The sequence below is a fragment of the Streptomyces sp. NPDC002076 genome, assembly GCF_053593835.1.
On record NZ_JBSFDI010000016.1, the window covers coordinates 57,672 to 113,962 of the forward strand.

Sequence of the window (56,291 nt, forward strand, 5' to 3'; positions counted from 1 at the left end):
CGAGGAGGCCCGCGCCGTCGAGCGGGCCGGGGCGGACGCGGTGATCGCGCAGGGCGTGGAGGCGGGCGGCCACCAGGGCACCCACCGGGACCTCCCCGAGAACGACGGCGCCGGGATCGGGCTGCTGTCGCTGGTCGCGCAGATCCGCGAGGCCGTGAGCATCCCGGTCGTCGCCGCCGGCGGCATCATGCGCGGCAGCCAGATTGCCGCCGTCCTCGCGGCCGGCGCGAGCGCGGCCCAGCTGGGCACCGCCTTCCTCGCCACCCCCGAGTCCGGCGCCCAGGCCGTACACAAGCAGGCGCTGACCAACCCCCTTTTCGCGCGCACCGAGTTGACCCGGGCCTTCTCCGGCCGCCCGGCGCGCGCACTGGTCAACCGCTTCCTGCGCGAGCACGGCCCGTACGCTCCCGCCGCCTACCCGGAGATCCACCACCTCACCTCGCCGCTGCGCAAGGCCGCCGCCAAGGCCGGGGACGCGCAGGGCATGGCGCTGTGGGCGGGGCAGGGACACCGGCTGGCCCGCGAGCTGCCCGCCGGGGAGCTGGTGGAGGTGCTGGCCGCCGAACTCGACGCGGCCCGGACAGCGTTGTCGGGCAAGGGGGGACTGCGATGACCGCGCCGGTGTTCGTCGTGGACTCGCTGGAGGGCGTGGGCCCCGGTTCGGTCGTCGACGTCGACGGCCCCGAGGGGCGGCACGCGGTCTCGGTACGGCGGCTGCAGCCCGGTGAGAACGTGGTGCTGACGGACGGCAAGGGGCGGGGCGCGGCCGGGGTCGTCGTCAGCGTGTCGGGCAAGGACCACATGGTGGTCGAGCCCTTCGAGTTCCCGGTGGAGCCGGAGCCCAGCCCCCGGATCACCGTGGTCCAGGCCCTCCCGAAGGGCGACCGGGGCGAACTCGCCGTGGAGACGATGACGGAGACCGGGGTCGACGCGATCGTGCCCTGGCAGGCCGCGCGGTGCATCACCCAGTGGAAGGGCGACCGGGGTCAGAAGGCGCTGGCCAAGTGGCGGGCCACCGCGCGCGAGGCAGGCAAGCAGTCCCGTCGGCTGCGCTTCCCGGAGGTCGCGGACGCGGCAACCACCAAGCAGGTTGCCGCACTTCTCGCCAAGGCCGACTTCGCCGCCGTGCTCCACTCCGACTTCGAGCACGCGAGTGAGCGGCTGGCGACCGCCGAACTGCCCACCGAGGGCGAGATCGTGCTGGTCGTCGGCCCCGAAGGGGGCGTCGCACGCGACGAGTTGGCGCTCTTCCAGGAGGCGGGTGCGAAGGCGTACGTCCTCGGTCCTACCGTGTTGCGTACATCAACCGCCGGCACCGCCGCCGTGGCCCTGCTGCTGGGCCGCACCGGCCGCTGGTCCTGACACCTGGGGGACAACCGTGGAACTCGCCCAAGTCCGGCTCCTGGTCACCGACTTCGCCGCCTGCTACCGCTTCTACGCCGACGTTCTCGGCCTGAAGCCGCAGTCCGGCGCGACCGAGGGGCCGTACGAGAAGTTCAGCCCGCACGCCGGCTCTGCCGGGATCGCGTTGCAGGACCGGGCGATGATGGCCGAGGTGCTGGCGGAACTTGGGGACACGGCCACCGGTCACCGCTCCCTGGTCGTCCTGCGCGTGGACGACCTGGACGCCTACTGCGCCGAGATCACCTCCCGCGGCGCCACCCTCCTCCACGGCCCGGCCCCCATGACCGACCGCATGCGAGTCGCCCATCTCAAGGACCCGGAGGGCAACCTGGTCGAACTCCAGGAGTGGCTGCTGCTGCGCGGCTAGGCGCTCCGCTGGTTTGACCGCGTGCAGTGCCGGGATGTCCTGTCGGACGACTGCGGCGCCGTGGGGGCTGATCGCGCAGTTCCCCGCGCCCCTTCAGGGCGCGCCGGCCCGGACCCCGAACGGGTGAGTGGCCGTATGTGGCCTTCCGTGCCGTTCGTGCCGGTGGCACTCTGCCCTGCATGCGGGCATTGAGGCGGATTCGGTACGGGAGATGCGGGACGCGGGCGGTGGCCGTGGCCGGGCTCGTCGTGGTGGCCGGCGCGGCCATGGTGGCGTGTCAGCCGGACGACCTCAGTGTCGCGTCCGTCGCCTACACCACGGACACCACCGCGACGGCCAGGCTCAAGCAGCAGCACATCGACGTCAGTTGGCTCACCTGCACCGGCGACTACGGCAACGGCGGCAAGACGGCGCACGGGGCGACGCCCTCACCGTCCGCGACCACCGTCGTCTCCGTCGACTGCCAGGGGGAGACCAAGGACGGGCGGAAGATCAGGGTCACCGGGAAGGTGACCAAGGCCGTCGACGGCGCCTGTGTGCGGGGGGATCTGACCGCCGAGGTCGGGGGCAGACAGGTGTTCCACGTCAGCGGGCTCGGCGACTGTGCCGCCACGCCCGGACCGACGTACCGGCCGCCCACCTACCGGCCGGGCGGCGGGAAGCCGACCGTGACCGTCACTGTCACTGTCACCCGCACCATCTGGTGCAAGGGTGACCCCACCTGCTGGCCCGTCGAGGGGAAGTGATCGGAATACCCGGCGAGGCACAGCCGTCGCTGCGTACAGTGACGGGGTGACTCAGGGTGCCGCCTATCTCCGATTCCCTCATGTACACGGCGACTTGGTGACCTTCGTCGCCGAGGACGACGTATGGCTCGCGCCCCTGGACGGCGGCAGGGCCTGGCGGGTCAGCGCCGACAACATGCCGGTGACCAAGCCCCGGATATCACCCGACGGGCGTTTCCTCGCCTGGAGCTCCACCCGGGACGGCGCGCCCGAGGTGCATGTCGCCCCCGTCGACGGCGGCCCCGCCGACCGGCTGACCCACTGGGGCAACCGCCGTACCGAGGTGCTCGGCTGGACCGCCGACGGGCGGGTGCTCGCGCTCGGCGCGCACGGCCGGCACAGCTTCCGGCACAGCTGGGCGCATGCCGTCCCGCTGGACGGCGGACCGGCCGAGACCCTGCCGTACGGCCCGGTCGGCGATGTGGCCCTCGGCCCGGCCACCGTGCTGCTGTCCGCGCCGATGGGCCGCGAGGCCGCCCACTGGAAGCGCTACCGGGGCGGTACGGCGGGCAAGCTGTGGATCGACGGCGCGGGGGACGGGGAGTTCGTCCGGCTGCACGAGGATGTCGACGGGAACATCGAGTGCCCGGTGTGGGTGGGGGAGAGGATCGCCTTCCTGTCCGACCACGAGGGCACCGGCGCGCTCTACTCCTCCCTCGCCGACGGCTCCGACCTGCGCCGCCACACCCCTCTCGACGGCTTCTACGCCCGGCACGCCTCCGGCGACGGCACCCGGGTCGTCTACAGCAGCGCCGGTGAACTGTGGCTGCTGGACGACCTGGAGAGCGCCGAGCCGCGCCGGCTGGACGTGCGCCTCGGCGGGCCCCGGATCGATCTGCGCCCCCGCCCGGTGAACGCCGCCCGCTGGTTCGGCGAGGCGGCCCCGGACCACACCGCGCGGGGCAGCGCCGTGTGCGTGCGCGGCGGGATCCACTGGGTCACCCACCGCTCCGGGCCCGCCCGCGCCCTCGCCGCCACCTCCGGGGTCCGCGCCCGGATGCCGCGCGCCTTCCGCGCCGAGGGCGAGGAGTGGGTGGTGTGGGTGACGGACGCGGAGGGCGACGACGCCCTGGAGTTCGCCCCCGCGACCGGGACCGTGCCCGGCGCGCCCCCGCGCCGGCTGGCCGCCGGACAGCTCGGCCGGGTCCTGGAACTGGCCATGGCCCCCGACGGCAGCCGGGCCGCCGTGGCCGCGCACGACGGCCGGCTGCTGCTCGTCGAGCGCGAGACCGGCGAGGTCCGCGAGGTCGACAGCAGCGACGACGGCGAGGTCTCCGGCCTCGCCTTCTCCCCCGACTCCGCCTGGCTCGCCTGGGCCCACCCCGGCCCCCGCCCGCTCTCCCAGCTGCGCATCGCCCACACCACCGACCTCTCGGTCACCGAGGCGACCCCGCTCCGCTTCCAGGACTACGCCCCCGCCTTCACCCTCGACGGCAAACACCTCGCCTTCCTCTCCAACCGCGCCTTCGACCCCGTCTACGACGAGCACGTCTTCGACCTCGCCTTCGTGGTCGGCGCCCGCCCGCACCTGATCACCCTCGCCGCCACCACCCCCTCGCCCTTCGGCCCGCAGCGGCACGGCCGCCCGTTCGAGACCCCGGACAAGGACGAGACCCCCGACAGCGAGGGCACCCCCGCCACCCGCATCGACCTCGAAGGCCTCGCCGACCGGATCGTCCCCTTCCCGGTCGAGGCCGGCCGCTACTCCACCCTGCGCGCCGCCAAGGACGGCGTGCTCTGGCTGCGCCACCCCGTGCAGGGCGTCCTCGGCACCGCCCGCGCCCACCCCGAGGACCCCGACCCGCACACCGAGCTGCAGCGCTACGACCTCGCCCAGCGGCGCCTGGAGCACCTGGCCTCCGACGCCGACCACTTCGAGGTCAGCGGCGACGGCAAACGTGTGCTGCTGTGGACCGACGACCGGCTCCGGGTGGTCCCCAGCGACCGCCGTACCGGCACCGACGACGACGGCGACACCAGCGTCACCGTCGACCTGGCCCGCGTCCGGCAGACCCTCGACCCGGCCGCCGAGTGGCGGCAGATGTACGACGAGACCGGCCGGCTGATGCGCGACCACTTCTGGCGGGCCGACCTCGGTGGCGTCGACTGGACCGGCGTCCTCGCCCGCTACCGCCCCCTGCTGGCCCGCCTCGCCACCCACAGCGATCTGGTCGACCTGTTGTGGGAGCTGCACGGCGAACTCGGCACCTCGCACGCCTACGTCATCCCCTCCGGCGGCCGGGGCGGCGGCCCCCGGCACGGACTGCTCGGCGCCGACATCTCCCGCCACCCGGACGGCAGTTGGCGCATCGACCGCATCCTCCCCTCGGAGACCTCCGACCCGGACGCCCGCTCCCCGCTCGCCGCACCCGGCGTCGCCGTCCGCCCCGGAGACGCGATCATCGCGGTCGCCGGCCACTCGGTCGACCCGGTGACGGGCCCCGGCCCGCTCCTCGTCGGCACGGCGGGCCACCCGGTGGAGCTGACCGTCTCCCCGGCGGGCGGCGGCGAACCCCGGCACACCGTCGTCATCCCGATCGCCGACGAGGAACCCCTGCGCTACCACGCCTGGGTCGCCGACCGCCGCGCCCACGTGCACGCCGCCTCCGACGGCCGCCTCGGCTACCTCCACGTCCCCGACATGCAGGCCCCCGGCTGGGCGCAGATCCACCGGGACCTGCGCGTGGAGGTGGCCCGCGAAGGGCTCGTGGTCGACGTCCGCGAGAACCGCGGCGGCCACACCTCCCAGCTGGTCGTGGAGAAACTGGCCCGCCGCATCATCGGCTGGGACCTCCCGCGCGGCATGCGCCCCACCAGCTATCCCCTCGACGCCCCGCGCGGCCCGGTCGTCGCCGTCGCCAACGAGTTCTCCGGCTCCGACGGCGACATCGTCAACGCGGCGATCAAGGCCCTCGGCATCGGCCCGGTCGTCGGCACCCGCACCTGGGGCGGCGTCATCGGCATCGACAGCCGCTACCACCTGGTCGACGGCACCCTGATCACCCAGCCGAAGTACGCGATGTGGCTGGAGGGGGTGGGGTGGGACGTGGAGAACCATGGCGTGGACCCGGATGTGGAGGTCGTACAGCGGCCGCAGGACTGGGCGGAGGGCCGTGACACCCAACTCGACGAGGCGATCCGGCTCGCGCTGGCGGCGCTGGAGGAACGGCCCGCGAAAACTCCTCCGGGAATGCCGACCTGATACGACTACGATGCACCGGTATTGATCACCAGCGTGAGGAGGCACACGCATGGCCGGAGCACCGCAGGACGACTGCCTGTTCTGCAAGATCGTCGCGGGCACCATCCCGGCGACGATCGTCCGCGAGACAGACACCACCGTCGCCTTCCGGGACATAAACCCCCAGGCCCCCACCCACATCCTGGTGATCCCCAAGGCCCACTACAAGAACGCCGCCGTCCTCGGCACCGAGGCACCGCAACTCGCCGCCGACGTCCTCGCCGAGACCCAGGCCGTGGCCGACGAGGAGAAGCTCGACAGCTACCGCATCGTCTTCAACACCGGCTCCGGCGCCGGCCAGACCGTCTGGCACGCCCACGCGCACGTCCTCGGCGGCCGTGGACTGCAGTGGCCGCCCGGGTAACCAGCCGTGTCCGTACGTGAATTGGTGATCCTCGGCACGGCCAGCCAGGTCCCCACCCGGCACCGCAACCACAACGGCTATCTGCTGCGGTGGGACGGCGAGGGCATCCTGTTCGACCCCGGCGAGGGCACGCAGCGCCAGATGGTGCGCGCCGGGGTCGCCGCCCATGACCTGAACCGGATCTGCGTCACCCACTTCCACGGCGACCATTCCCTCGGCCTCGCCGGTGTCATCCAGCGGATCAACCTCGACCAGGTGCCGCACGAGGTCACCGCGCACTATCCGCGCTCCGGGCAGCGCTTCTTCGACCGCCTGCGGTACGCCACGGCCTACCGGGAGACGGTCGGCATCGCCGAGGCGCCGGTCGCCGCCGACGGCATCCTCGCGGTGACCCCGGCGTACACCCTGGAGGCCCGCAGGCTCTCGCACCCGGTCGAGTCCTACGGCTACCGGCTGATCGAGCCCGACGGCCGCCGTATGCTGCCCGACCGGCTCGCCGCGCACGGGATCAAGGGCCCGGACGTCGGCCGGCTGCAGCGCGAGGGCCGGCTGGGGGAGGTCACGCTGGAGGACGTCAGCGAGGTGCGGCGCGGGCAGCGGTTCGCGTTCGTCATGGACACCCGGCTGTGCGACGGCGTGCACGCGCTCGCGGAGGGCTGCGACCTGCTCGTCATCGAGTCGACCTTCCTGGACGAGGACATCGAACTGGCCGTGGAGCACGGTCACCTGACCGCCGGGCAGGCCGCCGCCATCGCCCGGCAGGCGGGGGTACGGCACCTCGTCCTCACCCACTTCAGCCAGCGCTACACCGAACCGGAGGAGTTCGAGCGGCAGGCGCGGGCGGCGGGCTTCGAGGGCGAGCTGAGCGTGGCGCACGATCTGCTGCGGGTGCCGGTTCCGAAACGGCGGTAGAAGATCCGTACGATGCTTTGATGCCCCTCCCGAAAGCAGAACTGCACCTCCACATCGAAGGCACTCTGGAGCCCGAGCTGGCGTTCGAGCTGGCCGCCCGCAACGGCGTGACCCTGCCGTACGCGGACACGGACGAGCTTCGCAAGGCCTACCAGTTCGAGGACCTCCAGTCCTTCCTGAACCTGTACTACGAGCTGATGGCCGTCCTGCGCACCGAGCAGGACTTCGCCGACCTGGCGAACGCCTATCTGGCCCGTGCCGCCGCGCAGGGCGTGCGGCACGCGGAGATCTTCTTCGACCCGCAGGCCCACCTCGCGCGGGGCGTTCCCATGGGCACGGTCGTGGAGGGGCTGTGGCGGGCGCTGGCCGGCAGCGAGCGCAACCATGGCGTCTCCACCAGGCTGATCCTCTGCTTCCTGCGGGACGAATCCGCGGAGTCGGCCCGGGAGACCCTGGAGGCCGCCAGGCCGTACCTGGACCGGATCACCGGTGTCGGCCTGGACTCCGCCGAGGTCGGGCATCCGCCGGTGAAGTTCCGGGAGGTGTACGAGGCCGCCGCCGCGCTCGGGCTGCGCCGGGTCGCGCACGCCGGTGAGGAGGGGCCGCCGGAGTACATCACCGAGGCCCTGGACGTGCTCGGTGTCGAGCGCGTCGACCACGGGCTGCGCTGCATGGAGGACCCGGCGCTGGTCCAGCGGCTGGTGCGGGAGCGGATTCCGCTCACCCTGTGCCCGCTGTCCAACGTCCGCCTGCGCACGGTCGACACGCTGGCCGACCACCCGCTGCCGGCCATGCTCGACGCCGGCCTGCTGTGCACGGTCAACTCCGACGACCCGGCGTACTTCGGCGGATACGCCGGCGACAACTTCGCGGCCGTACACCAGACCCTGGGCCTGACCGAGGACCGGCTGCGCGAGCTGGCCCGCAACTCCTTCCTCGCCTCCTTCCTGGAGGACGACGAGGAGCGGCGGGCCCGCTACATCGCCGAGGTCGACGCGTACGAGTTCGGCGACGCCGTGTCGTAGGCGCTCCGGGCGGGCACGGCGGGCGACTCCACCGGCACTTCCACCACCGGCAGGGGCCGCCTGCCCGCCCGAAGCGCCACCGCCGTCATCGGTACGGCGATCAGCAGCAGCCCGGCGCCGAGCACCTTGCCCATCACCGGGAAGCCCGCTCCTGCCGCCAGCACACTTCCCGCCAGCGGTCCCGCCGCCGTCCCCAGTGACGCCGCCGAGCCGACCAGGACCGCCCAGCGGCCGCGCGGGTCGAGGGAGGCGGCGAGGCCGATGACGTACGACAGGACGACCGGGTAGACCAGGTTCCAGGAGATCTCGCCCGCCGCGAAGGCCGTGAGGTCGGTCGCGGACGCGCTGAGCGCGATGCAGCCCGCGATCAGTGCCGTACCGGCGCCGATGGGCACGGCCTGGCCCAGCCGGGGGCCGAGCGCGCCCGCGCCGAGGACCCCGAGGAGTCCGGCGCCGAGCGCGATCGCGAACACCGCGCCGACGGTGACCTCGCTGAGGTGGGCCTGGTCGAGCCCGATCCGGCCGCTGACGCCCCAGAGGGAGTTCTGGGCGAGGGACCAGCAGGGCATGGCGGCGGCCAGCAGCAGCCCGGCGCGGGGGCGGGGGAGCCGGCCGTGCGCAACACTCGTCCGGGCCGGTGCGGTACGACCGGGCAGGCGGCCGGTGAGCGGGAGGACCGCGAGCGCGGTGAGCGCGATGGCCGCGAGGGGCAGGCCGTGGCCGGGGCCGAGGTGGGGGATCGTCAGATACAGGGCGCCGGCGAGGGCGGAGACGCCGAGCAGGCCGAGCGTGGTGACCCGGTGCGGATCGCTCCCCCACGCTCGAACATCCTCGCGCGGGGGGACCCCCATCGCGGCGATGCCGCTCGCCGCGACCGCCGTGACCGTGCCGGAGCCGAAGCCGCCGACGACCGCGCCCGCGACCACGGCCGGAACGAAGGCGGTGAGGGCGGCTCCGCCGTAGCCGAGGACGGCGAGCGCGAGGCCGAGCCGGGCGAGCGTGCGGGGGCCGATCCGGTCGACCCGGGAGGCCAGCAGGAAGCCCGCCGCCGCCGAACTCAGCAGCAGCGCACTGCCGATCGCCCCGGCCTGGGTGGGGTTGAGCGGAAGCGCGGAATCGAGCCGGCCGACGGTGGTCGGCAGCAGATAGGGCGCGAGATACCCGGCCGTGAAAAGGGCGACGAGGGGCCAGGGCATGGAGCGGGGGGCGGACACGGGCGTTCCAGGGCAGGCGAAAGGAGGGGCGTGCGGGGGGAGGAGGGCGACGCCTGTCGACGGACAGGAACATCCGAGGAAGTTGTACCAAGCACGCGGTTTCCGGAAGAAGGGCCGAGAGTGCGATCTGCGTCACTTTTCGGTTTGTGCGGTAGGGGTCCGGGTAGAAGCAACTAAGCTGCGTTCGCATATATAGACGTCATTCATAAGGGGAGATGATCAGGGTGGGTGGCGATCCGAGTCCCGAGGGTGTGGCGCGGCGGCTGCGGGAGGGGATGGCGCGCGGGGTGCTGTCCTTCCCGCTCACCGCGTTCCACGACGACGGCTCCCTCGATCCCGGCGGCTTCCGCGCCCATGTCGCCGACCGGCTCGCCGCCGGGCCCGGCGCCGTCTTCCCGGCCTGCGGCACCGGGGAGTTCTTCTCGCTGGACGAGGAGGAGTACCGGACCGTCGTCACCACCGCCGTCGAGGAGGCGGCAGGAAGGGTTCCGGTCGTGGCCGGGACCGGGTACGGCTGGGCGCAGGCCGCCCGGTTCGCACGGATCGCCGAGGAGGCTGGCGCCGACGCCCTGCTCGTGCTGCCGCACTACCTGGTCGACGCCCCGCAGCACGGCCTCGCCGCCCAGCTGGAGCGGCTCGCCGAACGCACCCGGCTGCCGCTGATCGCCTACCAGCGCGGCCAAGTCGCCTACACGGCCGACTCCTTGCGGCGCATCGCGCGCATCCCGAACGTCATCGGCCTCAAGGACGGTCACAGCGACCTCGACCGGCTCCAGCGCCTCACCCTCGCCGCCCCCGACGGCTTCCTCTTCTTCAACGGCGCCGCCACCGCCGAGATCCAGGCCCGCGCCTACGCCACCGTCGGCGTCCCCGCCTACTCCTCCGCCGTGCACGCCTTCGCCCCGGAGATCGCCGGCGCCTTCTTCGCCGCCCTGCGGGACGCCGACCACGGGATGGCCGACAAGCTGCTGCGGGACTTCTACGTGCCGTTCGTCGAACTCCGCGACCGAACCCCCGGATACGCCGTGTCCCTGGTGAAGGCGGCGGCCCGGCTGCGCGGACAGCGCGTCGGACCCGTGCGCGCCCCGCTCACCGACCCCGCACCCGCCGACCTCGCCGACCTCAAGGCCCTGCTCACCGCCGGACTCGACCTCGTAGGAGCCTCCCTGTGACCCGTGACCTGACCGTCGCCGAGGTGCGGCTGACGCCGATCCTGGTCGCCGACCCGCCGCTGCTCAACACCCAGGGCGTGCACCAGCCGTACACCCCCCGGCTGATCGTGGAGATCGTCACCGCCGACGGGATCACCGGGCTCGGCGAGACCTACGGCGACACCAAGTACCTGGAACTGGCCCGCCCGCTGGCCGAACGGCTCACCGGCCGCTCGGTCATGGATGTGAACGGACTGTTCGAGATCGACCTCGGCGTGGACGAGTCCCGGGTCGAGGGACAGGCCGACGCCGGCGGGCTGCGCGGGGTGCAGAGCGCCGACAAGCTCCGGCTGTCGGTGCTGTCCGCCTTCGAGGTCGCCTGCCTGGACGCCCAGGGCAAGGCGCTCGGGCTGCCCGTGCACGCCCTGCTCGGCGGCAAGGTGCGGGACGCCGTCGAGTACAGCGCCTACCTGTTCTACAAGTGGGCCGGCCATCCGGAGGGCGTGGCCTGCGAGCAGGACGACTGGGGGGCCGCTCTCGACCCGGCCGGAGTCGTGGCACAGGCGCGGCTGTTCAAGGAGCGGCACGGCTTCACGTCGTTCAAGCTCAAGGGCGGCGTCTTCCCGCCCGACGAGGAGATCGCCGCCGTACGGGCCCTGGCCGAGGCCTTCCCCGGCCATCCGCTGCGCCTCGACCCCAACGGCGCCTGGTCGGTCGAGACCTCGCTGAAGGTGGCGAAGGAACTCGGGGACGTCCTGGAGTACCTGGAGGACCCGACGCTGGGCACGCCGGCAATGGCCGAGGTGTCGGCGGGAACCGACGTCCCGCTCGCCACCAACATGTGCGTGACCACCTTCGGCGAGATCAAGGAGGCGTTCACGCGCGACGCCGTGCAGGTCGTGCTCTCCGACCACCACTACTGGGGCGGGCTGCGCAACACCCAGCGGCTCGCCGCGATCTGCGCCGCCTTCGGGGTCGGGGTGTCGATGCACTCCAACACCCATCTCGGCATCAGCCTCGCGGCGATGACCCAGGTCGCGGCCACGGTCCCCGGCCTTCACCACGCGTGCGACTCCCACTATCCCTGGCAGTCCGAGGACGTCCTCACCGAGCGTCCGGCGTTCCGGGCCGGGAAGGCCGAGGTCTCCGACGCCCCCGGCCTCGGGGTCGAGCTCGACCGGGACGAGCTGGCCCGGCTGCACCGGCGCTGGGCCGAGGACGACGGCTCGCTGCGCGACCGCGACGACGCGGCCGCGATGCGGGTGGCCGAACCCGGCTGGCGGCAACCGGTGATGCCCCGCTGGTAACCCCCTGCGCGGCGGGGTGATTGGTGCACACTGGCCAGATCCGCACCACGCCAGGGAGCGCACCGTGACCCCGTCGCACACGATCACCGGAGAGGAACCGGAACACCTCACCCAGGCCGCGCGCTGTCAGGCCCAGGTCGACCCGCTCGCCGCGCTGCGCCGGCCCGGCGATCCGCCCTGGGACGTCTATCTGACGGGCACGGTCTTCCTCGACATCATCTTCACCGGTCTGGACTCGGCACCCGTGCGCGGCACCGAGTCCTGGGCCCGGGGCATGGGCTCCAGCCCCGGCGGGGTCGCCAACATGGCCACGGCCCTGGCCCGGCTCGGTCTGAAGACCTCCCTGGCGGCGGCCTTCGGGGACGACCACTACGGCGAGTACTGCTGGGACGCGCTCGCACAGGGCGAGGGCATCGATCTGTCGGCGTCACGGACCGTGCCCGGCTGGCACTCGCCGGTGACGGTGTCCATGGCGTACGAGGGCGAGCGGACCATGGTGTCCCACGGGCACCAGCCGCCCCCGGAGGCCGTGCTCCTCCAGGAGCGGGCCGCGGACTGCCCGCCCCGCGCGCGTGCCGCCGTCGCCTCACTGACGCCCGGTGCGCGCGCGCCGTGGATCGCCGAGGCCGCGCGGAAGGGGACCCGGATCTTCGCCGACGTCGGCTGGGACGACACCGGGGCGTGGGATCTCGCCGGGCTCGCCGATCTGGCGCACTGCGAGGCGTTCCTGCCGAACGCGGAGGAGGCGAAGCGGTACACCGGCTCCGACTGTCCGCGGGACGCGGCGCACGCCCTGACCGAGTATGTGCCGGTGGCCGTGGTGACGCTGGGGTCGGAGGGGGCCTATGCCGTGGACCGGCGGACGGGGGAGGCGGCGGAGGTGCCGGCGATCGCCGTGGAGGCGCTGGATCCGACGGGGGCGGGAGACGTCTTCGTCGCCGGCTTCGTGACGGGGTCGCTGGCGGGGTGGCCGCTGGCGGACCGGCTGGCCTTCGCCGGACTGACGGCGGCCCTGTCGGTGCAGGAGTTCGGTGGGTCCCTGTCGGCGCCGGGGTGGTCGGAGGTCGGGGCGTGGTGGCGGCGGGTCCAGTCGGTGCCGGGGCAGGATCCCGCGGCGCTGCGCAGGTACGGCTTCCTGGACGCGCTCGTGCCGGAGGAACTGGACCGCCCGTGGCCGTTGCGCCGCGCCGTCCCGACCATCGGGTTCCGCCGGTCCGGCTGAGCGGCCCCCCGCTGCCGGGCGGCCCCCGTCGCCGGGCAGCCCCCCGTTCGAAAAGCCCTACGGGCTTGTCTGTGCACCGTCGTACCCTGGAATCGCGAGGCCGCCCTCAGCTACGCGGCCGTGACGAGGAGGAAGCGCAGGCCTTCAGCGCCGGCCCATGACACAGACACCCACAGCTCACACCACCCCCGCGCAGGAGCAGGCGAGAGCGCAGTTCACCGTCCCCGCCCAGCACCCCATGGTGACCGTTCTGGGTTCCGGCGACTCCCTCCTGCGTGTGATCGAGAGGGCCTTCCCGGGGGCCGACATACATGTCCGGGGCAATGAGATCAGCGCGGTCGGCGATCCCGCCGACGTCGCTCTCATTTCGCGCGTGTTCGACGAGATGATGCTGGTGCTCCGCACCGGGCAGCCGATGACGGAGGACGCAGTGGAACGCTCGATCGCCATGCTCAAGGCGAGCGAGAACGGGACGAGCGACGGCCCCGAGACCCCGGCTCAGGTGCTGACGCAGAACATCCTGTCCTCGCGGGGCCGCACCATCCGCCCCAAGACCCTCAACCAGAAGCGGTACGTCGACGCGATCGACAAGCACACGATCGTCTTCGGCATCGGACCCGCCGGTACCGGCAAGACCTACCTGGCCATGGCCAAGGCCGTACAGGCCCTGCAGTCCAAGCAGGTCAACCGGATCATCCTCACCCGGCCGGCGGTGGAGGCGGGTGAGCGGCTCGGGTTTCTGCCGGGCACGCTCTACGAGAAGATCGACCCCTACCTGCGCCCGCTGTACGACGCGCTGCACGACATGATCGACCCGGACTCCATTCCGCGGTTGATGGCAGCGGGGACGATCGAGGTCGCGCCGCTCGCGTACATGCGCGGCCGGACCCTCAACGACGCCTTCATCATCCTGGACGAGGCCCAGAACACGAGCCCCGAGCAGATGAAGATGTTCCTCACCCGCCTCGGCTTCGACTCGAAGATCGTGATCACGGGTGACGTGACCCAGGTCGACCTGCCGAACGGCACCAAGAGCGGTCTGCGGCAGGTGCAGGAGATCCTGGAGGGCGTCGAGGACGTCCACTTCTCCCGGCTGTCTTCCCACGATGTCGTACGGCACAAGCTGGTGGGCCGTATCGTCGACGCGTACGAGCAATACGACAGCAAGTACGGCACCGAGAACGGCACCCACAAGGGCGGCCGTGGCAAGCCCGGCGCCAAGGGCACCAAGGGGAAGTAGACCAGCACGACCATGTCGATCGACGTCAACAACGAGTCCGGCACCGAGGTCGACGAGCAGGCGATCCTCGACATCGCCCGCTACGCACTCGCGCGGATGCGCATCCACCCGCTCTCCGAGCTCTCGGTGATCGTCGTGGACGCCGACGCCATGGAGCAGCTGCACATCCAGTGGATGGACCTGCCGGGCCCCACCGATGTCATGTCGTTCCCGATGGACGAGCTGCGGCCGCCGTCCAAGGACGACGAAGAGCCGCCGCAGGGGCTGCTCGGCGACATCGTGCTGTGCCCGGAGGTCGCCGCCAAGCAGGGGGCGGAAGCCGAGACGCAGCACTCCATGGACGAGGAACTCCAGCTGCTCACCGTCCATGGCGTGCTGCATCTGCTCGGCTACGACCACGAGGAGCCGGACGAGAAGGCCGAGATGTTCGGACTCCAGGCCGCCATCGTGGACGGATGGCGAGCCGAGCACGGGCTGACCGGGCCCTCCCCGGCGCCGACCGTCTCATAAGCACACCCATGAGTCCGCAGATCGTGATCGGCGCCATCGCGCTGGTCGTCGTCGCCTGGCTCGCCGCCTGCGCGGAGGCGGGCCTCGCCCGGATCTCCAGCTTCCGCGCCGAGGAGGCCGTCAAGTCCGGCCGCCGCGGCAGCGCGAAACTCGCCCAGGTCGCCGCCGACCCCACCCGCTATCTGAACGTGGCCCTGCTGGTCCGCGTCGCCTGCGAGATGGCGGCGGCGGCCCTGGTCACCTACGCCTGCCTGGAGGCGTTCAGCGCCACCTGGCAGGCGCTGCTGGTCGCCATCGGGGTCATGGTCCTGGTGTCGTACGTGGCCGTGGGGGTGTCGCCGCGCACCATCGGCCGCCAGCACCCCCTCAACACCGCGACCGCGGCGGCCTACGTGCTGCTGCCGCTGGCCCGGATCATGGGCCCGATCCCGTCCCTGCTCATCCTCATCGGCAACGCCCTCACTCCGGGCAAGGGCTTCCGGCGCGGACCGTTCGCCTCCGAGGCCGAGCTGCGGGCGCTGGTCGACCTCGCCGAGAAGGAGTCGCTGATCGAGGACGAGGAGCGCCGCATGGTGCACTCGGTCTTCGAGCTCGGCGACACGCTCGTGCGCGAGGTCATGGTGCCGCGCACCGACCTGGTCACCATCGAGCGCTTCAAGACCATCCGGCAGGCCCTCACCCTGGCCCTGCGCTCCGGGTTCTCCCGGATCCCGGTCACCGGCGAGAGCGAGGACGACATCGTCGGGATCGTGTATCTGAAGGACCTGGTCCGCAAGACCCACATCAACCGGGAGGCGGAGGGCGACCTGGTCTCCACCGCCATGCGGCCCGCCGCCTTCGTGCCGGACACCAAGAACGCCGGTGACCTGCTGCGCGAGATGCAGAAGGAACGCAACCACGTCGCCGTCGTCATCGACGAGTACGGCGGTACCGCCGGCATCGTCACCATCGAGGACATCCTGGAGGAGATCGTCGGCGAGATCACCGACGAGTACGACCGGGAACTCCCGCCGGTCGAGGACCTCGGCGACGACCGCTTCCGGGTCACGGCCCGCCTGGACATCACCGACCTCGGCGAGCTGTACGGCCTGGAGGAGTACGACGACGAGGACGTGGAGACCGTCGGCGGGCTGCTCGCCAAGGCGCTCGGCCGGGTGCCCATCGCGGGCGCGTCCGCCGAGGTCGAACTGCCCGACGCGCGCGTCCTGCGGCTGACGGCGGAAGCGGCGTCCGGCCGCCGGAACAAGATCGTGACGGTGCTGGTGGAGCCCGTGCCCGCACCCCCCGCTCAGGAGGAGAAGGCCGAGTGACCCCGCAAGAGCTGCGCGCCTTCTGCCTGTCCTTCAACGCGGCGGTGGAGGACTTCCCGTTCGGTCCGGAGACGTCCGTCTTCAAGGTCCGGGGCAAGCTGTTCGCCCTGACGCGGCTGGACGCGCGGCCCCTGACGGTCAACCTCAAGTGCGATCCGGAGGACGCGGTCCGGCTGCGCACCGAGCACGAGGGGCTGATCGTCCCCGGGTATCACATGAACAAGCGGCACTGGAACACCGTGACGGTCGACGGCGGGCTGCCCGCGCGCCTGGTGAAAGAGCTGATCGAGGACTCGTACGACCTCGTCGTCGCCGGGCTGCCGCGGGCGGAGCGGCTGCGGCTGGACCGGCCGTAGGAGCCGTAAATCCGTTGCCGGGACCCGCTGACCCCCTGTCAGAATCCGGCGCATGACGACTCGGTATCCGCGCCCCCTGCGCCCCGGTGACCGTATAGGGGTGACCTCCCCGTCCAGCGGGGTGGCCGAGAAGATGCGCGCGCGCCTCGACCTCGCGGTCCGGGATCTGGAGGAGCGGGGATACGAGATGGTCGTCGGCCGGTGCATGGACGGCTCGACGCACCTCAGCGCGCCGGCCGCCGAGCGCGCGGCCGAGCTGACCGGGATGCTGACCGACCCGACGATCCGGGCCGTCGTGCCTCCCTGGGGCGGGGAGACGGCGATCGATCTGCTGCCGCTGCTCGACTTCGAGGCGATCCGGCGGGCCGAGCCGACCTGGGTCGTCGGCTACTCGGACATGTCCACGATCATCACGCCGCTGACCCTGCTCACCGGGGTCGCGACCGTGCACGGCAACAACCTCATGGACACCCCCTACCGGACGCCGGAGGGTCTCAGGTCCTGGCTGGACATCGTCGCGGCGCCGCAGGGGGAGCCGTTCGCGCAGACGCCGCCCGGCCGGTACCGGTCCGCCCGCTGGGACGACTGGGTCGGGCACCCGGAGATCCGCGACCTCACCCTGGACGCCGAGGGCACCTGGACGCGGCTCGACGGCGACGGGGACGTGGAGGTCGAGGGCCGGCTGATCGGCGGCTGCGTCGAGACCGTCGGCCACCTCGCCGGCACCCCGTACCTGGACGTCTCGCGGTTCGCCGGGGACGAACCGCTGCTCGTCTACGTCGAGGCCTGCGAGGACAACGCGTTCACCATCTGCCGCCACCTGCACGGCTTGCGTCTCGCCGGCTTCTTCGACCGGGCCGCCGCCGTCCTCGTCGGCCGTACCCACGCCCCCGACAGCCCCACCCTCACCCAGCACGAGGCCGTGCTCGACGCGCTCGGCCCGCTCGGGGTGCCGATCGTCGCCGATGTCGAGTGCGGGCATGTCGCCCCCTACCTCCCCCTGGTCAACGGCGCGCGCGGCCGTGTGGTGCACACGGCCGCGCGGAGCGAGATCGTTCAGACCCTGAACTGACCCCGGCTCCGGCCCTGGCGCAGGCCCAGGCCGACCAGGACGGCGGCCGCGAGGACTACGCCCGCGTCCAGGGCGAGGACCGTGTGGACGCCCGACAGCAGGTCGTGGGACGTGGTGGCCAGGACGCCCAGCAGCGGGATGCCGACCGTGATGCCGACCTGCTGGGTGGAGGTCACCAGACCGGTGGCCAGGCCCTGCTCCTCGTCCGGGACACCGGAGGTGACGGTCAGGCCGTACGAGATGATCGCGCCCAGGTGGAACATGCTCGCCAGGGACACGGCGGCCGTGGCCGCCCACACCGACCAGGTGTGGGCGTTCAGCAGGAGCAGCGTCGCGATCAGCGCGCCCTGGCCGGCCAGCGAGCCGACCAGGGTGCGGCGGGCGCCGAAGCGGCTGATCACCTTCGGCGCGATCGAGCCTGCGACCGCCGACAGCACGCCCTGCACACCGAAGACCAGCCCCGTCTCGAACGCCGACAGGTGCAGGACGTCCTGGAGGTACAGGGTCAGCACGAAGATCACCGTCGACATCATCGAGAAGGTCACCAGACCGCCGAGGTTGCCCCAGGCCACCGTGCGCCGGCGCAGCATCGGCAGCGAGACCAGCGGGGCCTGGGTGCGGGATTCGACCACCGTGAACGCGGTCAGCAGGAGCACGCCGGCGGTCAGCGCCGCGATGACGTCCGCGCGGCCGAAGCCGTGGTCGGCGGCGGTGGACAGGGCGTAGATCAGCGACAGCAGGCCCGCGGTGACCGTGATCGCGCCGGGCACGTCCAGCCGCGGGCGGTCCGGGGTGCGGGACTCGGGCAGCAGGGCGGGGGCCAGGGGCAGCACGATCAGCGCGGACACGGTGAGCAGGGCCATCGTGGAGCGCCAGCCGAGCGTGTCGGTCAGCATCCCGCCCGCGACCATGCCGACCGTGTAGCCCAGCGACATCACCGTGCCGGCGATACCGAGGGCGCGGTCGCGGGCCGGGCCCTCCGGGAAGGTGGTGGTCAGCAGGGACATGGCGGTCGGCACGATGGCCGCCGCTCCGAGACCCTGCAGCGCGCGTCCGGCGAGGAACGACGCTGGGTCCCAGGCCAGGGTCGCCAGCAGCGAGGCCGCGCCGAACACGGCCAGGCCGGTCAGGAACAGCCTGCGGCGGCCGTACAGGTCGCCGATGCGGCCGAAGAGGAGCAGGAAGCCGCCGGAGGGCAGCGCGAACGCGGTGACCGCCCACTGCAGCGCCGAGCGGCTCATGCCGAGGTCGGTGCCGAGTTCGGGCAGGGCCACGTTCAGGACGGAGAAGTCCAGCGCGACCATGAACTGGGCCGCGCACAGGACGAACAGCACGAGCTTGTCACGCGTCGACAACCGGGGCGGCCGGGGGGTGTCGAGCGCTGTGCCCGTGGCGGTGGTGGTCTGGGTGGTGGTGTCGATCGCCATGGCAAGAGCTTCGGGCGCGCGGAATACCGGTGGGGAGTCGGAACTTATGGTGGTGGTGGCACCACCAGACACGACGGGGGAGGAGCGGTACGTGCCTGCTGCTGGGGCGATGCGCAGCCATCGGCGCGACGAGCTGCGGGAGTTCCTGATGAGCCGGCGTGCCCGGGTCAGTCCCGAGGCGGCCGGGCTGCCGGCGGGCGGGGGCCGGCGCCGTACGCCCGGACTGCGCCGGGAGGAGGTCGCCGTGCTCGCCGGGGTGGGGGCTTCCTGGTACCAGTGGCTGGAGCAGGGGCGGGAGATCTCCGTCTCGCCGTCGGTGCTGGACGCCGTGGCCCGGGTGCTGCGGCTGAGCGACGCCGAGCGCCGGCATCTGTATCTGCTGGCCGGGATGAACCCGCCGACGCCCGAAGTGGCCCCGGAGAAGCGGGACATGTGCGACGGGCTGCGGCGGCTGATCGACGCCTGGATGCCGTTTCCGGCGCACATCATGGACCTGTACTACAACTGCGTGATGTACAACGACGCGGCCGCGATCGTGCTCGGCATGCGGTCGGACATCACACAGAACTGCCTGGTCGACTTCTTCACCGACCCCATGTACCGGGCGCGCAGCCACAGCTGGGAGCGGAACGCGCGTACGGTCGTGGCGCAGTTCCGGGCGGCGTGTGCCGCGCGGCCGGACGACGAGGGGTTCCAGGCGGTGCTCGCCGAGGTGAGCGCGGCGAGCCCGGAGTTCGTGGCGCTGTGGGCCGAGCGGGACATCGAGGACCAGGGGCAGATCCGCAAGGAACTGGAGCATCCGCTGGCCGGGCTGCTGGTGGTGGAGTCCACGGCGCTCAAGGTCCCGGTCCGGCCCGATCTGATGATCGTGCTGCACACTCCGCTGGACGAGGCGAACACCGCGGAGAAGCTGGAGTGGCTGGCCTCTCCGGAGGGGCGGCGGGGTGCGATGTATCCCGTGGCGGGGTGACGCGGCACCCCATGGCGGGGTGGGTGGGCCGTGGCTTCGTATGCTCTGGGCATGACCGAGAGCAACGCGCTTGATCCCGAGGACCGCAAGATCGTGACCCTGGCCCGTTCCGTGCGGGTCCGCAACGGTGTGCCGGAGGGGGCGGCGGTACGGGACGAGACCGGGCGTACTTATGCCGCCGGGTCGGTTTCGCTGCCCTCGCTGAAACTGAGCGCGCTGCGTACGGCTGTTGCCATGGCCGTGGCCTCCGGGGCCACGTCGTTGGAGGCGGCGGCGGTCGTGAGTGCGGCGGAGTCCGTGGCGGACGAGGACCTGGCTGCCGTCGCCGACCTCGGGGGCGCGGAGACGCCGGTGTTGCTGGCCGGCCCTGACGGAGCTGTGCGGGTGACCGTTTCCGCCGGCTGACGGCACTGGTACCAGCCGAACGAAAGGTCGGCTGGAATTCAACCTTGTTGGGTTCCTTTCCTTGCGCATCAATGAAGCCACACATCCGACGGGTCGTCAGATCCGCACCCGCCCGTCGGTGTCCCCCCACACGGCACCCCCCACAGGGAAGGGAAGCGGATCCCCATGAGAGGCAAGCGCACGGCAATGGGTGCGGCACTGGCCGCCGGGGCCCTCGCGGTCACCGGTCTCGCCTTCGCACCCTCCGCGGCCGCCGTCACCCCACAGTCGGCGACCATCACCGCGAGCTGCGGCATCTTCGGCGGCGGCACGGCCACGCTCACCGCCACCCAGAGCGGCACCTCGGCCACCATCACCCTCACCTCGTCCGCGATCACCGCGCCGGTCGCGGTCGCGCAGGACTCCATCTCCTCCACCCTCACCATGGCCAAGGCCGGCGGCGGCTCGGTAGTGTTCAGCGGGACCAAGAACCCCGCCATGAACGCCGGCGACGCCGTCAGCGTCGGCCCGCTCCCCGGCACCGTCGCCTCCGGTGACAGCCTCGACGCCTACGGCGGCTCGCTGAAGATGGTGATCTTCGGGGTCACCGTGACCTGCACGGCGAGCGGCCCGCAGTCGCCCGGCCCCTTCGTCTTCGACTGACCGAACTGAGAGATGTCTTCCGGTTCCGGCCGGAAGTCCCGTGGATGCCGCAGAAACTGATGATCCGTCAGATTTCTGCGGCATCTCCATTGACTTCTCACCCCCGCTCCACATCAATGCCCCCTGTCGGCGCAGACGAGCCGCTGCGCCCGCAACCCTCAGGAGGGGGCCCCATGGGTTCGACACCCCCAAGACCACGAAGATCCCGACGGTGGCGCTGGGCGTCGCTGTTCGGGGCGACGGCGCTCGCGGTCACCGCGGGCGGCGCGCTGGCCTGTCCGGCCGGTGCCGCCGGTACGAACGTGGACTTCGCCACGCACTGCATCCCGCCCGCCGTCGCGGGCATCCCGCCGATCGACGGCACCACGACCGCGAACGTCTCGGTGGACAACACCAGCCCCAAGGTCGGCGACACCGTCACCGTGACCTACACCGTGGTCACCGCCGCCGCCAGCAACCCCACCGACCTGGCCCTGCCCGCCGACATCATGACCCCCACCGGGAAGGTGACCCTCGGCGGCGCCCAGACGGGGGACGTGACCGTCGCCGGGCCGAAGAAAAACCCACCGGTGCCGGGGAAGGCCGCGTTCCCGTCCTTCTCCATGACCGGCACGTTCACCGTCACCAAGGCCGGGCAGATCACCCTCTCGCCCGGCGACTACAACATCCACACCAGCTACATCCTGGAGCTGGACACCCCGTGCACGGTCACCCATCCGCCCGCCCCCGTGTCGCAGACCGTCACGGCGACGGACGGCACTCCGGCCAATACCCGGGCAATCTCGCTGAGTTCGGCCTCGGGTGACCCGGGGGCCAGTGTGACCGTCACCGGCAGCAACTTCACGCCCGGCGCCACCGTCACCCTGGCCGGCCGGTCCGGCGGCACCCAGACCGCGGACACCGCCACCGTGACCGCGAACGCCCAGGGCTCCTTCAGCGGTTCCCTGGTCGTCAACGACAAGACGACCACCGGGATCGTGGCCTACGAGGGCGGTTCCTGGAGCGCGGACAAGGGGGCCGGACCCGCGGCCTACGCCGTCAACGACAACACCCCCGTCCCGCCCGGCAGCCAGAAGCTCACCACCACCGTCAAGGCGGGCACGCTGTCCATGTCCCAGGCCGGGGACTCCGTCGCGCTGTCGGCGGTCGACTTCGGCAAGGGCGGCGCCTCGACCGGCAAGCTCCAGACCGTGACCGTGCAGGACTTCCGCGGCGGGCCCGCGGGCTGGTCCCTGACCGGCAAGGTCACCGACTTCACCGGCCCCGGCGGCAAGATCGGCGCGGGCAAGCTCAGCTGGAATCCCGCCTGCGCCACCAAACCCGGCAGCCCCAGCACCTGCAAGGCCGGCTCGGCGGGCACCGTGGGTGCCGCGGGAGCGACCCTGGCGTCGACCTCCGACGGCACGCTCACCGGCGGTGAGTTCACCGTCGACGCCGGACTCTCCCTGGACGTACCGGCGTTCACGCCTCCGGGCGCGTACTCCGGCGTGCTCACGCTGACGCTCACCTGAGCGTGCGGGCGTCCGCACCCGCCCGTTCCCCTGTCTTCCGCCCTGTCTCCCGTCCGTGGGGGTCCGCACCCATGCGCAAGCTGTACGTCCTCCTCCTGGGTCTGATGCTGGCATGGCAGGCCACGCCCGCCCACGCCGCCGACAACGGCAGCTGGTCCGTCTACCCGGTCGCCTCGAAGATCGCCGCGCGGCCCTACTTCTATCTCTCCGCCGACCCCGGCCAGACCCTCACCGACAAGGTCGCCGTCCAGAACAGGACCGGCGGCCCGCTCACCTTCCGGCTCTACGCGGCCGACGCCTACAACACCGCCCGGGACGGCGGTTTCGCCGTGCGCACGCTGAAGGAGCGGATGAGCGGAGTGGGTGCGTGGGCGAAGCCCGCGAAGGACCGGGTCACCGTGCCCGGACACCGCACCGTCACCGTGCCGTTCACCCTCCGCGTCCCGCAGGGTGCCGAACCCGGTGACCACCCGGGCGCCATCGTCGCCCTGGACGAGCGTGTCGACGCGGGCAGCGGATCACTGGCTCTCGGCGTGCAGCGGGCCGTCGGCGCCCGCGTCTACCTCCGGGTCAGCGGGCCCACACTGCCCGCGCTCTCCGTCGGGCAGCTGCACATCAGCCACCACCAGCCCCTCATCCCGGGCATCGGCACCGGCACGGCCACCGTCTCCTACACCCTGCGCAACACCGGGAACGTCACCCTCGACCCCAAGGTGGAGCTGAAGGCACGCGGGCTGTTCGGCCGTACGCTGCTCGACCGCGAGCTGACCCGGGTGCCGTCCGAGCTGCTGCCGGGACAGCGGGTCCGGCTCACCGAGACCTGGTCCGGGGCGCCCCAGCTCGACCGGGCGGACGTGACGCTGACCGCGAGCGCGCCGGGCACCCGGCAGTCGGCGAGCGCCTCCTTCCTCGCGCTGCCGTGGCTGGTCGTGGCGCTGGTGTTCGTCGCCGCCGTGGCGGTCGGGATGCTGCTGGTCAGAGCGCGTCGGGGCCGCGTTCGCCGGTCCGCACGCGGACGACCGTCTCCACGGGTACGGCCCACACCTTCCCGTCCCCGATCTTCCCCGTCCGCGCGGCCGTGACGATCGCGTCGATCACGGCGTCGGCGTCCGCGTCCTCGACCACGACCTCGATCCGCACCTTCGGCACCAGGTCGACCCGGTACTCGGCGCCCCGGTACACCTCGGTGTGGCCGCGCTGCCGGCCGTAGCCGCTCGACTCGGTCACGGTCAGACCGTGCACACCGAGCTCCTGCAGGGCGGTCTTGACCTCGTCCAGACGGTACGGCTTGACGATCGCGGTGATGAGCTTCATGCCTGGGAGTCGACCTTCTGCGTGCTGATTCCGGTGAGGACGGAATGGGAGACCGGGGCTCCATGGCCCAGGACCCCGTGATCGTAAGCCGTCTCGGCGTGCACCGTAAGGTCCAGGCCGGTCTGCTCCTGCTCCTCGCTCGCGCGCAGGCCCATCGCCTTGTCGAGCAGCTTGCCGAGGCCGTACGTCACCGCGAAGGCGTACGCCGCCACGACCACCACGGCCAGCGCCTGTTTGCCGAGCGGGGCGAGTCCGCCGCCGTAGAAGAGGCCCTCCTCGCCGCCGGTCATCGCCTTCTCGGCGAACAGGCCGATCAGCAGGGTGCCGATGACGCCGCCGACCAGGTGGACGCCGACGACGTCCAGGGAGTCGTCGTAGTTCAGCCTGAACTTCCAGCTGACCGCGTAGGAGCAGACGACCCCGGCGGCGAGGCCGACGACCAGCGCGCCGACCAGCGAGACCGTGCCGCAGGACGGGGTGATCGCGACCAGGCCGGCCACCGCGCCGGAGGCGGCGCCCAGGGTGGTGGGGTGGCCGTCGCGCTTCTGCTCGACGAAGAGCCAGCCGAGCAGGCCGGTGCAGCCGGCGGCCAGGGTGTTCAGGAAGGCGGCCGCGGCGAGGCCGTTCGCGCCCAGCGCGGAGCCCGCGTTGAAGCCGAACCAGCCGAACCAGAGCAGACCGGCGCCCAGGATCACCATGGGCAGGTTGTGCGGCCGCATGGCGTCCTTCTTGAAGCCCAGACGCGGGCCGAGGACCAGGCACAGGGCGAGACCGGAGGCGCCGGAGGCGATCTCGACGGGCAGACCGCCCGCGAAGTCGAGCGCGCCGAGCCTGCCGGCGATCCAGCCGCCCGGACCCCACACCCAGTGGGTGATCGGAACGTATACGAGCAGGGTCCAGACCGGGACGAAGACCAGCCACGCCGAGAACTTCGTGCGGTCGGCGACCGCGCCGCTGATCAGGGCGGCCGTGATGATCGCGAAGGTGAGCTGGAAGGTGGCGAAGAGGAGGGTGGGGACGGTGCCGTGCACGCTGCCGGGGCCGAGGCCGCTCATACCGGCGTGGTGGAGCCCGCCGATGAGCCCGCCGAACGCGTCGTCACCGAAGGCGAGGGAGTAGCCGGCCGCCAGCCAGACCACCGTGACCAGGGCGATCGACACGAAGCTCATCATCAGCATGTTGAGGACGCTCTTCGTGCGGACCATGCCGCCGTAGAACAGCGCGAGTCCCGGGGTCATCAGCAGGACGAGGGCGGTCGCGGCGAGCAGCCAGGCGGTGTCGCCGGTGTTCACGTGCGCGGCGGCGAGGGTCACGGGCGTCTCCAACGAGTGGGCGGGCTCGGCAGAGCGTCACCGGTGAGCGTTTCCGGTCGCGTACAGGTGTGTTTCCGTGACGTTTCGTTGCGCTGGGGTTACCGAAATCTCACGGTACGGCGGGGCCCGTGGATCAGGGACAATGAACGGCATGAGTGTTCGTACCCAGTCATCCGAGCAGTCGGCCGAGGCCGTCCACCGCGCCGGCTTCGCCTGCTTCGTGGGCCGTCCCAACGCGGGCAAGTCCACCCTCACGAACGCTCTGGTCGGGCAGAAGGTGGCGATCACCGCCAACCAGCCGCAGACGACGCGGCACACGGTGCGTGGGATCGTGCACCGGCCTGACGCCCAGCTGATCCTTGTGGACACGCCGGGACTGCACAAGCCGCGCACGCTGCTCGGCGAGCGGCTCAACGACGTCGTCCGCACGACATGGGCCGAGGTCGACGTGATCGGCTTCTGCCTGCCGGCGAACGAGAAGATCGGGCCCGGCGACCGCTTCATCGCCAAGGAACTGGCCGGGATCCGCAAGACCCCGAAGGTCGCCATCGTCACCAAGACCGACCTGGTCGACTCCAAGACCCTCGCCGAGCAGCTGATCGCGATCGACCAGCTCGGCAAGGAGCTGGGCATCGAGTGGGCGGAGATCGTGCCGGTGTCGGCGGTCGGCGCCAAGCAGGTGGATCTGCTGGCGGACCTGCTGATCCCGCTGCTGCCGGAGGGCCCCGCGCTCTACCCCGAGGGCGACCTCACGGACGAGCCCGAGCAGGTCATGATCGCGGAACTCATCCGCGAGGCCGCGCTGGAGGGCGTACGCGACGAGCTGCCCCACTCCATCGCCGTGGTCGTGGAGGAGATGCTGCCGCGCGAGGACCGCCCCGCGGACCGTCCCCTGCTGGACATCCACGCCAACGTCTACATCGAGCGCCCCAGCCAGAAGGGCATCATCATCGGCCCCAAGGGCAAGCGCCTGAAGGAGGTCGGCATCAAGTCCCGCAAGCACATCGAGGCACTCCTCGGGACGCCGGTCTTCCTCGATCTGCACGTCAAGGTCGCGAAGGACTGGCAGCGGGACCCGAAGCAGCTCCGCAGGCTCGGGTTCTAACCGACGGCACTCCGTGGGGTCATGTCCTGCAGCCCCACCACCCTCAGCAACTGGAGCCGCTCGTACGACTCCGTGCCCGGGCGGGCCGTGTGGAGGACGAGCTGGTGGCGGTGGTCGTCGGTCAGGAGGACCTCGCAGTCGAGTTCCAGGAGGCCGACCACCGGGTGCCGGAAGCGCTTGGTCGCGCTGCGCCGTACCGCCACCTCGTGTTCGTCCCAGAGGCGGGCGAACTCCTCGCTGGTGGCGCGGAGTTCGGCGACCAACCTAGCCGGTTCGGGGTCGTCGGGGCGGGCGGCGGTCACCGCACGCAGGTTCGCCACGTACTGACGCGCGTGGTCCGGCACGTCCTCCGGCGGGAACAGCTCGCGTCCCGCCGGGTCCAGGAAGAAGCGGCGCACCAGGTTGCGTTCACGCGCCGGACGGGCCAGCGCGTCTCCTGAGAGAGCCCTGGACATCGCGTTCTGCGCCAGCACCTCCCCGCAGTCCGTCACCACGAGCGCCGGCGCGTCGTGCAGCCGGTCCAGGACCAGCAGCAGCCCGGGCCGCACATGGCTGGAGGTCGTCTCCCGGCGGGGCGGCTCCTCGCCCGACAGGTGGAAGAGGTGGTCCCGCTCGTCGTCGGTCAGGCGCAGCGCCCGGGCCAGCGCCGTGAGCATCTGGCGGGACGGGCGCGGGCCCCGGCACTGTTCCAGCCGGGTGTAGTAGTCGACCGACATGCCGGCCAGCGACGCCACCTCCTCCCGCCGCAGGCCCGGGGTACGGCGGCGGGCGCCGGGCGTGAGGCCCACGTCGGTCGGGTCCAGCCGGGCACGGCCACGGCGCAGGAAGTCGGCGAGTTCGGCTCGGTTCACCTCTTCAGGGTGGGGCAGCGCGCCGGAGTTATCCAGGGAGTGTCGGTCCCCTGATCGGGAGGTCTCTCCCGGCCGGCGCGACACCGCCCGACAGTGGTGGCACCAGGTCGAGAGGAGCAGAACATGCTGACATTGGTGACGGGCACCACGGGACAGGTCGGCCGGCGTTTCGTACCGAGGCTGCTGGCCCAGCGGCGGCCGGGCGAGCAGGTACGGGTCCTGGTGCGGGACGCGGCGCGCGGCGAGGTCTTCGCCGAGCTGGGCGCCCAGGTCGCCGTCGGCGATCTGCGGGACGAGGAGACGCTCGGCAAGGCGCTCGCCGGGGTGGACGCGGTCGTGAACATCGCGGCGTCCTTCCGCGGGGTGCCGGACGAGGAGGCGTGGGCCGTGAACCGGGACGCGGCCCTGGCCCTGGGCCGCGCCGCGCTGGCCTCGGGCGTGCGGCGCTTCGTGCAGGTCAGCACGTGTCTCGTGTACGGCGTCGGGCGGGGCCGCCCGCTGACCGAGGACGACGAGACCCGGCCCGGCGGCGCGATGTGGGGCGCCTATCCCGAGTCCAAGGCGGCGGCCGAACGGGAACTGCTCGCGCTGGACGGCATGGAGGTGCGGGTGGCCCGGCTGCCCTTCGTCTACGGCGACGGCGACCCGCATCTCGCCCAGTCCCTGCGCTGGGCCACGCACTGGGCGTCCACCCAGCGGCTGCACATGGGCCACCACGCCGACGTCGCCCAGGGGCTGCTGCGCCTGCTGTACGCACCGGCGGTCGGCGGCCCCGTCTACAACATCGCCGACGACGCCCCCGTCACGGCGGTCGAGCTGCACCAGCTGAACGGCGTCGAGGCGCCCGCCGACATGCACACCCGGACCGACCCCGACCCATGGCTGGGGGTCATGTCCACCGAGCGGATCCGCCGGGACCTCGGCTTCCGGCCCCTCTACCCGACCGTCTGGGCCGCCCGCGACGCCGGAGTCCTCTGAGCCACCCAGGTCCTGTCTAGTCGACCCCCCTGATCCGCCCCACCAGCAACGCCCCCGCCAGCCCGATCACCGCCGCCACCAGGTACAGCACCCGGTAGCCGCCCAGGTAGGTCACGATCGGCGCCGCCAGTGCGGGGGCGGCCACCTGGGGCAGGGCGTTGGCCACGTTGATGACTCCGAGGTCCTTGCCCCGGTCCAGCGCCTTCGGCAGGACGTCGGTCATCAGCGCGAAGTCGACGGAGGTGAACACGCCGAAGCCGACGCCGAGGACGGCCGCCGCCACGAGCGCGCCGGGCCAGGTCTGCCAGCCGGCCAGGGCCGCCGTCGCCACCGCCATCAGCACGCCCGACCAGACGACGAACGGCTTGCGCCGGCCCACCCGGTCCGACCAGACGCCGCCCGCCACGACCGTCGCCATCAGCGTCAGGCTGTTGACGGCCGTCAGGATCAGCACGCCCTGGCCAGGGTCGGCGTAGTGCAGGCGGTCCCGCAGGTAGTAGAGGAGGTACAACAGCACCAGCGAGTTGCTGAGGTTGATCAGAAACCGGGTCAGCCAGGCCCAGCCGAGGTCGGGATACCGGCGCGGGCTCAGCCAGAAGCCCGCGACGAACCCGCGCCGGGACCACGGCGGGCGGTCCTCCGGCGGCAGCCGCAGGTCGGCGTGGCGCAGCACGTACGGCAGCACACCCGCCACCGTGAACACCGCGCACGCCGCATACCCGGCCCCCACTCCGCCCGCCACGGTCGCAAGTCCCGTTCCGCCGACCACGCCCAGGATCTGCGCCGCCCCCAGCCAGCCGCCCACCGCGCCCCGTTGGCGCCGGGGCACCCGGTCCGGCACGGCCGCCGTCACCGCCGCGAACGCCGCGTTCAGCGTGAGCTGCACCAGGCACCAGCAAACCGCCATGGACCACACCCCGCCCGCCCGAGCGAGCAGCAGCAGGGACAGCGCGCCGCCCGCCGACCCGGCCACGATCCACGGCGTACGGCGGCCGGGGCGGGCGGTCGTACGGTCGGAGAGGGCGCCGAAGAGCGGGTTGGCGAACAGGGAGACCACCGCGCCGGCGCCGGTCACCCAGGCGAGCATGGTCTCCTTGGACATCCCGGAGCCGGGTGCGAAGTCTTTCGCCTGGGAGGCGAGCAGGATCTGCAGCGGGCCGAACCAACCGACCCAGATCGCCCCGTTGGCCAGCGAGAGGGCCGCCGTCCAGCCCCGGCCGACCGGTTCGACGGGCTCGGCCAGCGCGGCCGGGGCACGGACCGTGGCCGCCTCCGTGCCGTCGTCCTGCGCGGTCATCGCGGGCCGTCATCCCTGGGCCCGGAGCAGGTCCCGGAACCAGTGGTAGGAGGCCTTCGGGGTGCGCTTCAGCGTCTCGTAGTCCACGTGCACCAGGCCGAAGCGGCGCTGATAGCCCTCGGCCCACTCGAAGTTGTCCATCAGGGACCACACGAAGTAACCGCGCACGTCCACGCCGGCCGCCATGGCGGTGTGCAGGGCGCGGATGTGGGCGTCCAGGTAGGCGATGCGGTCCTGGTCGTCGAGGCCGTCGTAGGAGCAGCCGTTCTCGGTGATGACGATCGGCGGGAGCCTGTCGCCGTAGGTCTCGCGGAAGCCGCACAGCAGCTCGGTGAGGCCTTCGGGGACGATCGGCCAGCCGAAGTCGGTCACCGTCCGTCCCTCGATCTCCCGTACCGAGAAGGGTAGTTCGGCGGGCAGCGCCAGACCGCCGTACTCGCTGTCGGTGCCGCCGGGGGCACCCACCCGGGTCGGCGCGTAGTAGTTGATCCCGTACCAGTCGACGGGCTCGGCGATGACCTTCAGGTCCTCCTGCACGTCACCCGGCATCAACTCGCCCATGCCGTCCGGGTATTGGCCGAGGATGACCGGCTCGGCGAACAGGCGGTTGAGCAGGACGTCGTAGAAGCCGGCCGCCTCCGTGTCCGCCGGCTCGGCGGAGGCGGGCCAGGTGGGGCCGTGGGAGTTGGCGATGCCGATGTCCGCCGCCCCGGCCGCGCGCAGGGCCCGTACCGCGAGACCGTGCGCGAGGAGCTGGTGGTGGGCGACCGGGAGCGCGTCGAAGAGGAGCTGCCTGCCCGGGGCGTGGGCGCCGAGGGCGTGGCCGAGGAGGGTGTGCTCGGCGGGCTCGTTGAGGGTGATCCACTTCGTGACGCGGTCGCCGAGCCGCTCGGCCACCACGGAGACGTACTGGGCGAACCGGTCCGCCGTGTCCCGCCGGAGCCAGTCCAGGGAGGCGGGCAGATCCCAGTGGAAGAGGGTGGGCACGGGCCGTACGCCCGCCGCGCACAGCTCGTCCACCAGGCGGTCGTAGAAGTCCAGGCCGCCGGGGGAGTCGACCCGGGGCCAGGAGACGGAGAAGCGGTACGCGTCCACGCCGAGGCCGGCGAGGAGGGCCACGTCCTCCCGGTGGCGGTGGTAGTGGTCGCAGGCCACCGCCGCCGTCGAACCGTCCTTCACCCGCCCCGGTTCGGCCGTGAACACGTCCCACACGGACGCCTCGCGCTCGTCCGCCGCCCCCTCGATCTGATGGGCGGAGGTCGACACGCCCCACAGGAAGTCGGCCGGGAACCGAGGTATCGGATTGCCTGCGTCAGTCGCCATGGCCGGATCATCCTCAGCCGAGGTTACCGAGGGTAAGGATTCACAACTTCTCCACATCTCATTACATGTCCATCGCCTGGTCACGAGGCGCCGGGATTTCGACGCGGTCAAGGTGACCACCCGGGTCCGGCTCAGGCCGCCCGTGACCACGCCCCGCACCCCCGCCCAGGACTGGGACGGCGGCCACCTCTGGCTGCGCTATCACAGCCGGGAGGAGCTGTACGCGCTCAGCTTCCGGCGCCGCGACGGCACCGTGGTGATCAAGCGCAAGGTGCCCGCCGCCGATGCCTCGGCCGTCGAGGGCGGCGACTACGCGACCCTGGCCGAGGCCCGCCACGCCTTCCCCTACGACAGCTGGCACCAGGTCACCGCGTCGGCCGTGAACCATCTCGGCGGGGTCCGGCTGGAGCTGGCGATCGACGGCACGACCGTGCTGAGAGCCGACGACCGCACCCCCGGCGGGCTGTGGGCACCGGGCGGGGTGGGCATCCGGGCGGACAACTCGGAGCTGTTCTTCCGCGGCTTCCGCGCGAGCGGAGACGTGTCCTAGGCGCCCTCCTTCAGCACCTTCGTGATCAACTCCCGCTGTTCCTCGGTGAGTCGGGGATCGGCCGCGTACACCGTGCGGCCGTCCACCGTGATCTCGTACCGGAAGCCGTCCGGGACACCGGCCGGCGGGGTGCCCTGGCCGGACGCGAGGACGCGTTCGGCCAGGGCGTGCCACGCGGGGGCGTCGGGCCGGCCCGAGGTGTCCACCTCGGCCCGGCGCTCGATGCCCGCGAACCCGCCCGTGCGCCTCACCTGAATCAGCATGGGCTCAGTGTCGCAGCACTACAGCGTCCGCACCCCGACCTGTTCCCACGCCTTCTGCACGGCCTGGAGCTCGTCCCCGGTGCCGTACCGTGCCCGCGCCGCCTTCACCGTCAGCGTGGCGAAGTCGGTGAACTGCGCGCCGCTCTTGAGGTCGCCGCCGGTGAGCACGTCGTACCAGATCTGTCCGGCCCGCTCCCAGGCGTTGCCGCCGATGGCCGTGGCGACCAGGTAGAAGGCGTGGTTGGGGATGCCCGAGTTGATGTGCACGCCGCCGTTGTCGCGGCCGGTGCGGACGTAGTGGTCCATGGTCGCCGGCTGCGGGTCCTTGCCCAGGTTCGGGTCGTCGTACGCCGTGCCCGGGGCCTTCATCGAGCGCAGCGCGGTGCCGTGGACGTGCGGGGCGAGCAGGCCGGCGCCGATCAGCCAGTCGGCCTCGGCGGCGGTCTGGCCGAGGGTGTACTGCTTGATCAGCGAGCCGAAGACATCCGAGACCGACTCGTTGAGCGCGCCGGACTGACCGAAGTACTCCAGGTTCGCGGTGTGCTGGGTGACACCGTGGGTCAGCTCGTGGCCGATGACGTCGACCGGGATGGTGAAGTCGAGGAAGATCTCGCCGTCGCCGTCGCCGAACACCATCTGCTCGCCGTTCCAGAAGGCGTTGTCGTAGTTCTGGTCGTAGTGGACGGTGGCGTCCAGCGGCAGCCCGTTGTCGTCGATGGAGTGCCGGCCGTACGCCTTCAGATACAGCTCGAAGGTGGCGCCGAGGCCCGCGTAGGCGCGGTTGACGGTGGCGTCCGAGACCGGGTCGGAGCCCTCCGCGCGGACCTGCGTGCCGGGCAGGTCCTGGGTGTGGTGGGCGTCGTAGATCGTGCGGTGCGGCTGGTCGGCGGCGGTGCCCGCGGGCGCGGCGACGGAGGGCGCACCGATGACCGTGGTCAGGCGGCGCTTGGTGCGCTGGTAGGCGTCGTGCTCCAGGGACCGGCGGGCCGGGCCGGAGAGCGCGGGGTCCTCGGCTTGGGCGAGCTTGTCGAGGACGTGCGGCGGCACGATCGTGCAGAAGACGGGCTCGAAGCCCCCGTTGGTCGTCATGCCCCGCACCATCGCACTGCGTGACACTGATGTCACTACTGGCCACCATGATTGGTGAAAAACCCGGACAGGGAACGCCACGCTCCGTGACAATGTGGTACGGCGCACTTTTTGTCCCTTTTGTGGCGCCGGTCCCGCATACTGAAACGCGTCCCCCGAGTCCGGGGCGGCTCGGATAGGCTGCGACCCATCATGCGTTTCGGGCTGCTTCTTCTTAGCTGCCGCGGCGAGGGCCTGTAGTCACAAGGCCGACTCCCTCCCCGCGGAGCTCTGGCGTTGCGTCGTCGGCCGTCCACCCCGGACATCCGGATCCTGCGAACATCCGGACACCCTGAGGAGCCCACGCATCATGGCCAACCGCCAGCAGCCCAGTTCCATGCCGATCCACAAGTACGGCCGCTACGAACAGGTGGACATCCCGGACCGCACCTGGCCCGGGCAGCGGATCACCGCCGCCCCCCGCTGGCTCTCCACCGACCTGCGCGACGGCAACCAGGCCCTGATCGACCCCATGTCGCCCGAGCGCAAGCGCCGGATGTTCGACCAGCTGGTGAAGATGGGCTACAAGGAGATCGAGGTCGGCTTCCCCGCCTCCGGCCAGACCGACTTCGACTTCGTGCGCTCGATCATCGAGGAAGAGGGCGCGATCCCGGACGACGTCACGATCTCCGTACTGACCCAGGCCCGCGAGGACCTGATCGAGCGGACCGTGGAGTCCCTGAAGGGCGCCAAGCGGGCCACTGTCCACCTGTACAACGCGACGGCTCCCGTGTTCCGCCGGGTGGTCTTCCGCGGCTCCAAGGACGACATCAAGCAGATCGCGGTGGACGGCACCCGTCTCGTCATGGAGTACGCCGAGAAGCTGCTGGGCCCGGAGACCGAGTTCGGCTACCAGTACAGCCCGGAGATCTTCACCGACACCGAGCTGGACTTCGCGCTGGAGGTCTGCGAGGCGGTCATGGACGTCTGGCAGCCCGGTCCCGGCCGCGAGATCATCCTCAACCTGCCCGCCACCGTGGAGCGTTCGACGCCGTCCACGCACGCGGACCGCTTCGAGTGGATGCACCGCAACCTCACCCGCCGCGAGTACGTCTGCCTGTCCGTCCACCCGCACAACGACCGCGGTACGGCCGTGGCGGCGGCCGAGCTGGCCCTGATGGCCGGCGCCGACCGCGTCGAGGGCTGCCTGTTCGGGCAGGGCGAGCGCACCGGCAACGTCGACCTGGTCACCCTGGGCATGAACCTGTTCTCCCAGGGCGTCGACCCGCAGATCGACTTCTCCGACATCGACGAGATCCGTCGTACGTGGGAGTACTGCAACCAGATGGAGGTCCACCCGCGCCACCCGTACGTGGGCGACCTGGTCTACACGTCCTTCTCCGGCTCCCACCAGGACGCCATCAAGAAGGGCTTCGACGCCATGGAGGCCGACGCGGCGGCCCGTGGGGTCACGGTCGACGACCTGGAGTGGGCGGTGCCGTACCTGCCGATCGACCCCAAGGACGTCGGCCGCTCCTACGAGGCCGTCATCCGGGTCAACTCCCAGTCCGGCAAGGGCGGTATCTCCTACGTCCTGAAGAACGACCACAAGCTGGACCTGCCGCGCCGGATGCAGATCGAGTTCTCCAAGCTCATCCAGGCCAAGACGGACGCCGAGGGCGGAGAGATCACGCCGAAGGAGATCTGGGCGGTCTTCCAGGACGAGTACCTGCCGAACCCGGACAACCCCTGGGGCCGCATCCAGGTCCGGACGGGCCAGTCGACGACGGACACCGACGGGGTCGACACCCTGACGGTCGAGGCGACGGTGGACGGCGAGGACACGGTCCTGACCGGTACCGGCAACGGTCCGATCTCGGCCTTCTTCGACGCCTTGCAGTCCATCGGCATCGACGTACGCCTGCTGGACTACCAGGAGCACACGATGAGCGAGGGCGCCTCCGCGCAGGCCGCCTCCTACATCGAATGCGCGATCGACGGCAAGGTCCTGTGGGGGATCGGCATCGACGCGAACACGACGCGTGCCTCGCTGAAGGCGGTCGTCTCGGCCGTCAACCGCGCGGCCCGCTGACCGCTCTGACCGGGAGTTTCGGGGCCCCGGCCGCCGTATACGGCGGCCGGGGCCCCGGCTGTTATCGGCCATGGGGCCGGTGAGGTCACAGAAAGGTCTCTTACGGGGTACTGACTCAGCCTTGGTGATGTGGCTAACATCACGCCAGCGCGGCGATGTTGCCGCGTCGTTACGGAGGTGCGACGTGCTGCCAGTACGGGGACGAGACGGCCGTGCCACCGGGGCTGCGCACATCCTGCGCGTCCGCACCGCGTGGACACCGGTCGGGGACGGCGAGTTCTACTGCCCCGGCTGCGGAGGCGACCGCAACTACCAGCGGCTCACCGGCCGCCGCCGGCTCACTCTGCTCGGTGTGCCCCTGCTGCCGCGCGGCACCGCGGGCCCGGTCGTGGAGTGCGCCGCCTGCCGCCACCACTACGGCACCGACGTCCTCGACCATCCCACCACCCGCCGCTTCTCCGCGATGCTCCGCGACGCCGTGCACACCGTCGCCCTCGCCGTGCTCGCCGCGGGCGGCACCTCCTCCCGTACGGCCCTGGAGACGGCCGCCGGCGCCGTGCGCGCGGCCGGCTTCGACGGCTGCACGGAGGAACAGCTGGCGGCCCTGGTCGACGCGCTCGCCGCCGACACCGGCCGGGTCCTCGGCGCCGAGTGCGGCACCAGCCTGACCATAGAGCTCCACGAGGCCCTGGACCCGCTCGCCCCGCACCTCGCGCCCGCCGGCCGCGAGTCCCTCCTCCTCCAGGCCGCTCGCATCGCCCTCGCCGACGGCCCCTACACCCCCGCCGAACGCGACGCCCTCACCACAGTGGGCGCGGCCCTCACCATCTGCGCCCCCGACGTGACCCGCGTACTGGCAGCGGCCCGCACACCGTCCTGACGGCGCGGCCCAGGGCTCGTGAAGCGGCCCGGGGCTCGTGAAGCCGGGGGTCGCGCTGCACGCGGGGCCGTAAGGCGCGGGTGGCCATGGTGTGCGGGCGGTGCGGGTCCGTGGTGCCTCGGCGTGCCGGGCCGGGGCGCAGGGCGTGCGGTGCTGGGATGCGCGGGCCGGTACTCCCCGGGGAGTAACCGGGCCGCCCAGTCACCCCGTGCAGTACCGCCGAACTCGCTCCCGCGTCCGACGATCGTCGCCCCTTTCGCCGGAAGTCTGGAAGCCGTGTCCAGACATCCACTGCGGAGGGGAGGCCCGATTTCCATGGGGGCCGCGAAAACACGGAGGAGCCGGGCGCTGCCCTGGCTGGTGCTCGGGCTGTGGGCGGTGCTGCTGGCTGTCCTCGGGCCGTTCGCCGCCAAGCTGGGCGACGTCCAGCACGACCGGGCCACCGACTACCTGCCGGCGTCCGCCGACTCCACCCGGGTCGCCAAGCTGGAAGACCGGCTGCCCGGCGGCGAGACCACCGAGCTGGTCCTCGTCTACCACCGGACGGCCGGTCTGACCGCCGCCGACCGGACCACGGCACAGGCCCAGGTCGCCGAGATCGGCAGGCGGCACCAGCTGACCGGGGGTACCCCGCACGGCACCCCGTCCGCCGACGGCACCACCCTCATGTACCCCGTCACCAGCAACGAGCCCGGCACGGACGAGAACAAGCGGAACACCTTCGTCGACGACGTCCGCCAAGTCGCCCACGGCCAGGGCGGGTTGGCCGTGCGCGTCGGCGGTCCCGCCGCCCTAGCCACCGACGCCTCCGGCGTGTACGCCTCGCTCGGCGGCCCCCTGCTCTACACCACGGTCGCCGTCGTCGCGATCCTGCTCATCCTCATCTACCGCAGCCCCCTGCTGTGGCTGGTCCCGCTCGTCGTCGCCGGCCTCTCCGACTTCCTCGCCCGCGCCGCCGCCTACGGCCTCAACCAGGCCTTCGGCACCACCGTCTCCGGCCAGAGCGCCGGCATCATGACCATCCTCGTCTTCGGCGCCGGCACCGACTACGCCCTGCTCCTCGTCTCCCGCTACCGCGAGGAGCTACGGCGCCACGAGCGCCCGTACGACGCGATGCGCGCCGCCCTGCGCGGCTGCGGGCCCGCCGTCCTCGCCTCCTCCGGCACGGTCGCCGCCGGCCTGCTCTGCCTGCTCGCCGCCGACCTCAACTCCAGCCGGGGCATGGGCCCGCTCGGCACGGTCGGCGTGCTGTGCGCGCTCGCCGCGATGCTCACCCTGCTCCCCGCCGTCCTCGTCCTGCTCGGCCGCCGCGTCTTCTGGCCGCTCGTCCCGGCGTACGGCAGCGAGCCCAAGGTCCGCCGGTCCCTGTTCGCGGCGATGGGCACCTCCGCCGGGCGCCGCCCGCTGACCGTCCTCGCCTCCGGCGCCGTCCTGCTCGGCGCGCTCGCGCTGGGCACCCTGAACCTGCCCGGCGCGATCAAGCAGCTGGACACCTTCGTGGACCGGCCCGAGTCCGTGACCGCCATGGAAACCGTCGCCAAGGCCTACCCGGAGCGGTCCGCGCAGCCCATCGAGGTCATGACCCCGGCCGGGCGGGCCGACGCGAGCCTCGCCGCCGTCAAGGGCACCAGGGGAGTGGCGGACGCCCGCGAGGTCCGTACCGGCGGCGGCTGGACCGAGATCACGGTGACCGCGTCCGCCCCGCCCCAGTCCGCCGCCGAGACTGCCACCATCGAGGCGCTCCGGCACCGGCTGCCCGGCTCCCACGTCGGCGGGCCCAGCGCCCAGCAACTCGACCTGAAGGACACAGGCGCCCGCGACCGCCTGGTGGTCGTCCCGATCGTGCTGCTGTCCGTGCTGCTGATCCTGGTCGTCCTGCTGCGCTCCCTGGTCGCGCCGCTGCTTCTCGTCGCCGCCGTCGTCGTCGTGTGGGGCGCCGCCCTCGGCCTCGGCGGGCTCGTCTTCGGGCCCCTGTTCGGCTTCCCCGGCACCGACCCCGGCCTCGGCCTGCTGTCCTTCGTCTTCCTGGTCGCCCTGGGCGTCGACTACGGCATCTTCCTGATGCACCGGATGCGGGAGGAATCGGTCAAGGGCGCCGAACCGGCGGCAGCCGCCCTCACCGCCCTGCGCACCACCGGCGGGGTCATCGCCTCCGCCGGACTGGTGCTGGCGGCCACCTTCGCGGTGCTGACCAACATGGGCCTGGTGCCGCTGGTCGAGCTGGGCTTCGTCATCGCCGTCGGCGTCCTGCTGGACACCTTCCTCGTCCGCACCTACCTGGTGACCAGCGCGAGCGTGGCGCTCGGGCGCAGGGTGTGGTGGCCGGGCCGGCTGTCCCGCCCGGCGCCGGACGCCGACCGCACGCCGGAGCCGGTGAGCGCGTAGCGGAAGATGAATCCCGTGCAGGCAACCGTCACGAACCCCGTGCAGGCGACCATCACCGCGTCCCGGCCCGGCCGGACCCTCGCGTCCCTGGATCCCCCGCGGCAGGACGCCCTCCTGGCCGCCGCGCTCGCCGCGCTCGCCTCCGGCATCGCCGTCACCGTCGGCAGCGGCCGGCACCCGGACGCGCTCGGCTGGGCCCTGCTGCTCGGCCTGCACGTGCCGCTGGCCTGGCGCCGGCGGGCCCCGCTCACCGTGCTGGCGGTCATGATCACGCTGATCGCGACCTACCACCAGCTGGACTACAACCACTCGGCGCCCACCGCCGCCTCGATGGTCGTCCTCTACACGGTGGCGGTGACCCACGGCCCCCGGCGCACGGCCTTCATCGGCGCCGCCGTCGTCACGCTGATGCTGCTCCTGAAGATCCGTCACGGCGTGGCCGGGGTCCAGGTGAGCTTCCAGATCACCGGCTGGATCGTCTCCATGCTCGTCCTCGGCGGCTACATCCGCGTCCACCGGGAGAACGCCGCCGCGGCCGTGGAACGCGCCGAACGCGCCGAACGCACCCGCGAGGAGGAGGCCCGCCGCCGGGTCGCCGAGGAACGCCTGCGCATCGCCCGCGACCTGCACGACCTGCTCGCCCACACCATCACCCTCATCGGCGTGCAGACCTCGGTCGCCGCGCACGTCCTGGAGGCCGACCCCGAGCGCCTGGACCGCACGGCCGTCGCGAAGGCCCTCGACGACATCGCCGAGACCTGCCGCACGGCCCGCGGGGAACTCCGTACGACCCTGGAGGTGCTGCGCGACCCAGGCGCCCCGGACGCCCGCGGCCCGCTGCCCGGCCTCGACGGCCTCGCCGAACTGGCGAAGTCGGCGGGCGCCCGGGTGGAGCTGGCCGTGCGCGCCGACGGGGTGCCGCCCGCCGTCGGCGCCGCCGCCTACCGGATCGTGCAGGAGGCGCTCACCAACGCGGTACGGCACGGCGGCCGGGCCGACCTGACCGTGCGCGTGGGCGTGCACCAGGTGGAGGGCGGCCTGCGCGTGCGGGTCACCGACGACGGGCTGGGCGACGCCGGTGACGGTCCGCCCGGGTTCGGGCTCGTCGGGATGCGGGAGCGGGCCCGCAGCGTCGGCGGCACCGTCGACGCCGGACCGTGCGCCGACGGCCGGGGCTTCGAGGTGAGCGCCGTACTGCCGCTGGGACCAGGGGAGCAGAGATGATCCGGGTACTGCTCGCCGACGACCAGACCCTGGTGCGGGCCGCGTTCGCGATGCTCGTGGAGTCGGCGCCGGACATGGAGGTCGTCGGGCAGGCCGGCACCGGGCGCGAGGCCGTCGACCTGGCCCGCGCCGAGCGCGCCGACGTCGTCCTGATGGACATCCGCATGCCCGGCCTGGACGGCATCGAGGCGACCCGGCTGATCGCCGCCGACGAGGACCTCGCCGGGGTCAGGGTCCTGGTGCTCACCACCTACGACACCGACGAGCACGTGGTGGAGGCGCTGCGCGCCGGTGCCTCCGGATTCCTGGTGAAGGACACCCGTCCGGCCGACCTCCTCGACGCGATCCGCACGGTCGCAGCGGGCGAGGCACTGCTCTCGCCGGGGCCCACGGCACGCCTGATCGAGCGGTTCCTGCGCAGTCCCTCGGCGCCCGTGACCGGTGGCCCCGAGTGCCTTTCGGACCGGGAGCGGGAGGTGCTGACCCTGGTGGCGCGCGGCCTCAACAACGCCGAGGTCGCCGAGGTGTTGGGCCTCAGCCCGCTCACCGCCAAGACCCATGTCAGCCGGATCATGGGCAAGCTCGGCGCCCGGGACCGGGCCCAGCTGGTGATCGTCGGCTACGAGTCAGGGCTGGTGATTCCGGGGAGCATGGGTGGGTGACACCGAAGAGCCGCACCCTGTTCACCGCCCTGGCGCTCCTCACCTCGCTCACCGCCGGCCTGCCCGCCCACCCCGCAGCGGCGCAGGCGCTGCCCGGCTGCGTCTCCTCGGTGCCGTACGTCGCCGGCCGCGGCGGCTACGCCGCCTACCGCATCCCCGCGGTCGTGCAGACCTGGCACGGCACCGTGCTGGCCTTCGCCGAGGGGCGGCGGGACGGCGTCGGCGACACCGGTGACATCGATGTCGTCCTGCGCCGCTCCACCGACGGCGGCTGCACCTGGGGCCCGCTGACGGTCGTCACCGCCGGACACGGGGACACCCGGGGCAACCCGGCGCCGGTCGTGGACCCGCTCACCGGTGCCGTCGTCCTGGTGACCTGCGCCAACAGCGGGAAGGCGACGGAGGAGCAGATCCGGCGCGGGGCGGCAGAACGCCGGGTGTTCGTGCAGCACAGCTGGGACGACGGCCGGCACTTCACGCCTCCGGCGGACATCACGGCCCAGGTGAAACGGCCCGGCTGGCGTTGGTACGCCACCGGTCCCGGCCACGCCGTCGCCCTCACCCGGGGCCCGCACGCCGGCCGTCTCCTCGTCCCCGCCAACCACACCGTCGCCCCGCCCGCCACGTCCTTGGGCCCCGGCTCCCGGTACGACGGCGGGCACGCGCTCTACAGCGACGACGGCGGCCGCACCTGGCGGCTCGGCTTCGTGACCGAAGCCCACGACGGCGTGACCGACGTCAACGAGACGACTGCCACCCAACTCCCGGACGGCAGGCTCTACTTCAACGCCCGCGACCAGTACGGCACCGCCCCCGGCAACCGCCTCGACACCTACTCCGGCGACGGCGGCACCACCCTGGACCGCCCCTACGCCACCCAGCCCACCCTGAACGACGTCCCGGTCGTCCAGGGCAGCGTCCTCCAGCTCCAAGGCCGTCAAGCCCCGTTGCTGTTCTCGGCCCCGTCCGTACCGACCGCCCGCCGCGCCCTGGCACTCTGGTCCAGCACGAACAGCGGCCGCACCTTCACCAGGCTCCGCACCCTCTCGGACCGCCAGGCCGCCTACTCCGACCTGGTCCAGCTCGGGCCCGACACGGTCGGCGTCCTGTACGAGACGGGCGCCACCCACAGCTACGAAACCGTGGAGTTCCGCAGACTGACCCTGCCTTAAGACCCTAGAGAAGTCCGGCCGCCGCCAAGAACTTCCCGACCCGCTCGGCCTCCTCGCCCGACAGCGGCACCTGCGGCTCGGCCGTCACCGGACAGTCGATGACACCCCGCAGATGCAGCGCGGCCTTGAACGCGCCCAGGGCCGACGAGCTGCCGCCCATCCGCGCCGGATCCCCGACCGTGACCATCCCGAACAGCGCGCACAGCCGCTCCTGCTCCACCCGCGCCCCCTCCCAGTCCCCGGCGCGGCACATCCGGTACAGCCGGACGTACCCGTGCGGGTCGACGTTGGCCAGCCCGGGCACCGCCCCGTCGGCACCCAGCGCCAGCGCGGAGTCCACGATCAGCTCCGAGCCGGTGAGCACGCTGAACCCGGGGTGCACACGGGCGCCCGTGGCGATCTCGCGGAAGGCGGCCAGGTCCCCGCTGGAGTCCTTGATCCCGGCCAGCACCCGGTCGGCGGCGAGACCCAGCACCACGTCGGCGGGGAGCTTGGTGTGCACGGCGCTGGGAATGTCGTAGGCGATGACCGGCACCTCGGACGCGGCGGCGATCCTGCGGTAGTGGTGGATGATCTCGGAGCGGTGGGTGCGGGCGTAGAAGGGCGCGGTGACGACCACCGCCTCCGCTCCGGCCGCCGTCACCGCCGAGACGTGGTCCAGGACGCGCGGCGTGGTCATGTCGATGGCGCCGGCCAGGACCGGCAGCTGACCGCCCACATGGGCCACGACCGCCTCCACGACCTGCCTGCGCTGCCGGTCCGTGAGGAACGCCGCCTCGGAGGTGGACCCGAGCAGGAAGAGTCCGTGCACCCCGCCCTCCACCAGATGGTCGACCAGACCGAGCAGCGAGGGCACGTCCACCTCGCGCTCCGGCGTCAGGGGCGTGCAGACGGGCGGGACGACACCGGTGAGCGGGGTGGGGAAGGGCATGTCAGGGCTCCTGGCGTGCTAGGTCGCGGGTCGATTCCTCCTCCTCGACAGGATGGTGGCACCGATAGCGGTGTCCGGGGCGTGACGCGGCCGAGAAGTCCGGCATCGCCTCGGCACACAACCCGTCCGCCTTCCAGCAGCGGGTGCGGAACGGACAGCCGCTGGGCGGCCGGGTCGCCGAGGGCACCGGACCGGTCAGCGGGATCGGGTCGATGGGGTCCAGCAGGCCGGGCGTGGCGGAGAACAGGGCGCGGGTGTACGGGTGCCGGGCGCCGCCGGTGACCCGGTCCGCCGGGGTCTCCTCCACGATCCGGCCCAGGTACATGGTGATCACCCGGTCGCTCATCCGCCGTACCGTCTGGATGTCGTGCGAGACGAACACCAGGGCCAGGCCGAGGCGCTCCTTCAGGTCCAGCAGGAGGTTCAGGATCTGGGCGCGGACCGAGACGTCCAGGGCGCTGGTCGGCTCGTCGGCGACGACCAGCGCCGGGTCCAGGGCGAGCGCGCGGGCGATGGCGACGCGCTGCCGCTGGCCGCCGGAGAGCTGCCCGGGCAGCGCGTCGGCCAGCGCCCGGGGGAGCCCCACCAGTGCCATCAACTCCCGTACCCGGTCCTCCCGTTCGGCCCTGGTGCCACGGTCGTGGACGTCCAGCGGGTCGCGCAGGATCCGCCGTACGGTCAGCCGCCGGTTGAGCGCGGTCGACGGGTCCTGGAAGACCATCCCGACGCCCGCGCCGACCGTGGCCCGGCGTTCGGCGGGCGGCATCGTCCACAGGTCACGGCCCCGGAACGCCACCGTGCCGGAGGCCGGCCGCTGGATGCCGACCAGCACCCGCGCCAGCGTCGACTTCCCGCACCCCGACTCGCCGACCACGCCCACCGTCTCCCCGGCGGCCACGGTGAGGTCGGCGCCGGTCAGCGCGTACACCCGGTCCCGGCGCAGCAGCCCGCCGCTGCGGGCCTTGTGCACGACATGGGCGTCCTGCACCTCGACCACAGCGGTCACTGCAGCGCCTCCTCGCTCTCCGCCGACGTGAGGTCCACCGCCGGGTGATGGCAGGCGGCCGTGTGGGTGGCCGTACCGGCGAGGACGGGGGCGTGCGCATGGCACTCCTCGCTCGCCAGCGGGCAGCGGTCGGCGAAGCGGCAGCCCGCCGGGAAGTCTGCCGGAGCCGGTACGACCCCCCTGATCTGCGTCATCCGTTCCTCGGCCGACTCCAGCGACAGCACGCTGCCCAGCAGCCCGCGCGTGTAGTGGTGGGCCGGCGCCGCCACCAGGTCGGCGGTCACCCCGCTCTCCACGATCTGCCCGCCGTACATCACGACCACCCGGTCGGTGACGTCGGCGACCAGCGCCAGATCGTGCGAGACCAGGACCAGCGCGAACCCCAGCTCCTCGCGCAGCCGCAGCAGCAGCTCCATCACCTGGGCCTGCACGGTGACGTCCAGGGCGGTCGTCGGCTCGTCGGCGACGATCAGCCGCGGCTCGCGGGACAGCGCCATGGCGATCAGCACGCGCTGCCGCTGCCCGCCGGACAGCTCGTGCGGGTAGCTGCGCAGGGTCCGCTCGGGGTCCAGGCCGACCAGCTCCAGCAGCTCGCGCGGGCTACGGCGGCCCCCGCGCCGGACGAGCTGTTTCAGCTGCGCGCGGATGGTCATCGCCGGGTTCAGCGAGGACAGGGCGTCCTGGTGGACCATCGCCATCTCATGCCCCAGCAGCCGCCGCCTGGCCCGCATCGGCTCGGCGAGCAGGTCCCGCTGCCGGAACCGCACCTGGCCGCCGATCCGCGCGTCCCGAGGCTGGAGCCCCATGACGGTCAGCGCGGTCAGCGACTTCCCGCAGCCCGACTCGCCCACCAGACCGAGCACTTCACCCGGGTACACCTCGAAGCTGACCCCGGCGACGATGTCCACGCCCCGGTGCCGGTCCGGGAAGCCGATGGTGAGGTTCTCCACGGCGAGCACCGGCTGCCCGCTCCGGTCGGGCAGCGGCCGGGCCCGGGACCGCAGCCGCCGGGCGGCCTCGGTCAGCCCGGGCAGGTGCAGCACCTCACCGGTCGCCGCCTTCTCCAACCGGTCCTCGGCGGTTTCCATGTCGCGGGCGGCCGGTGCCGCCCACGCGTCGGACACACCCTCGGAGAGGATGTTCAACGACAGCACGGTCAGCAGGATCAGCAGCCCGGGGAAGACGGTCGCCCACCAACCCCCGGTCAGCACCATGTTCTTGCCGTCGGCGATGACACTTCCCCACGACGGGTCCGGCGGCCGCACCCCGGCGCCGATGAAGGACAGCGACGCCTCGAACACGATCGCCTCGGCGACCTGCACCGTGCAGAACACCAGTACCGGGGCGGCACAGTTGACGGCCACGTGCCGCGCCACGATATGGGGCGTACGGGCACCGATCACGCGTTCCGCGGTGACGTAGTCCTCGCCGTACTGATCGAGGACGTTGGCCCGGACGACCCTGGCCACGGGCGGCGTGAACAGGAAGGCGATGGCACAGATCAGCACGCCGATCCCGCCGCCGAAGACGGCGACCAGGACTGCGGCGAGCGCGATCCCGGGGAACGCCATCACCACGTCCAGGCAGCGCATCAGCGTCTCGTCGACCGCCTTGCGGGAGGTGGCCGCGACCGCCCCGATGACGGCGCCCACGACCAGGGCGAGCGCGGTGGCCCCCAGCCCGATCGCCAGCGACCACCGGGCGCCGTACATCAGCCGGCTCAGGATGTCCCGGCCGAGGCTGTCCTGCCCCAGCCAGTGCGCGGTGGACGGATGCCCGCTGCCGCCGACCGGGTCCTGCTGGTCGAGCGGATCGTCGGGGGCGAGGAGCGGGGCGAGTACGGCGACGAGGATGACCAGGGTCAGGAAACAGACGGCGACCTTCGACAGCGGCGACACCCGGCGCCAGCCCCGCAGCCGCACGCCGCCGGGCCGGGAGAACCGCTCGGCAAGACTCGCGCGCGTGACCATCAGCCCGCCCTCAGACGTGGGTTGACCAGCAGATACAGAATGTCGATGACGAGGTTGACGACGACGAACCCGGTGGCGGTCGTCAGCACCACCCCCTGCACCACCGCGGGGTCGCCGTTCTGCACGGCGTCGATCATCAGCTTGCCCATGCCGGGCAGCGAGAAGATCGTCTCGATGACGACGGCACCGCCGAGGAGATAGCCGACCCGCAGCCCGAGCACGGTCAGCGGATTGACCAGGGCGTTGCGCAGGACGTTCCGCCCGACGACGACCCACGGCGGCAGCCCGCTCCCGATCGCCGTCCGCACATAGTCCTTGTCCAGCTCCTCCACCACCGAGGTCCGCACGATCCTCGTCAGCTGCGCGGCCACCGGCAGGGAGAGGGCGAAGGCGGGCAGCGCCATGGTCTTCAGCCAGCCGGTGACCGAGTCGGCCGGGTTGATGTAGCCGCCGGTCGGGAACCAGCCCCGGTCCACCGCCAGGTACTGGATCATCAGCAGCGCCAGCCAGAAGCCGGGTGCGGCCACCCCGACGAGCGAGACCACCCGGATGACCTGGTCCGGGATCCGGTCCCGGTACACGGCCGCCGTCACCCCACCCGTCAGCGCCAGCACCACCGCGAGGGCGAGCCCGAGGAAGGTCAGCTGGAGGGTGAGCGGCAGCGCGGTGGTGACCTGGTCGACGACCGGCGCCCGGGTCAGGGCGCTGGTGCCGAGGTCGCCGTGGAGCAGATCGCCGACGAAGTGGACGTACCGGACGGGCAGCGGATCGAGCAGGCCGTTCTGCCGGCGGAAGTCGTGCAGCTGCTGCGGGGTCGGATTCGCCCCCTGGAAGAACGCCGACGCCGGATCGACGTCGGAGAACCGCATCACCAGGAACACGAACAGCACGATCCCGAGCATCAGCGGCACGAGCAGCGCGATACGGCGGAGCAGGATCCGTACGACGGCCGGCATGCCGTCAGACCCACTTGGCCTGGAGGAGGTTGATGCCGGGGTAGGGCTGCGCCCTTATACCCGTGAGCTTCCGGGGATCCCAGGCGGTCATCAGCTCGTTGTGGACGACGGGGTACAGCACGGCCTGCTCGGCGACGACGTCGATGTAGTCCTGGATGATCGCCTTCTTCCTCTCCGGATCCGGCTCCCGGGTCGCCCGGTCCATGTCCTTGAAGAGCTGCCTGGCGACGGGGTCGTCGGCCCACCGGGTGTACCCCATCCACAGGTTCTGCGGCCCGTAGTTGTAGTGCATGATCAGATCGGCGTCGAGCCCGAACTGATTGGGGTTGGAGGCCGCGGCGACGACCTGGTAGTCCTGCTTCTGGTCCATCTTGGTGAACACGGCCGTGGTCTCCTGCGGCGCCAGGGTGGTCTCCACGCCGATCGCGTCCCAGGAGGACTTGATGGTCGGCAGGCAGTCCACGATCCAACTGACGTTCACCGCAAGGATGTTGACCTTGAGGCCGCTGACCCCGGCGGCTTTCAGCAGGGCCTTCGCCTTGCCGGGGTCGTAGTCGTAGACGGCCTTGGCCCGCCGGTAGGCCGGGTTGCCCTCGTTGAGGAACGAGGAGGCCGGCTTGCCGTGCCCCTTGAGGGCGACCTGCACCATCTTCTCGGTGTCGATGGCGTAGTGCAGCGCCTGCCGCACCCGTACGTCGTCGAAGGGCTTGTGCTGGGTGTTGAACATCAGGAAGAGGTTGTTCATCCCGGCGCCACCGGCGACTTTCAGGCCCCCCTGCTCCAGCCGCGCGATGTTGGCGTAGGGGATGTTGTCGGCGATCTGCGCCCCCGCATCGCTCCCCGAGATCTTCGCGACGCGCGGAGCGGCATCCACGATGGTCAGCCAGTTCATGCGCTTGAAGGCAGGCGGGCGGGGCCCGTTGTAGGCGGCGAAGGCCTCGAAGGTGGTGTTGGACTTCGGGTGGTGCGCGGTCTGCCGGTACGGCCCCGAGCCGACGGCCAGCCCTTTGATGGCGTCGTCCCAGGCGCCGGGCTTGGCGAAGACGTGCTTCGGCATGATCTTGGCGAGGGTGAGGCGGGAAAGCCCGTCGGGGAAGGGGAACTTGAGGACGAGCTCGACGGTGCGCGAGTCGACTTTGCGGACGTCGCTCAGCCAGCTGGCGAAGAACCCCTTGGCGAGCGTCTGGGTCTTCGGATCGAGGATCCGGTCGAAGACGAACACGACGTCGTCGGCGGTGACGGGCTTGCCGTCGTGGAAGGTCGCACCCGAGCGGAGGGTGAACCGCCAGACGGTGGCGTTCGGGTCCTTCGGCACCGCGGTGGCGAGCGCCGGATAGGGCACCCGGGTGATCGGATCGGTGTCCAGCAGTCCCTCGTACACATGGTTGTTGGCGGCCATGCAGAACGCCGACGCCGTCTGCGTCGGATCCCAGCTGCCGTCGTTGCCGTAGCCGATCACGGCGGTCAGCGTCCGGTTCTTGCCGGTGCCGCCGCTCCCGGTGTCGTTCGTGGACTGCGGTCCGGTGGAGCAGGCGGTCAGCGCGGGCGGCAGCCCGGCGGCCAGGGCGAGCGCGCCGACGCCGCCGAGGAAGGACCGGCGGTGTGGTGCCGGCATGTCGTGGGTCACGTCGTCACGCACGGGTCCTCCTGGCGGGGAGAGGGCAGGGAGGTACGACGTCCTACGTCCGGTGGGTCAGCGCGACCATAGGAGCGCGCCAAGGGGTGGTCAAGGGCGCATGCACGAATGGCGTAGCCGTCAGAGGCCGCACCAGTGCGGCCGAACCGGAGCGGCCCGGCAGGGAGATCCTCAGGGGGCCGGTTCCCCGTCGGTGGCGCGCCGGCGTACGAGGGTGCCGACGGCGGCGCCGATCGTGCCGCCCAGGAGCCAGCCGGCCAGGACGTCGGTCGTCCAGTGCACCCCGAGATACACGAGGGCCCACCCGGTCACCAGGTTCGCCGCGACCGCACCGGCCGACACGGTGAGCCGCCACGCCCGGCCCGGCCACCGCACCGCGAGGACGGCGGCGGCGGTGAGCCCGGCGACCAGGGCGGCGTCCGTCGACGGCATGGAGTATCCGCCCGCATGGACGAGTGCGAGGCCTGCGTCCGGGCGTGGCCGTGCGATGAGGTGCTTGAGCACCTGGGAGGCCACGACCGAGACGACGGCGGCGCCGCCCGCGGCCGCGACGAGCGGCCGCAGGCGGCGTACCACCAGCGCGGCGAGCAGTGTGGCCAGGAGCAGCAGAGCGAGCAGGACCACGTTCAGACCGAGGTCCATCAGCCCTTCGGCCAGGGCGGTACAGCCGGCGCCGCGATGCGCGGCGAGCCACCGCAGGATGTCCCGGTCCGCCGCCGTCAGCGGAGCGAACGGAGCTGCCATGCCGCACTGCCTTTCCTGGGTCGTTCAGGTGCTGCCGGGGCTCACCACTCCCCGGGGAAGCCTCCCGGGCCCGGGTTGCACTTGTGGTTGATGGTGTCGGTCAGGCCGACGTCGGGGCGCCACTCGTCGAGGTCCCACGTGGCCTTGTTCGGCGAGTACCAGGAGACGATCAGCACGTGACAGATGTACTGGTTCTTCATCGAGCCCAGGTTGGTGTCCAGGCCGTGGTTCCGGTACTTGGCGTACAGCTCGTTCCAGCCGGCCTGCGCCGGAGCGTACCCGTTCCAGAACCGCTGCCAGTCGGTGGGCTGGACCTTCAGGGTCCACCCGTAGCCGGAGTGGTACGTCCAGGAGGCGCTGTGGATCAGGTCGCGCCACAGCCACGGGTCGGCGACGACCGGGTAGGCGATGTCGGCGGTGGTGGTGTGGTCGATCACCTGGACGAGCGAGTCGCCCTTGACCTCGTAGCGGGTCGGGATGTCCTTGCCGTTCGCGTCCTTGGCCCAGGGGGCGGCGAACGCGCCGAGCGAGGTGCCGTCGGTGCCGGATATCAGCACGCTTCCGTCGTCCTGCACCGCCATGCTCGCACCGGCGGGAAGGCTCACGGGGTAGGTGTAGCGGGTCGGCGCGGTGCCGTCCCGGACGACGGTCTCCAGGCGGACGCTCTGGTCCAGCGGCTGCACCGCCAGATCGGTGGCGGGCGCGGCGTTCTGGTAGGTGATCGTCCCGTCGGAGGCGACCGCCGCGTCACCGCTCCCGCTGCCCGGCAGGCCGATGCCGATGGTGTCCCCGGGTGAGTCGGCCGGGGCGACCTGGACGGCGCCGGAGTTGTCCGCCGGTGCGGTCACCTTGATGTCGCTGCCGCTCGCCGTGAGCGTGCCGCCGTCCTTGCCCTCGGCCGGCGGGACGACGTCGGCCGGCGGTGCGACGTTGTTGACCTGCTGGGCGATCGTGTCCGCGGCGGCCGGCGGGTCGGTGGGAGTGCCGTCGGCCAGAGCCGTGCCCCCCGCGTACATCACCAGCGCCACGGCCACAGCGACTGGTCTGGACAGGGTCTTCACGCGCATGCGTCCCCCCTTGAACTTGATGAGCGCGCCGAAGACGTGAAGGGAACGTGTGTGAATTTCACATGATCTTCACGTCGGACAGATCATGGCACAGGGGGAAGTCCTGGAGTGACACCTGGTCAAAAAGGGAGAATCGGCAGGACATTTCTTGGTCCGCCCTGCCCTACTCTGGGGGCATGGGTGAGACGGTTGACGCCAAGGCCAGGGGTGCGGTGCGCAAGGGTGTGAAGATCGCCCTCGTGGTGGTGGTGACGGCCGTCGCCGCGCTGCCGCTCGCCATGCTCGGCCTGTCCCGGCTCCCCGCCGAACGCGCCTACCAGCAGTGCGCCGAGCAGCCCGACGTCTCCAAGTGCCACGACCCCCTGACGTCCTGGCTGCCCTAGAGACGCGCGGCCGTCACGGCGCCGACGAACTCCCCCCAGGCGTCCGCCCCGACCACCAGCACCTCACCAGCGGGCACCTTGCTGTCCCGGACGGGCACGAGCCCGGGGGCTCCGTCGGCGACCTCGATGCAGTCCTCCCCGCCGCTGCCTCCGCTGTAGCTGCTCTTGCGCCAGCGGGCGTTGCTCAGGTCGAACTCGCGCATTGTCCGTAGTCCTCCGCCACCGACGCGATCAGGGCCAGGGATGCCTCCGGCGACAGCGCGGCGGCCCTGATGTGATCGTAGGACGCCCGGGTCTGCTTCACCACCGCCGGTTCGTCCAGCAGGCTCCCCGAACGCACGCCTTCTGTATAGGTGGTTGGTGGCGCGTCCTCGAACTCCATGAGCTTCATCAGCTTGCCCATCTCCGGGTGTGCGCCCGCGGAGAAGGGCAGTGCCTGCACGATCACCTTGTGGTGCCGCATCAGCGTCGCGATGTGGTCCAGTTGGTGCGCCATGACGGACGTGTCGCCGACCGGGATGCGCAGGGCCGTCTCGTGGAGGACGCCCCAATACAGCGGCCGTGTAGCGTCGTCGAGGAGGCTCGTCCGGTCCATGCGTCCCCTGACCAGCTCCTCGATGTACTCGTGGGTCGCGAACGGATTGCTCGCCCGAAACACCGCCTGCGCGTACTCCCGCGTCTGAAGGAGCCCCGGGATCACCGCCGGCGCGTACTCGCAGATCTCGGTCGCCAGCCGCTCAAGCTCGGCGGCGTGCGCGAAGTACTCGGTATACGGCTGCTCCTTGATGAGCTTTCGCCAGAGCCGTTCGAAAAAGCCGTCGGTTTGCAGGGCTTCGTCGATGCGCCGGGCCACGTCCAGTTGGGGCTTGCGGATCGCCGGCTCGAACTGGCCGATGTATCCGCCGGAGACGAAGACGCGGGTGCCCAGGTCGGCCTGGGTGAGTCCCCTGTCCTCCCGGCGCCGTTTCAGCTCGGCTCCGAAGAACTCCCACGCCGCCTGGCGCGAACCGTTGGCCATGGCAGCGCCCTTGACCTGCATTGCACTTGTAGGGCGCAAACCCCTGCCAAGTCTGGACGCGGAGAGTCACTCTGGATGTGCGAAGAGTGAAACCCGGCAGGAAGGGGCAGCGAGTTGGCCTTGAAGCCACCCGTCGGCAGCCATGCAGTGGACACCCGTACCGGACGGATCGGAGTAGTGATGGGGCATGTGGGGCCGTATGTGCAGCTGAGACCCTATGGCGGGGGGCGGGAGTGGGACGTGGACCCGGCGGCCGTACGGCCCGCCACCCTCGCCGAGCGGCTCAGCGCGGCCACCGCGTACGCCAACGCCCGCAGCCGTGGCCAGGTGCCCTAGGGGCGCCCGCCGGACGATTTCCGGTGTCCGAGGGTCCGGGCACCGGAGAACTTGCGCGAGAATGGCGCCATGAGTCTGTTCCGCGACGACGGCATCGTGCTGCGCACCCAGAAGCTGGGTGAGGCGGACCGGATCATCACCTTGCTCACGCGCGGTCACGGGCGGGTCCGGGCCGTGGCCCGGGGCGTGCGGCGGACGAAGTCGAAGTTCGGGGCCCGGCTGGAGCCCTTCTCCCATGTCGACGTGCAGTTCTTCGCGCGCGGGAGCGAGCTGGTCGGGCGCGGGCTCCCGCTGTGTACGCAGAGTGAGACCATCGCACCGTACGGCGGCGGGATCGTGACCGACTACGCCCGCTACACCGCCGGGACGGCGATGCTGGAGACCGCCGAGCGGTTCACCGATCACGAGGGGGAGCCGGCCGTCCAGCAGTATCTGCTGCTGGTCGGCGCGCTGCGGACGCTCGCCCGGGGTGAGCACGCGCCCCACCTCGTCCTCGACGCCTTCCTGCTCCGCTCCCTCGCCGTCAACGGGTACGCCCCGAGTTTCGGCGACTGCGCGAAGTGCGGGATGCCCGGTCCGAACCGTTTCTTCTCCGTGGCCTCGGGCGGTTCCGTCTGCGCCGACTGCCGGGTGCCCGGGAGTGTCGTACCGTCGCCCCAGACCCTGGTACTCCTCGGGGCGCTGCTTACGGGAGACTGGGAGACGGCGGACGCGTGCGAGGCGCGCCACGTCCGCGAGGGCAGCGGGCTGGTGTCCGCCTACCTGCACTGGCATCTGGAGCGCGGGCTGCGTTCGCTCAGGTACGTCGAGAAGTAAGAGGGAGACGAGAAGCACATGGTCGTACGCGGGATCCTGGGGCGCCAGCGGCGCGAGTACAAGGCGCCGGAGCCGCACCCGTCCGGTGCCCGCGCGCCCAAGCTCCCCGGCGAGCTGGTCCCGAACCACGTGGCCATCGTCATGGACGGCAACGGCAGGTGGGCGAAGGAGCGGGGGCTGCCGCGGACCGAGGGGCACAAGGTCGGTGCCGAGCGCGTCCTCGACGTCCTCCAGGGTTCGATCGAGATCGGCGTCCGCAACATCTCCCTCTACGCCTTCTCCACCGAGAACTGGAAGCGTTCCCCCGACGAGGTCCGCTTCCTGATGAACTTCAACCGCGACTTCATCCGCAAGACGCGGGACCAGCTCGACGAGCTCGGCATCCGGGTGCGCTGGGTGGGCCGTATGCCCAGGCTGTGGAAGTCGGTCGCCAAGGAGCTGCAGGTCGCCCAGGAGCAGACCAAGGGCAACGACCTGCTCACGCTGTACTTCTGCATGAACTACGGCGGCCGGGCCGAGCTCGCCGACGCGGCGAAGGCGCTGGCCGAGGATGTCGCGGCAGGGCGGCTGGACCCGGCGAAGGTCAGCGAGAAGACCATTCAGAAGTACCTGTACTACCCGGACATGCCGGACGTGGACCTCTTCCTGCGGCCCAGCGGGGAGCAGCGCACCTCCAACTACCTGCTCTGGCAGAGCGCGTACGCCGAGATGGTCTTCCAGGATGTGCTGTGGCCCGACTTCGACCGCCGTGACCTGTGGCGGGCCTGTGTCGAATTCGCCTCCCGCGACCGGCGGTTCGGCGGCGCCGTACCGAACGAGGAACTCCTCGCCATGGAGGCCGCCATGAAGGGCGACTCCACCTCCTAGCGGGGCGCCGGGTGATCGGCTTCTGTACGATCCCGCCTCATGGTCATGGACATGGGGCGGGATGCGGCGCAGGACGTCGTGGAGCTGAGATACCGGATGGAGGCTGCGGACCTCACCTCCGCGTTGCGAGCACGGCAGCGGGTGAGCCGGGTGGGGTGGATCTACCGGTGGACGCCGTTCGTGACGGGGTTGGGCGCCCTGGTGGAGGTCGTGTCGCTCGCGACCGGGAAGCATGTCGCGCTCGGCATGCTGGTGTCGCTGGTGACGGTCACCCTGGCTCTGGCGCTGTCGCCGTGGCTGACGGCCCGCGCGTTCCAGCGGGCCGCCGCACGGCACGGCCTGTTCCGGGTGAAGGTGACGGATCAGGGCGTGTGGATGGCGAGCGATCACACCACGGCGTCGGTCGCCTGGCCCGCCCAGCCCCGCTACCGGGAGACGTCGCGCGTATTCATCATGCTCAGCGACGACAGGAACGCCACCGCGTTCACCATGCTGCCCAAGAGCGGCTTGGCCGACCCGGCGGACGCCGACCGGCTGCGAGCGATCCTGGATCGCAACATCCGGCGGGTATAGATCAGCCCTCTGCGCAGTCGGAGCACGTGCCGAAGATCTCCACGGTGTGAGCCACGTTCACATACCCGTGCTCCGCTGCGATCGCCTCCGCCCACTTCTCCACGGCCGGCCCCTCCACCTCCACCGCCTTGCCGCAGGCGCGGCACACGAGGTGGTGATGGTGTTCACCGGTCGAGCAGCGGCGGTAGACGGACTCGCCGTCGGACGTGCGCAGGACGTCGACCTCGCCGGCGTCGGCGAGGGACTGGAGGGTGCGGTAGACCGTGGTCAGGCCGACCGAGTCGCCCTTGTGCTTGAGCATGTCGTGCAGTTCCTGCGCGCTGCGGAACTCCTCGACCTCGTCCAGGGCCGCCGCCACGGCTGCACGCTGGCGGGTCGCGCGGCCCTTCACGGGCGGTCCAGCGGTCGTCACCGTCGTCTCCTCACGTCTCGCTTCTGCCCGGGCGGCCATTGTGCCAGCCCGGGCGGTCGGCGGTCAGACGATGATCTCGTCCCCGGCCGGCCGAGTGGCCGGAATCGTGCACTCTGCCGGATCCCCGGCGGGCTGTGCGGCGGCCGCCGCGCGGGCGCGTCGGCGGGCCAGCGGTGTGGCCAGGACCGTCAGCGCGACGAACGCGGCGATGGTCAGCAGCACGATCGTCGCGCCGGGCGGAACGTCCTGGTAGTACGAGGTGACCGTGCCGCTGACGGTCACGGCTACCCCGATGGCCACGGCGATCACGAACGTGGCGGTGAAGCTGCGGCTGAGCTGCTGCGCCGCCGCCACCGGCACCACCATCAGCGCGGACACCAGCAGCAGGCCGACCACGCGCATGGCCACCGTGACCGTGACCGCCGCCGTCACCGCCGTCAGGAGGTTGAGCGCGCGCACCGGCAGGCCCGTCACCCGGGCGAACTCCTCGTCCTGGCTGACCGCGAACAGCTGGCGGCGCAGGCCGAGGGTGACCAGCAGCACGAGGGCGGCGAGGACACAGATCGCGGTCACGTCGGACTGCGACACCGTGGAGAGGGAGCCGAACAGGTACGACGTCAGATTCGCGGTGGAGCCGCCCGGCGCGAGGTTGATCAGCATCACACCGCCGGCCATACCGCCGTAGAAGAGCATCGCGAGGGCGATGTCTCCGCGGGTGCGGCCGTACCAGCGGATCAGTTCCATCAGGACCGCGCCGAGGACCGAGACGGCCGTCGCCATCCATATGGGGGACGTGGAGAGAAGGAAGCCCAGGCCGACGCCGGTCATGGCCACATGGCCGATGCCGTCGCCCAGCAGGGCCTGGCGGCGCTGGACCAGGTAGATGCCGATCGCGGGCGCGGTGATGCCGACCAGGACGGCGGCGAGCAGCGCCCGCTGCATGAAGTCGTAGTTCAGGAAGTCCATCAGCTCAGCAGCCCCGTCCGCGGAGATTCGGAACCCGCCGGTGCGTGCGGGTGTACGTGGTCGTGGCCGGGCAGCGCATGCTGGCCCACGGCCGGCGGTGGCGGGCCGTCATGGAGGACGCAGCCGTCCCTGAGTACGACCGCCCGGTCGATCAGGGGCTCCAGGGGGCCCAGTTCGTGCAGCACGAGCAGGACCGTCGCACCGGCGTCGACCTGTTGCTTCAGTGTGCGGGCGAGCACTTCCTGGCTGGCCAGGTCGACGCCGGCCATCGGCTCGTCCATGATCAGCAGTTCGGGCTCGGCGACGAGGGCGCGGGCGATCAGGACGCGCTGGTGCTGGCCGCCGGACAGGGCGTTCACCGAGTCCTTGGCGCGGTCGGCCATTCCGACCAGCTCCAGGGCCCGGTGCACGGCTTCCAGGTCGGTCCGGCGGAAGACGCCGAAGCGGGTGCGGGAGAGGCGCCCGGACGACACGATCTCGGTCACGGTCGCGGGTACGCCGCCCGCGGCCGTCGTCCGCTGCGGTACGTAGCCCACGCGCGCCCAGTCGCGGAAGGCGCGGCGCGGGGTGGCGAACAGCTCGATCGTGCCGCCGCTGAGCGGGACCTGGCCGATGATCGTGCGGATCGCCGTGGACTTGCCGGAGCCGTTGGCGCCGAGCAGCGCGACGACCTCGCCGCGGTGGACCGTGAAGTCGATGCCCCGGAGCACGGGGCGAGCGCCGAGTTCGGCGGTGACCCCGCGCAGGGATATGACGGGTTCGCTGGTCATCTCGTGTCCCCTCACTTCGACCCGAGGGCCTGCTGGAGCGCCTTGAGGTTGGCCTCCTGGACGGAGAAGTAGTCCTTGCCGCGGGACTTGGCCGTGATGCCCTCGATCGGGTCCAGCACGTCGGTCTTCAGGCCCGCGTCGTGCGCGATGGTCTTCGCGGTCTTGTCGCTGACGAGCGTCTCGTAGAAGACGGTGGAGACGCCGTCGGCCTTGGCCATCGTCTCCAGGTCCTTCACTCGTCCGGCGCTGGGCTCGGACTCGGGGTCCAGGCCGTTGATGGCCTCCTCGGTCAGGCCGTAGCGCTCGGCGAGATAGCCGAAGGCGGCGTGGGTGGTGATGAAGACCTTGGTCCTCGTGTGCGCGAGGCCGGTCCTGAACTGCTGGTCCAGGTCGGTCAGCTGCTTGACCAGGGCCGCGGTGTTCTTCCGGTAGTCGGCCGCGTGCTCGGGGTCGGCCTTCTCGAAGGCCTTGCCGACGCCCTCGGCGACCTGGGCGTAGCGCACCGGGTCGAGCCAGATGTGCGGGTCCTTGGCGCCTGCCTCCTCGCCCTGGTGGGTGTCGTGCGCGGCGGCGTGGCCGCCGACCTCGTTGCCGTGCTCCTCCAGCGTGGTCAGGGAGGCCGCGTCGATCTTCGTCCCGACCGGGGACTGGGCCACCGCGTCGTCGACGGAGGGCTGGAGGTTCTTCAGGTACAGGACCGCGTCGGAGTCCTGGAGCGAGGCGATCTGCTGGGGGCTGAGCTCCAGGTCGTGCGGCTCCTGGCCGGGGGAGGTGAGACTGGTGACGTGGACGTGGTCCCCGCCGATCCGGTCGGCGAGGAAAGCCATGGGGTAGAAGGACGCGACGACGTCGAACTTGCCGGTGTTCGCCGCCTCCGCCCTGTCGCCGGAGCAGGCCGTGAGAGTGCCGAGGCCGAGGGCGGTCACGG

57 protein-coding genes (2 of these 57 cut by a window edge) are annotated in these 56,291 nt (G+C 71.8%); 35 read left to right on the forward strand and 22 right to left on the reverse strand.

What is annotated here, in order from left to right; translation table 11 throughout:
- From ACWCQS_RS29965 to ACWCQS_RS30000, 8 genes are all read left to right on the forward strand, one after another.
- Positions 1-613: the 3' portion of a nitronate monooxygenase gene (locus ACWCQS_RS29965; RefSeq protein WP_451007333.1), read on the forward strand. It extends 506 nt beyond the left edge of the window; only the last 613 of its 1,119 coding nucleotides appear in the window; the start codon falls outside the window, past its left edge; the stop codon is at positions 611-613.
- Entirely contained in the window at positions 610-1,362 is a 753-nt protein-coding gene (locus tag ACWCQS_RS29970) for a 16S rRNA (uracil(1498)-N(3))-methyltransferase (protein ID WP_451007334.1), read from the forward strand. Before ACWCQS_RS29965 ends, ACWCQS_RS29970 begins: the two co-directional genes overlap by 4 nt.
- 16 nt (positions 1,363-1,378) lie before the next feature.
- Positions 1,379-1,771 (forward strand): VOC family protein, encoded by a 393-nt coding sequence (locus tag ACWCQS_RS29975; RefSeq protein WP_388622214.1) that lies wholly within the window; start codon positions 1,379-1,381, stop codon positions 1,769-1,771.
- Positions 1,772-1,950: 179 nt separating this feature from the next.
- Positions 1,951-2,517 (forward strand): hypothetical protein, encoded by a 567-nt coding sequence (locus ACWCQS_RS29980; RefSeq protein ID WP_451007335.1) that lies wholly within the window; start codon positions 1,951-1,953, stop codon positions 2,515-2,517.
- A gap of 46 nt (positions 2,518-2,563) precedes the next feature.
- Positions 2,564-5,758, forward strand: coding sequence for a S41 family peptidase (locus ACWCQS_RS29985; protein ID WP_451007336.1), 3,195 nt, complete (start codon positions 2,564-2,566; stop codon positions 5,756-5,758).
- A gap of 49 nt (positions 5,759-5,807) precedes the next feature.
- Positions 5,808-6,161, forward strand: a complete 354-nt coding sequence (locus ACWCQS_RS29990; protein ID WP_451007337.1) for a histidine triad nucleotide-binding protein — start codon at positions 5,808-5,810, stop codon at positions 6,159-6,161.
- 6 nt (positions 6,162-6,167) lie between these two features.
- The gene (locus tag ACWCQS_RS29995) at positions 6,168-7,073 is read left to right on the forward strand and encodes a ribonuclease Z (protein ID WP_451007338.1); all 906 of its coding nucleotides are present in this window, start codon (positions 6,168-6,170) and stop codon (positions 7,071-7,073) included.
- Positions 7,074-7,093: 20 nt separating this feature from the next.
- Entirely contained in the window at positions 7,094-8,098 is a 1,005-nt protein-coding gene (locus tag ACWCQS_RS30000; RefSeq protein ID WP_451007339.1) for an adenosine deaminase, read from the forward strand.
- Here ACWCQS_RS30000 and ACWCQS_RS30005 read toward each other — a convergent pair.
- Positions 8,050-9,312 (reverse strand): MFS transporter, encoded by a 1,263-nt coding sequence (locus ACWCQS_RS30005; RefSeq protein ID WP_451007340.1) that lies wholly within the window; start codon positions 9,310-9,312, stop codon positions 8,050-8,052. The two genes, ACWCQS_RS30000 and ACWCQS_RS30005, sit on opposite strands and share 49 nt — an antisense overlap.
- A gap of 215 nt (positions 9,313-9,527) precedes the next feature.
- Between ACWCQS_RS30005 and ACWCQS_RS30010 the strand changes: the two genes are divergently transcribed.
- The 8 genes from ACWCQS_RS30010 to ACWCQS_RS30045 all read left to right on the forward strand — a co-directional run bounded on the left by ACWCQS_RS30010 (position 9,528) and on the right by ACWCQS_RS30045 (position 17,480).
- Positions 9,528-10,484, forward strand: a complete 957-nt coding sequence (locus ACWCQS_RS30010; protein WP_451007341.1) for a 5-dehydro-4-deoxyglucarate dehydratase — start codon at positions 9,528-9,530, stop codon at positions 10,482-10,484.
- The gene (locus ACWCQS_RS30015; protein ID WP_451007342.1) at positions 10,481-11,770 is read left to right on the forward strand and encodes a glucarate dehydratase family protein; all 1,290 of its coding nucleotides are present in this window, start codon (positions 10,481-10,483) and stop codon (positions 11,768-11,770) included. Before ACWCQS_RS30010 ends, ACWCQS_RS30015 begins: the two co-directional genes overlap by 4 nt.
- 64 nt (positions 11,771-11,834) lie before the next feature.
- A complete protein-coding gene (locus ACWCQS_RS30020; RefSeq protein WP_451007343.1) occupies positions 11,835-12,992 on the forward strand; it encodes a carbohydrate kinase family protein in 1,158 nt (385 codons plus the stop codon).
- Positions 12,993-13,149: 157 nt separating this feature from the next.
- Complete coding sequence (locus tag ACWCQS_RS30025) at positions 13,150-14,232, forward strand: PhoH family protein (protein WP_388622194.1); 1,083 nt, start codon at positions 13,150-13,152, stop codon at positions 14,230-14,232.
- A 12-nt stretch (positions 14,233-14,244) separates the two neighbouring features.
- Positions 14,245-14,742: an rRNA maturation RNase YbeY gene (gene ybeY / locus ACWCQS_RS30030; RefSeq protein ID WP_450984459.1), complete on the forward strand. Its 498-nt coding sequence runs from the start codon at positions 14,245-14,247 to the stop codon at positions 14,740-14,742.
- Positions 14,743-14,750: 8 nt separating this feature from the next.
- Complete coding sequence (locus tag ACWCQS_RS30035) at positions 14,751-16,052, forward strand: hemolysin family protein (RefSeq protein ID WP_451007344.1); 1,302 nt, start codon at positions 14,751-14,753, stop codon at positions 16,050-16,052.
- Positions 16,049-16,408, forward strand: coding sequence for an MmcQ/YjbR family DNA-binding protein (locus ACWCQS_RS30040; protein ID WP_451007345.1), 360 nt, complete (start codon positions 16,049-16,051; stop codon positions 16,406-16,408). Before ACWCQS_RS30035 ends, ACWCQS_RS30040 begins: the two co-directional genes overlap by 4 nt.
- A 52-nt stretch (positions 16,409-16,460) precedes the next feature.
- On the forward strand, positions 16,461-17,480 hold the full coding sequence (locus tag ACWCQS_RS30045; protein WP_451007346.1) for a S66 family peptidase: 1,020 nt from the start codon (positions 16,461-16,463) through the stop codon (positions 17,478-17,480).
- On the opposite strand, the gene ACWCQS_RS30050 is transcribed toward ACWCQS_RS30045, so the two are convergent.
- On the reverse strand, positions 17,465-18,907 hold the full coding sequence (locus ACWCQS_RS30050; RefSeq protein ID WP_451007347.1) for an MFS transporter: 1,443 nt from the start codon (positions 18,905-18,907) through the stop codon (positions 17,465-17,467). The genes ACWCQS_RS30045 and ACWCQS_RS30050 overlap by 16 nt on opposite strands.
- A 109-nt stretch (positions 18,908-19,016) precedes the next feature.
- On the opposite strand from ACWCQS_RS30050, the gene ACWCQS_RS30055 reads away from it, so the two are divergent.
- From ACWCQS_RS30055 to ACWCQS_RS30075, 5 genes are all read left to right on the forward strand, one after another.
- The gene (locus ACWCQS_RS30055; protein ID WP_451007475.1) at positions 19,017-19,877 is read left to right on the forward strand and encodes a helix-turn-helix transcriptional regulator; all 861 of its coding nucleotides are present in this window, start codon (positions 19,017-19,019) and stop codon (positions 19,875-19,877) included.
- A gap of 51 nt (positions 19,878-19,928) precedes the next feature.
- Entirely contained in the window at positions 19,929-20,282 is a 354-nt protein-coding gene (locus tag ACWCQS_RS30060) for a cytidine deaminase (RefSeq protein WP_451007348.1), read from the forward strand.
- A 165-nt stretch (positions 20,283-20,447) separates the two neighbouring features.
- Complete coding sequence (locus ACWCQS_RS30065) at positions 20,448-20,924, forward strand: hypothetical protein (protein WP_451007349.1); 477 nt, start codon at positions 20,448-20,450, stop codon at positions 20,922-20,924.
- A 173-nt stretch (positions 20,925-21,097) separates the two neighbouring features.
- Complete coding sequence (locus ACWCQS_RS30070) at positions 21,098-22,435, forward strand: beta-xylosidase (RefSeq protein WP_451007350.1); 1,338 nt, start codon at positions 21,098-21,100, stop codon at positions 22,433-22,435.
- 71 nt (positions 22,436-22,506) lie between these two features.
- A complete protein-coding gene (locus ACWCQS_RS30075) occupies positions 22,507-23,517 on the forward strand; it encodes a WxL protein peptidoglycan domain-containing protein (RefSeq protein ID WP_451007351.1) in 1,011 nt (336 codons plus the stop codon).
- Here ACWCQS_RS30075 and ACWCQS_RS30080 read toward each other — a convergent pair.
- Positions 23,411-23,749 (reverse strand): P-II family nitrogen regulator, encoded by a 339-nt coding sequence (locus tag ACWCQS_RS30080; RefSeq protein ID WP_451007352.1) that lies wholly within the window; start codon positions 23,747-23,749, stop codon positions 23,411-23,413. The genes ACWCQS_RS30075 and ACWCQS_RS30080 overlap by 107 nt on opposite strands.
- A complete protein-coding gene (locus ACWCQS_RS30085; RefSeq protein WP_451007353.1) occupies positions 23,746-25,062 on the reverse strand; it encodes an ammonium transporter in 1,317 nt (438 codons plus the stop codon). Before ACWCQS_RS30085 ends, ACWCQS_RS30080 begins: the two co-directional genes overlap by 4 nt.
- A 151-nt stretch (positions 25,063-25,213) precedes the next feature.
- Here ACWCQS_RS30085 and era point away from each other — a divergent pair, with 151 nt between their 5' ends.
- Positions 25,214-26,167, forward strand: a complete 954-nt coding sequence (era, locus tag ACWCQS_RS30090) for a GTPase Era (protein WP_451007354.1) — start codon at positions 25,214-25,216, stop codon at positions 26,165-26,167.
- Here era and ACWCQS_RS30095 read toward each other — a convergent pair.
- A complete protein-coding gene (locus ACWCQS_RS30095) occupies positions 26,164-27,018 on the reverse strand; it encodes a helix-turn-helix transcriptional regulator (RefSeq protein WP_451007355.1) in 855 nt (284 codons plus the stop codon). The genes era and ACWCQS_RS30095 overlap by 4 nt on opposite strands.
- 123 nt (positions 27,019-27,141) lie before the next feature.
- On the opposite strand from ACWCQS_RS30095, the gene ACWCQS_RS30100 reads away from it, so the two are divergent.
- Complete coding sequence (locus tag ACWCQS_RS30100; protein ID WP_451007356.1) at positions 27,142-27,996, forward strand: NAD-dependent epimerase/dehydratase family protein; 855 nt, start codon at positions 27,142-27,144, stop codon at positions 27,994-27,996.
- Between the two features lie 16 nt (positions 27,997-28,012).
- Here the strand turns inward: ACWCQS_RS30100 and ACWCQS_RS30105 are convergent, their stop codons facing one another.
- Both ACWCQS_RS30105 and ACWCQS_RS30110 read right to left on the reverse strand, forming a co-directional pair.
- On the reverse strand, positions 28,013-29,293 hold the full coding sequence (locus tag ACWCQS_RS30105; protein WP_451007357.1) for an MFS transporter: 1,281 nt from the start codon (positions 29,291-29,293) through the stop codon (positions 28,013-28,015).
- Positions 29,294-29,302: 9 nt separating this feature from the next.
- Complete coding sequence (locus ACWCQS_RS30110) at positions 29,303-30,616, reverse strand: GH1 family beta-glucosidase (protein WP_451007358.1); 1,314 nt, start codon at positions 30,614-30,616, stop codon at positions 29,303-29,305.
- A 112-nt stretch (positions 30,617-30,728) separates the two neighbouring features.
- On the opposite strand from ACWCQS_RS30110, the gene ACWCQS_RS30115 reads away from it, so the two are divergent.
- Complete coding sequence (locus ACWCQS_RS30115) at positions 30,729-31,166, forward strand: hypothetical protein (RefSeq protein ID WP_451007359.1); 438 nt, start codon at positions 30,729-30,731, stop codon at positions 31,164-31,166.
- Here the strand turns inward: ACWCQS_RS30115 and ACWCQS_RS30120 are convergent.
- Complete coding sequence (locus ACWCQS_RS30120; protein WP_451007360.1) at positions 31,163-31,429, reverse strand: protealysin inhibitor emfourin; 267 nt, start codon at positions 31,427-31,429, stop codon at positions 31,163-31,165. The genes ACWCQS_RS30115 and ACWCQS_RS30120 overlap by 4 nt on opposite strands.
- A gap of 18 nt (positions 31,430-31,447) precedes the next feature.
- Complete coding sequence (locus tag ACWCQS_RS30125; protein ID WP_451007361.1) at positions 31,448-32,518, reverse strand: M4 family metallopeptidase; 1,071 nt, start codon at positions 32,516-32,518, stop codon at positions 31,448-31,450.
- A 349-nt stretch (positions 32,519-32,867) separates the two neighbouring features.
- Here ACWCQS_RS30125 and leuA point away from each other — a divergent pair, with 349 nt between their 5' ends.
- The 6 genes from leuA to ACWCQS_RS30155 all read left to right on the forward strand — a co-directional run bounded on the left by leuA (position 32,868) and on the right by ACWCQS_RS30155 (position 40,912).
- Positions 32,868-34,589, forward strand: a complete 1,722-nt coding sequence (leuA, locus tag ACWCQS_RS30130; protein ID WP_451007362.1) for a 2-isopropylmalate synthase — start codon at positions 32,868-32,870, stop codon at positions 34,587-34,589.
- A 184-nt stretch (positions 34,590-34,773) separates the two neighbouring features.
- A complete protein-coding gene (locus ACWCQS_RS30135) occupies positions 34,774-35,469 on the forward strand; it encodes a TerB family tellurite resistance protein (RefSeq protein ID WP_451007363.1) in 696 nt (231 codons plus the stop codon).
- A 315-nt stretch (positions 35,470-35,784) separates the two neighbouring features.
- A complete protein-coding gene (locus tag ACWCQS_RS30140) occupies positions 35,785-37,854 on the forward strand; it encodes an MMPL family transporter (protein ID WP_451007364.1) in 2,070 nt (689 codons plus the stop codon).
- A 39-nt stretch (positions 37,855-37,893) separates the two neighbouring features.
- A complete protein-coding gene (locus tag ACWCQS_RS30145; RefSeq protein ID WP_451007476.1) occupies positions 37,894-39,078 on the forward strand; it encodes a sensor histidine kinase in 1,185 nt (394 codons plus the stop codon).
- Positions 39,075-39,740, forward strand: coding sequence for a response regulator transcription factor (locus tag ACWCQS_RS30150; RefSeq protein ID WP_451007365.1), 666 nt, complete (start codon positions 39,075-39,077; stop codon positions 39,738-39,740). The genes ACWCQS_RS30145 and ACWCQS_RS30150 overlap by 4 nt, the downstream gene beginning before the upstream one ends.
- Complete coding sequence (locus ACWCQS_RS30155) at positions 39,737-40,912, forward strand: sialidase family protein (protein ID WP_451007366.1); 1,176 nt, start codon at positions 39,737-39,739, stop codon at positions 40,910-40,912. The genes ACWCQS_RS30150 and ACWCQS_RS30155 overlap by 4 nt, the downstream gene beginning before the upstream one ends.
- 4 nt (positions 40,913-40,916) lie before the next feature.
- Here ACWCQS_RS30155 and ACWCQS_RS30160 read toward each other — a convergent pair whose 3' ends face one another.
- The 7 genes from ACWCQS_RS30160 to ACWCQS_RS30190 form a co-directional block, all read right to left on the reverse strand.
- The gene (locus tag ACWCQS_RS30160; protein WP_451007367.1) at positions 40,917-41,843 is read right to left on the reverse strand and encodes a dihydrodipicolinate synthase family protein; all 927 of its coding nucleotides are present in this window, start codon (positions 41,841-41,843) and stop codon (positions 40,917-40,919) included.
- A 1-nt stretch (position 41,844) separates the two neighbouring features.
- Positions 41,845-42,849, reverse strand: a complete 1,005-nt coding sequence (locus ACWCQS_RS30165) for an oligopeptide/dipeptide ABC transporter ATP-binding protein (RefSeq protein WP_451007368.1) — start codon at positions 42,847-42,849, stop codon at positions 41,845-41,847.
- Positions 42,846-44,819, reverse strand: coding sequence for a dipeptide/oligopeptide/nickel ABC transporter permease/ATP-binding protein (locus tag ACWCQS_RS30170; RefSeq protein WP_451007369.1), 1,974 nt, complete (start codon positions 44,817-44,819; stop codon positions 42,846-42,848). The genes ACWCQS_RS30165 and ACWCQS_RS30170 overlap by 4 nt, the downstream gene beginning before the upstream one ends.
- The gene (locus ACWCQS_RS30175; RefSeq protein WP_451007370.1) at positions 44,819-45,775 is read right to left on the reverse strand and encodes an ABC transporter permease; all 957 of its coding nucleotides are present in this window, start codon (positions 45,773-45,775) and stop codon (positions 44,819-44,821) included. The genes ACWCQS_RS30170 and ACWCQS_RS30175 overlap by 1 nt, the downstream gene beginning before the upstream one ends.
- A gap of 4 nt (positions 45,776-45,779) precedes the next feature.
- Positions 45,780-47,390, reverse strand: coding sequence for an ABC transporter substrate-binding protein (locus ACWCQS_RS30180; protein WP_451007477.1), 1,611 nt, complete (start codon positions 47,388-47,390; stop codon positions 45,780-45,782).
- 192 nt (positions 47,391-47,582) lie between these two features.
- Entirely contained in the window at positions 47,583-48,155 is a 573-nt protein-coding gene (locus ACWCQS_RS30185; RefSeq protein WP_451007371.1) for a phosphatase PAP2 family protein, read from the reverse strand.
- Positions 48,156-48,196: 41 nt separating this feature from the next.
- Positions 48,197-49,222, reverse strand: a complete 1,026-nt coding sequence (locus tag ACWCQS_RS30190) for a DUF2599 domain-containing protein (protein WP_451007372.1) — start codon at positions 49,220-49,222, stop codon at positions 48,197-48,199.
- 176 nt (positions 49,223-49,398) lie between these two features.
- Here ACWCQS_RS30190 and ACWCQS_RS30195 point away from each other — a divergent pair, with 176 nt between their 5' ends.
- Positions 49,399-49,605, forward strand: coding sequence for a hypothetical protein (locus tag ACWCQS_RS30195; protein WP_069781003.1), 207 nt, complete (start codon positions 49,399-49,401; stop codon positions 49,603-49,605).
- Here the strand turns inward: ACWCQS_RS30195 and ACWCQS_RS30200 are convergent.
- Positions 49,602-49,808 carry a DUF397 domain-containing protein gene (locus ACWCQS_RS30200; RefSeq protein WP_451007373.1) on the reverse strand — a complete coding sequence of 69 codons (207 nt, stop codon included), beginning with the start codon at positions 49,806-49,808 and terminating at the stop codon, positions 49,602-49,604. The two genes, ACWCQS_RS30195 and ACWCQS_RS30200, sit on opposite strands and share 4 nt — an antisense overlap.
- Positions 49,790-50,623, reverse strand: a complete 834-nt coding sequence (locus tag ACWCQS_RS30205) for a helix-turn-helix domain-containing protein (protein ID WP_451007374.1) — start codon at positions 50,621-50,623, stop codon at positions 49,790-49,792. Before ACWCQS_RS30205 ends, ACWCQS_RS30200 begins: the two co-directional genes overlap by 19 nt.
- A 120-nt stretch (positions 50,624-50,743) precedes the next feature.
- Between ACWCQS_RS30205 and ACWCQS_RS30210 the strand changes: the two genes are divergently transcribed.
- From ACWCQS_RS30210 to ACWCQS_RS30225, 4 genes are all read left to right on the forward strand, one after another.
- Positions 50,744-50,959, forward strand: coding sequence for a hypothetical protein (locus ACWCQS_RS30210; RefSeq protein ID WP_451007375.1), 216 nt, complete (start codon positions 50,744-50,746; stop codon positions 50,957-50,959).
- Positions 50,960-51,028: 69 nt separating this feature from the next.
- Positions 51,029-51,775, forward strand: a complete 747-nt coding sequence (gene recO, locus ACWCQS_RS30215) for a DNA repair protein RecO (RefSeq protein WP_451007376.1) — start codon at positions 51,029-51,031, stop codon at positions 51,773-51,775.
- 18 nt (positions 51,776-51,793) lie between these two features.
- On the forward strand, positions 51,794-52,642 hold the full coding sequence (locus ACWCQS_RS30220) for an isoprenyl transferase (protein WP_451007377.1): 849 nt from the start codon (positions 51,794-51,796) through the stop codon (positions 52,640-52,642).
- A gap of 39 nt (positions 52,643-52,681) precedes the next feature.
- Positions 52,682-53,215: a YcxB family protein gene (locus ACWCQS_RS30225; RefSeq protein ID WP_451007378.1), complete on the forward strand. Its 534-nt coding sequence runs from the start codon at positions 52,682-52,684 to the stop codon at positions 53,213-53,215.
- A 1-nt stretch (position 53,216) separates the two neighbouring features.
- On the opposite strand, the gene ACWCQS_RS30230 is transcribed toward ACWCQS_RS30225, so the two are convergent.
- From ACWCQS_RS30230 to ACWCQS_RS30245, 4 genes are all read right to left on the reverse strand, one after another.
- Positions 53,217-53,627, reverse strand: a complete 411-nt coding sequence (locus tag ACWCQS_RS30230) for a Fur family transcriptional regulator (protein ID WP_451007379.1) — start codon at positions 53,625-53,627, stop codon at positions 53,217-53,219.
- Between the two features lie 63 nt (positions 53,628-53,690).
- Entirely contained in the window at positions 53,691-54,593 is a 903-nt protein-coding gene (locus tag ACWCQS_RS30235) for a metal ABC transporter permease (RefSeq protein ID WP_451007380.1), read from the reverse strand.
- Positions 54,593-55,363 carry a metal ABC transporter ATP-binding protein gene (locus ACWCQS_RS30240; protein WP_451007381.1) on the reverse strand — a complete coding sequence of 257 codons (771 nt, stop codon included), beginning with the start codon at positions 55,361-55,363 and terminating at the stop codon, positions 54,593-54,595. Before ACWCQS_RS30240 ends, ACWCQS_RS30235 begins: the two co-directional genes overlap by 1 nt.
- Before the next feature lie 11 nt (positions 55,364-55,374).
- Positions 55,375-56,291: the 3' portion of a metal ABC transporter substrate-binding protein gene (locus ACWCQS_RS30245; RefSeq protein ID WP_451007382.1), read on the reverse strand. 43 nt of this gene lie beyond the right edge of the window; only the last 917 of its 960 coding nucleotides appear in the window; the start codon falls outside the window, past its right edge — the gene reads right to left on this strand; its stop codon occupies positions 55,375-55,377.

Coding starts and splice junctions, on each gene's coding strand:
- ACWCQS_RS29970 (WP_451007334.1), top strand. CDS start 610: ATGACCGCGCCGGTGTTCGTCGTGGACTCGCTGGAGGGCGTGGGCCCC.
- ACWCQS_RS29980 (WP_451007335.1), top strand. CDS start 1,951: ATGCGGGCATTGAGGCGGATTCGGTACGGGAGATGCGGGACGCGGGCG.
- ACWCQS_RS29990 (WP_451007337.1), top strand. CDS start 5,808: ATGGCCGGAGCACCGCAGGACGACTGCCTGTTCTGCAAGATCGTCGCG.
- ACWCQS_RS30000 (WP_451007339.1), top strand. CDS start 7,094: ATGCCCCTCCCGAAAGCAGAACTGCACCTCCACATCGAAGGCACTCTG.
- ACWCQS_RS30010 (WP_451007341.1), top strand. CDS start 9,528: ATGATCAGGGTGGGTGGCGATCCGAGTCCCGAGGGTGTGGCGCGGCGG.
- ACWCQS_RS30025 (WP_388622194.1), top strand. CDS start 13,150: ATGACACAGACACCCACAGCTCACACCACCCCCGCGCAGGAGCAGGCG.
- ybeY (WP_450984459.1), top strand. CDS start 14,245: ATGTCGATCGACGTCAACAACGAGTCCGGCACCGAGGTCGACGAGCAG.
- ACWCQS_RS30035 (WP_451007344.1), top strand. CDS start 14,751: ATGAGTCCGCAGATCGTGATCGGCGCCATCGCGCTGGTCGTCGTCGCC.
- ACWCQS_RS30045 (WP_451007346.1), top strand. CDS start 16,461: ATGACGACTCGGTATCCGCGCCCCCTGCGCCCCGGTGACCGTATAGGG.
- ACWCQS_RS30050 (WP_451007347.1), bottom strand. CDS start 18,907: ATGGCGATCGACACCACCACCCAGACCACCACCGCCACGGGCACAGCG.
- ACWCQS_RS30055 (WP_451007475.1), top strand. CDS start 19,017: ATGCGCAGCCATCGGCGCGACGAGCTGCGGGAGTTCCTGATGAGCCGG.
- ACWCQS_RS30060 (WP_451007348.1), top strand. CDS start 19,929: ATGACCGAGAGCAACGCGCTTGATCCCGAGGACCGCAAGATCGTGACC.
- ACWCQS_RS30065 (WP_451007349.1), top strand. CDS start 20,448: ATGAGAGGCAAGCGCACGGCAATGGGTGCGGCACTGGCCGCCGGGGCC.
- ACWCQS_RS30070 (WP_451007350.1), top strand. CDS start 21,098: ATGGGTTCGACACCCCCAAGACCACGAAGATCCCGACGGTGGCGCTGG.
- ACWCQS_RS30075 (WP_451007351.1), top strand. CDS start 22,507: ATGCGCAAGCTGTACGTCCTCCTCCTGGGTCTGATGCTGGCATGGCAG.
- ACWCQS_RS30080 (WP_451007352.1), bottom strand. CDS start 23,749: ATGAAGCTCATCACCGCGATCGTCAAGCCGTACCGTCTGGACGAGGTC.
- era (WP_451007354.1), top strand. CDS start 25,214: ATGAGTGTTCGTACCCAGTCATCCGAGCAGTCGGCCGAGGCCGTCCAC.
- ACWCQS_RS30100 (WP_451007356.1), top strand. CDS start 27,142: ATGCTGACATTGGTGACGGGCACCACGGGACAGGTCGGCCGGCGTTTC.
- ACWCQS_RS30105 (WP_451007357.1), bottom strand. CDS start 29,293: ATGACCGCGCAGGACGACGGCACGGAGGCGGCCACGGTCCGTGCCCCG.
- ACWCQS_RS30110 (WP_451007358.1), bottom strand. CDS start 30,616: ATGGCGACTGACGCAGGCAATCCGATACCTCGGTTCCCGGCCGACTTC.
- ACWCQS_RS30120 (WP_451007360.1), bottom strand. CDS start 31,429: ATGCTGATTCAGGTGAGGCGCACGGGCGGGTTCGCGGGCATCGAGCGC.
- ACWCQS_RS30125 (WP_451007361.1), bottom strand. CDS start 32,518: ATGACGACCAACGGGGGCTTCGAGCCCGTCTTCTGCACGATCGTGCCG.
- leuA (WP_451007362.1), top strand. CDS start 32,868: ATGGCCAACCGCCAGCAGCCCAGTTCCATGCCGATCCACAAGTACGGC.
- ACWCQS_RS30140 (WP_451007364.1), top strand. CDS start 35,785: ATGGGGGCCGCGAAAACACGGAGGAGCCGGGCGCTGCCCTGGCTGGTG.
- ACWCQS_RS30150 (WP_451007365.1), top strand. CDS start 39,075: ATGATCCGGGTACTGCTCGCCGACGACCAGACCCTGGTGCGGGCCGCG.
- ACWCQS_RS30160 (WP_451007367.1), bottom strand. CDS start 41,843: ATGCCCTTCCCCACCCCGCTCACCGGTGTCGTCCCGCCCGTCTGCACG.
- ACWCQS_RS30170 (WP_451007369.1), bottom strand. CDS start 44,819: ATGGTCACGCGCGCGAGTCTTGCCGAGCGGTTCTCCCGGCCCGGCGGC.
- ACWCQS_RS30175 (WP_451007370.1), bottom strand. CDS start 45,775: ATGCCGGCCGTCGTACGGATCCTGCTCCGCCGTATCGCGCTGCTCGTG.
- ACWCQS_RS30180 (WP_451007477.1), bottom strand. CDS start 47,390: ATGCCGGCACCACACCGCCGGTCCTTCCTCGGCGGCGTCGGCGCGCTC.
- ACWCQS_RS30185 (WP_451007371.1), bottom strand. CDS start 48,155: ATGGCAGCTCCGTTCGCTCCGCTGACGGCGGCGGACCGGGACATCCTG.
- ACWCQS_RS30190 (WP_451007372.1), bottom strand. CDS start 49,222: ATGCGCGTGAAGACCCTGTCCAGACCAGTCGCTGTGGCCGTGGCGCTG.
- ACWCQS_RS30195 (WP_069781003.1), top strand. CDS start 49,399: ATGGGTGAGACGGTTGACGCCAAGGCCAGGGGTGCGGTGCGCAAGGGT.
- ACWCQS_RS30200 (WP_451007373.1), bottom strand. CDS start 49,808: ATGCGCGAGTTCGACCTGAGCAACGCCCGCTGGCGCAAGAGCAGCTAC.
- ACWCQS_RS30205 (WP_451007374.1), bottom strand. CDS start 50,623: ATGGCCAACGGTTCGCGCCAGGCGGCGTGGGAGTTCTTCGGAGCCGAG.
- recO (WP_451007376.1), top strand. CDS start 51,029: ATGAGTCTGTTCCGCGACGACGGCATCGTGCTGCGCACCCAGAAGCTG.
- ACWCQS_RS30220 (WP_451007377.1), top strand. CDS start 51,794: ATGGTCGTACGCGGGATCCTGGGGCGCCAGCGGCGCGAGTACAAGGCG.
- ACWCQS_RS30225 (WP_451007378.1), top strand. CDS start 52,682: ATGGTCATGGACATGGGGCGGGATGCGGCGCAGGACGTCGTGGAGCTG.
- ACWCQS_RS30235 (WP_451007380.1), bottom strand. CDS start 54,593: ATGGACTTCCTGAACTACGACTTCATGCAGCGGGCGCTGCTCGCCGCC.
- ACWCQS_RS30240 (WP_451007381.1), bottom strand. CDS start 55,363: ATGACCAGCGAACCCGTCATATCCCTGCGCGGGGTCACCGCCGAACTC.